This is a genomic window from Shewanella sp. 10B (genome assembly GCF_023475885.1).
GTDB classification, from domain to species: domain Bacteria; phylum Pseudomonadota; class Gammaproteobacteria; order Enterobacterales; family Shewanellaceae; genus Shewanella; species Shewanella mangrovisoli.
In genome coordinates this window covers 1-45,949 of record NZ_JAMDJO010000013.1, presented here as the reverse complement: position 1 = coordinate 45,949, position 45,949 = coordinate 1, and the positions used below count along the sequence as shown (strand labels likewise).

57 protein-coding genes and 4 tRNA genes are annotated in these 45,949 nt (G+C 46.9%); 9 read left to right on the top strand and 52 right to left on the bottom strand.

Annotated elements, in window-relative coordinates; genetic code table 11:
- Nucleotides 1-176 precede the first annotated feature (176 nt).
- The 4 genes from M0415_RS20980 to M0415_RS20965 are packed head-to-tail and all read right to left on the bottom strand — an operon-like array spanning nucleotide 177 to nucleotide 3,776.
- Nucleotides 177-758 carry a TlpA disulfide reductase family protein gene (locus tag M0415_RS20980; RefSeq protein ID WP_249553037.1) on the bottom strand — a complete coding sequence of 194 codons (582 nt, stop codon included), beginning with the start codon at nucleotides 756-758 and terminating at the stop codon, nucleotides 177-179.
- The gene (gene nrfF, locus M0415_RS20975) at nucleotides 755-1,234 is read right to left on the bottom strand and encodes a heme lyase NrfEFG subunit NrfF (RefSeq protein WP_249553033.1); all 480 of its coding nucleotides are present in this window, start codon (nucleotides 1,232-1,234) and stop codon (nucleotides 755-757) included. The genes M0415_RS20980 and nrfF overlap by 4 nt, the downstream gene beginning before the upstream one ends.
- The gene (locus M0415_RS20970) at nucleotides 1,231-1,785 is read right to left on the bottom strand and encodes a DsbE family thiol:disulfide interchange protein (RefSeq protein WP_011715476.1); all 555 of its coding nucleotides are present in this window, start codon (nucleotides 1,783-1,785) and stop codon (nucleotides 1,231-1,233) included. Before M0415_RS20970 ends, nrfF begins: the two co-directional genes overlap by 4 nt.
- Before the next feature lie 11 nt (nucleotides 1,786-1,796).
- Nucleotides 1,797-3,776: a heme lyase CcmF/NrfE family subunit gene (locus M0415_RS20965; protein ID WP_011715475.1), complete on the bottom strand. Its 1,980-nt coding sequence runs from the start codon at nucleotides 3,774-3,776 to the stop codon at nucleotides 1,797-1,799.
- A 399-nt stretch (nucleotides 3,777-4,175) separates the two neighbouring features.
- Between M0415_RS20965 and ccmI the strand changes: the two genes are divergently transcribed.
- Complete coding sequence (gene ccmI / locus M0415_RS20960) at nucleotides 4,176-5,423, top strand: c-type cytochrome biogenesis protein CcmI (RefSeq protein ID WP_249556563.1); 1,248 nt, start codon at nucleotides 4,176-4,178, stop codon at nucleotides 5,421-5,423.
- 83 nt (nucleotides 5,424-5,506) lie between these two features.
- On the opposite strand, the gene M0415_RS20955 is transcribed toward ccmI, so the two are convergent.
- Entirely contained in the window at nucleotides 5,507-5,806 is a 300-nt protein-coding gene (locus M0415_RS20955) for a c-type cytochrome (RefSeq protein ID WP_011621040.1), read from the bottom strand.
- A gap of 325 nt (nucleotides 5,807-6,131) precedes the next feature.
- Between M0415_RS20955 and ccmA the strand changes: the two genes are divergently transcribed.
- From ccmA to M0415_RS20920, 7 genes are all read left to right on the top strand, one after another.
- Nucleotides 6,132-6,782, top strand: a complete 651-nt coding sequence (ccmA, locus tag M0415_RS20950) for a cytochrome c biogenesis heme-transporting ATPase CcmA (RefSeq protein WP_086904164.1) — start codon at nucleotides 6,132-6,134, stop codon at nucleotides 6,780-6,782.
- A gap of 11 nt (nucleotides 6,783-6,793) precedes the next feature.
- Nucleotides 6,794-7,480 carry a heme exporter protein CcmB gene (gene ccmB / locus M0415_RS20945; protein WP_011715472.1) on the top strand — a complete coding sequence of 229 codons (687 nt, stop codon included), beginning with the start codon at nucleotides 6,794-6,796 and terminating at the stop codon, nucleotides 7,478-7,480.
- A gap of 1 nt (nucleotide 7,481) precedes the next feature.
- Entirely contained in the window at nucleotides 7,482-8,228 is a 747-nt protein-coding gene (locus M0415_RS20940) for a heme ABC transporter permease (protein WP_011715471.1), read from the top strand.
- The gene (gene ccmD, locus M0415_RS20935; protein WP_249553031.1) at nucleotides 8,228-8,428 is read left to right on the top strand and encodes a heme exporter protein CcmD; all 201 of its coding nucleotides are present in this window, start codon (nucleotides 8,228-8,230) and stop codon (nucleotides 8,426-8,428) included. The genes M0415_RS20940 and ccmD overlap by 1 nt, the downstream gene beginning before the upstream one ends.
- On the top strand, nucleotides 8,425-8,910 hold the full coding sequence (gene ccmE / locus M0415_RS20930) for a cytochrome c maturation protein CcmE (RefSeq protein WP_249553029.1): 486 nt from the start codon (nucleotides 8,425-8,427) through the stop codon (nucleotides 8,908-8,910). Before ccmD ends, ccmE begins: the two co-directional genes overlap by 4 nt.
- Before the next feature lie 165 nt (nucleotides 8,911-9,075).
- Nucleotides 9,076-9,624 carry a hypothetical protein gene (locus tag M0415_RS20925; protein ID WP_249553020.1) on the top strand — a complete coding sequence of 183 codons (549 nt, stop codon included), beginning with the start codon at nucleotides 9,076-9,078 and terminating at the stop codon, nucleotides 9,622-9,624.
- A complete protein-coding gene (locus M0415_RS20920) occupies nucleotides 9,618-10,058 on the top strand; it encodes a type 1 periplasmic-binding domain-containing protein (RefSeq protein ID WP_249553018.1) in 441 nt (146 codons plus the stop codon). Before M0415_RS20925 ends, M0415_RS20920 begins: the two co-directional genes overlap by 7 nt.
- Before the next feature lie 64 nt (nucleotides 10,059-10,122).
- On the opposite strand, the gene rplQ is transcribed toward M0415_RS20920, so the two are convergent.
- From rplQ to M0415_RS20695, 45 genes are all read right to left on the bottom strand, one after another.
- Nucleotides 10,123-10,518: a 50S ribosomal protein L17 gene (rplQ, locus tag M0415_RS20915; protein WP_011621033.1), complete on the bottom strand. Its 396-nt coding sequence runs from the start codon at nucleotides 10,516-10,518 to the stop codon at nucleotides 10,123-10,125.
- 40 nt (nucleotides 10,519-10,558) lie between these two features.
- The gene (locus M0415_RS20910; protein WP_011070632.1) at nucleotides 10,559-11,548 is read right to left on the bottom strand and encodes a DNA-directed RNA polymerase subunit alpha; all 990 of its coding nucleotides are present in this window, start codon (nucleotides 11,546-11,548) and stop codon (nucleotides 10,559-10,561) included.
- Between the two features lie 24 nt (nucleotides 11,549-11,572).
- Nucleotides 11,573-12,193, bottom strand: coding sequence for a 30S ribosomal protein S4 (gene rpsD / locus M0415_RS20905; RefSeq protein ID WP_011070631.1), 621 nt, complete (start codon nucleotides 12,191-12,193; stop codon nucleotides 11,573-11,575).
- Nucleotides 12,194-12,224: 31 nt separating this feature from the next.
- Nucleotides 12,225-12,617, bottom strand: a complete 393-nt coding sequence (rpsK, locus tag M0415_RS20900) for a 30S ribosomal protein S11 (protein ID WP_006083577.1) — start codon at nucleotides 12,615-12,617, stop codon at nucleotides 12,225-12,227.
- A 14-nt stretch (nucleotides 12,618-12,631) separates the two neighbouring features.
- The gene (rpsM, locus tag M0415_RS20895) at nucleotides 12,632-12,988 is read right to left on the bottom strand and encodes a 30S ribosomal protein S13 (protein WP_011070630.1); all 357 of its coding nucleotides are present in this window, start codon (nucleotides 12,986-12,988) and stop codon (nucleotides 12,632-12,634) included.
- A 115-nt stretch (nucleotides 12,989-13,103) separates the two neighbouring features.
- The gene (rpmJ, locus tag M0415_RS20890) at nucleotides 13,104-13,217 is read right to left on the bottom strand and encodes a 50S ribosomal protein L36 (protein WP_006083579.1); all 114 of its coding nucleotides are present in this window, start codon (nucleotides 13,215-13,217) and stop codon (nucleotides 13,104-13,106) included.
- Between the two features lie 21 nt (nucleotides 13,218-13,238).
- Nucleotides 13,239-14,579, bottom strand: a complete 1,341-nt coding sequence (gene secY, locus M0415_RS20885) for a preprotein translocase subunit SecY (RefSeq protein WP_011621032.1) — start codon at nucleotides 14,577-14,579, stop codon at nucleotides 13,239-13,241.
- Between the two features lie 7 nt (nucleotides 14,580-14,586).
- Nucleotides 14,587-15,021, bottom strand: coding sequence for a 50S ribosomal protein L15 (gene rplO, locus M0415_RS20880; RefSeq protein ID WP_011070628.1), 435 nt, complete (start codon nucleotides 15,019-15,021; stop codon nucleotides 14,587-14,589).
- A gap of 3 nt (nucleotides 15,022-15,024) precedes the next feature.
- Complete coding sequence (rpmD, locus tag M0415_RS20875; protein ID WP_007644440.1) at nucleotides 15,025-15,207, bottom strand: 50S ribosomal protein L30; 183 nt, start codon at nucleotides 15,205-15,207, stop codon at nucleotides 15,025-15,027.
- A 6-nt stretch (nucleotides 15,208-15,213) separates the two neighbouring features.
- Nucleotides 15,214-15,717, bottom strand: a complete 504-nt coding sequence (gene rpsE, locus M0415_RS20870; RefSeq protein WP_007644438.1) for a 30S ribosomal protein S5 — start codon at nucleotides 15,715-15,717, stop codon at nucleotides 15,214-15,216.
- 12 nt (nucleotides 15,718-15,729) lie between these two features.
- Nucleotides 15,730-16,080 carry a 50S ribosomal protein L18 gene (gene rplR, locus M0415_RS20865; protein WP_011715467.1) on the bottom strand — a complete coding sequence of 117 codons (351 nt, stop codon included), beginning with the start codon at nucleotides 16,078-16,080 and terminating at the stop codon, nucleotides 15,730-15,732.
- Nucleotides 16,081-16,090: 10 nt separating this feature from the next.
- Nucleotides 16,091-16,624: a 50S ribosomal protein L6 gene (rplF, locus tag M0415_RS20860; RefSeq protein WP_011715466.1), complete on the bottom strand. Its 534-nt coding sequence runs from the start codon at nucleotides 16,622-16,624 to the stop codon at nucleotides 16,091-16,093.
- A gap of 10 nt (nucleotides 16,625-16,634) precedes the next feature.
- On the bottom strand, nucleotides 16,635-17,027 hold the full coding sequence (gene rpsH / locus M0415_RS20855) for a 30S ribosomal protein S8 (RefSeq protein ID WP_007644434.1): 393 nt from the start codon (nucleotides 17,025-17,027) through the stop codon (nucleotides 16,635-16,637).
- 24 nt (nucleotides 17,028-17,051) lie between these two features.
- Nucleotides 17,052-17,357, bottom strand: coding sequence for a 30S ribosomal protein S14 (rpsN, locus tag M0415_RS20850; RefSeq protein ID WP_011715465.1), 306 nt, complete (start codon nucleotides 17,355-17,357; stop codon nucleotides 17,052-17,054).
- Nucleotides 17,358-17,367: 10 nt separating this feature from the next.
- Nucleotides 17,368-17,907 carry a 50S ribosomal protein L5 gene (gene rplE, locus M0415_RS20845; RefSeq protein ID WP_011715464.1) on the bottom strand — a complete coding sequence of 180 codons (540 nt, stop codon included), beginning with the start codon at nucleotides 17,905-17,907 and terminating at the stop codon, nucleotides 17,368-17,370.
- 12 nt (nucleotides 17,908-17,919) lie between these two features.
- On the bottom strand, nucleotides 17,920-18,234 hold the full coding sequence (gene rplX / locus M0415_RS20840) for a 50S ribosomal protein L24 (RefSeq protein WP_011070623.1): 315 nt from the start codon (nucleotides 18,232-18,234) through the stop codon (nucleotides 17,920-17,922).
- 11 nt (nucleotides 18,235-18,245) lie between these two features.
- Nucleotides 18,246-18,614 carry a 50S ribosomal protein L14 gene (gene rplN / locus M0415_RS20835; RefSeq protein ID WP_011715463.1) on the bottom strand — a complete coding sequence of 123 codons (369 nt, stop codon included), beginning with the start codon at nucleotides 18,612-18,614 and terminating at the stop codon, nucleotides 18,246-18,248.
- 178 nt (nucleotides 18,615-18,792) lie between these two features.
- Nucleotides 18,793-19,041 (bottom strand): 30S ribosomal protein S17, encoded by a 249-nt coding sequence (gene rpsQ / locus M0415_RS20830; protein WP_011070622.1) that lies wholly within the window; start codon nucleotides 19,039-19,041, stop codon nucleotides 18,793-18,795.
- A complete protein-coding gene (rpmC, locus tag M0415_RS20825; RefSeq protein WP_007644429.1) occupies nucleotides 19,041-19,232 on the bottom strand; it encodes a 50S ribosomal protein L29 in 192 nt (63 codons plus the stop codon). Before rpmC ends, rpsQ begins: the two co-directional genes overlap by 1 nt.
- Nucleotides 19,232-19,642: a 50S ribosomal protein L16 gene (rplP, locus tag M0415_RS20820; RefSeq protein ID WP_006083593.1), complete on the bottom strand. Its 411-nt coding sequence runs from the start codon at nucleotides 19,640-19,642 to the stop codon at nucleotides 19,232-19,234. Before rplP ends, rpmC begins: the two co-directional genes overlap by 1 nt.
- An 11-nt stretch (nucleotides 19,643-19,653) precedes the next feature.
- Nucleotides 19,654-20,346, bottom strand: coding sequence for a 30S ribosomal protein S3 (gene rpsC / locus M0415_RS20815; RefSeq protein ID WP_011070621.1), 693 nt, complete (start codon nucleotides 20,344-20,346; stop codon nucleotides 19,654-19,656).
- A gap of 9 nt (nucleotides 20,347-20,355) precedes the next feature.
- Nucleotides 20,356-20,688: a 50S ribosomal protein L22 gene (gene rplV, locus M0415_RS20810; RefSeq protein WP_006083595.1), complete on the bottom strand. Its 333-nt coding sequence runs from the start codon at nucleotides 20,686-20,688 to the stop codon at nucleotides 20,356-20,358.
- Nucleotides 20,689-20,703: 15 nt separating this feature from the next.
- Nucleotides 20,704-20,982: a 30S ribosomal protein S19 gene (rpsS, locus tag M0415_RS20805; protein WP_006083596.1), complete on the bottom strand. Its 279-nt coding sequence runs from the start codon at nucleotides 20,980-20,982 to the stop codon at nucleotides 20,704-20,706.
- Between the two features lie 14 nt (nucleotides 20,983-20,996).
- The gene (gene rplB / locus M0415_RS20800; RefSeq protein WP_011621028.1) at nucleotides 20,997-21,821 is read right to left on the bottom strand and encodes a 50S ribosomal protein L2; all 825 of its coding nucleotides are present in this window, start codon (nucleotides 21,819-21,821) and stop codon (nucleotides 20,997-20,999) included.
- A gap of 16 nt (nucleotides 21,822-21,837) precedes the next feature.
- Nucleotides 21,838-22,140, bottom strand: coding sequence for a 50S ribosomal protein L23 (gene rplW, locus M0415_RS20795; protein WP_039977607.1), 303 nt, complete (start codon nucleotides 22,138-22,140; stop codon nucleotides 21,838-21,840).
- Nucleotides 22,140-22,745 (bottom strand): 50S ribosomal protein L4, encoded by a 606-nt coding sequence (rplD, locus tag M0415_RS20790; protein ID WP_011070618.1) that lies wholly within the window; start codon nucleotides 22,743-22,745, stop codon nucleotides 22,140-22,142. The genes rplW and rplD overlap by 1 nt, the downstream gene beginning before the upstream one ends.
- 17 nt (nucleotides 22,746-22,762) lie before the next feature.
- Nucleotides 22,763-23,401 (bottom strand): 50S ribosomal protein L3, encoded by a 639-nt coding sequence (gene rplC, locus M0415_RS20785; RefSeq protein WP_011070617.1) that lies wholly within the window; start codon nucleotides 23,399-23,401, stop codon nucleotides 22,763-22,765.
- Between the two features lie 27 nt (nucleotides 23,402-23,428).
- On the bottom strand, nucleotides 23,429-23,740 hold the full coding sequence (gene rpsJ, locus M0415_RS20780) for a 30S ribosomal protein S10 (protein WP_011070616.1): 312 nt from the start codon (nucleotides 23,738-23,740) through the stop codon (nucleotides 23,429-23,431).
- A gap of 337 nt (nucleotides 23,741-24,077) precedes the next feature.
- Nucleotides 24,078-25,262: an elongation factor Tu gene (gene tuf / locus M0415_RS20775; protein ID WP_011715454.1), complete on the bottom strand. Its 1,185-nt coding sequence runs from the start codon at nucleotides 25,260-25,262 to the stop codon at nucleotides 24,078-24,080.
- A 71-nt stretch (nucleotides 25,263-25,333) separates the two neighbouring features.
- Complete coding sequence (fusA, locus tag M0415_RS20770; RefSeq protein ID WP_086904167.1) at nucleotides 25,334-27,430, bottom strand: elongation factor G; 2,097 nt, start codon at nucleotides 27,428-27,430, stop codon at nucleotides 25,334-25,336.
- 78 nt (nucleotides 27,431-27,508) lie between these two features.
- Nucleotides 27,509-27,979: a 30S ribosomal protein S7 gene (rpsG, locus tag M0415_RS20765; RefSeq protein WP_011715460.1), complete on the bottom strand. Its 471-nt coding sequence runs from the start codon at nucleotides 27,977-27,979 to the stop codon at nucleotides 27,509-27,511.
- Nucleotides 27,980-28,061: 82 nt separating this feature from the next.
- A complete protein-coding gene (gene rpsL / locus M0415_RS20760; protein ID WP_011715459.1) occupies nucleotides 28,062-28,436 on the bottom strand; it encodes a 30S ribosomal protein S12 in 375 nt (124 codons plus the stop codon).
- A gap of 179 nt (nucleotides 28,437-28,615) precedes the next feature.
- Nucleotides 28,616-32,833: a DNA-directed RNA polymerase subunit beta' gene (rpoC, locus tag M0415_RS20755; RefSeq protein ID WP_011715458.1), complete on the bottom strand. Its 4,218-nt coding sequence runs from the start codon at nucleotides 32,831-32,833 to the stop codon at nucleotides 28,616-28,618.
- Nucleotides 32,834-32,916: 83 nt separating this feature from the next.
- Nucleotides 32,917-36,954 (bottom strand): DNA-directed RNA polymerase subunit beta, encoded by a 4,038-nt coding sequence (rpoB, locus tag M0415_RS20750; RefSeq protein WP_088213139.1) that lies wholly within the window; start codon nucleotides 36,952-36,954, stop codon nucleotides 32,917-32,919.
- Nucleotides 36,955-37,196: 242 nt separating this feature from the next.
- Nucleotides 37,197-37,568 carry a 50S ribosomal protein L7/L12 gene (gene rplL, locus M0415_RS20745; protein WP_011624800.1) on the bottom strand — a complete coding sequence of 124 codons (372 nt, stop codon included), beginning with the start codon at nucleotides 37,566-37,568 and terminating at the stop codon, nucleotides 37,197-37,199.
- 54 nt (nucleotides 37,569-37,622) lie between these two features.
- Nucleotides 37,623-38,123: a 50S ribosomal protein L10 gene (gene rplJ / locus M0415_RS20740; RefSeq protein ID WP_023265431.1), complete on the bottom strand. Its 501-nt coding sequence runs from the start codon at nucleotides 38,121-38,123 to the stop codon at nucleotides 37,623-37,625.
- 266 nt (nucleotides 38,124-38,389) lie between these two features.
- The gene (gene rplA / locus M0415_RS20735) at nucleotides 38,390-39,091 is read right to left on the bottom strand and encodes a 50S ribosomal protein L1 (RefSeq protein WP_011715456.1); all 702 of its coding nucleotides are present in this window, start codon (nucleotides 39,089-39,091) and stop codon (nucleotides 38,390-38,392) included.
- A gap of 4 nt (nucleotides 39,092-39,095) precedes the next feature.
- A complete protein-coding gene (gene rplK / locus M0415_RS20730; protein ID WP_011621019.1) occupies nucleotides 39,096-39,524 on the bottom strand; it encodes a 50S ribosomal protein L11 in 429 nt (142 codons plus the stop codon).
- 128 nt (nucleotides 39,525-39,652) lie between these two features.
- Nucleotides 39,653-40,204 (bottom strand): transcription termination/antitermination protein NusG, encoded by a 552-nt coding sequence (gene nusG / locus M0415_RS20725; RefSeq protein WP_088213140.1) that lies wholly within the window; start codon nucleotides 40,202-40,204, stop codon nucleotides 39,653-39,655.
- Between the two features lie 9 nt (nucleotides 40,205-40,213).
- Nucleotides 40,214-40,585 (bottom strand): preprotein translocase subunit SecE, encoded by a 372-nt coding sequence (gene secE / locus M0415_RS20720; protein ID WP_011621018.1) that lies wholly within the window; start codon nucleotides 40,583-40,585, stop codon nucleotides 40,214-40,216.
- Between the two features lie 276 nt (nucleotides 40,586-40,861).
- Entirely contained in the window at nucleotides 40,862-42,046 is a 1,185-nt protein-coding gene (gene tuf, locus M0415_RS20715; RefSeq protein ID WP_011715454.1) for an elongation factor Tu, read from the bottom strand.
- 115 nt (nucleotides 42,047-42,161) lie between these two features.
- Nucleotides 42,162-42,237 (bottom strand) — tRNA-Thr (locus M0415_RS20710).
- A gap of 9 nt (nucleotides 42,238-42,246) precedes the next feature.
- Nucleotides 42,247-42,320, bottom strand: a tRNA-Gly gene (locus M0415_RS20705).
- 35 nt (nucleotides 42,321-42,355) lie between these two features.
- Nucleotides 42,356-42,440, bottom strand: a tRNA-Tyr gene (locus M0415_RS20700).
- A gap of 7 nt (nucleotides 42,441-42,447) precedes the next feature.
- A tRNA-Thr gene (locus M0415_RS20695) sits at nucleotides 42,448-42,523 on the bottom strand.
- Between the two features lie 234 nt (nucleotides 42,524-42,757).
- On the opposite strand from M0415_RS20695, the gene coaA reads away from it, so the two are divergent.
- Complete coding sequence (gene coaA / locus M0415_RS20690; protein WP_011715453.1) at nucleotides 42,758-43,708, top strand: type I pantothenate kinase; 951 nt, start codon at nucleotides 42,758-42,760, stop codon at nucleotides 43,706-43,708.
- 1 nt (nucleotide 43,709) lies between these two features.
- Here the strand turns inward: coaA and birA are convergent, their stop codons facing one another.
- Together birA and murB are read right to left on the bottom strand one after the other, a co-directional pair.
- Nucleotides 43,710-44,669, bottom strand: coding sequence for a bifunctional biotin--[acetyl-CoA-carboxylase] ligase/biotin operon repressor BirA (gene birA, locus M0415_RS20685; RefSeq protein WP_249553015.1), 960 nt, complete (start codon nucleotides 44,667-44,669; stop codon nucleotides 43,710-43,712).
- A complete protein-coding gene (gene murB / locus M0415_RS20680; protein WP_249553013.1) occupies nucleotides 44,662-45,687 on the bottom strand; it encodes a UDP-N-acetylmuramate dehydrogenase in 1,026 nt (341 codons plus the stop codon). The genes birA and murB overlap by 8 nt, the downstream gene beginning before the upstream one ends.
- Between the last annotated feature and the right edge of the window lie 262 nt (nucleotides 45,688-45,949).

The window sequence follows — 45,949 nt, the reverse complement described above, 5'->3', positions numbered from 1 at the left end:
CAACTGCACATTTTGCATTCGATTCGCACTGATACCGGATTCGCTTTCGCTGTCTGCCGTGTCAGTGGATGCGCATTATAGGCAGCAGAACTTTTTGTGCAAGGGCTTTTTAAAAGAAAAAAGATCGCATGGCGATCTTTTCAACAATGACGTTCTATTTACGCGCAATCTGCTGCTTAATTCAGCTTTTTCGCGCCTTTATCGATAAAACCTTGGATCAGCGATACGGCTTTTGCATCATCCCAGTCGACAAATGATCGCACAAACGCGATCAATTGGCCGTTTTGATCGAGAATAAAGGTCGCGGGGATAGTATCTAATGGAAAGACCTGCCCGAGGTTTTGCTGAGGATCATAGTAGGAATTAAAGTTTGCCATTCCTAATGAAGTTAAAAACGGCTGAACCTGCTGTTTGCCATCCGCATCGATAGAGATAGGTAATAGTGCAAACTCTTCCGCTTTAAACTTTGTCGCCAAGCGTTCAATCGCAGGTAGCTCTCTGACACAGGGAGGACACCAAGTCGCCCACATGTTTACCATCACGACTTTGCCTTTGTATTGGCTGAAATCGACAGCCTTGCCATCGACATCACTAAAAGCGACGGGCTCGATAGGATAAGTTTTTGGCAAAACGTTAATCAGATCGACTGTTGACTCTATCGGCTTATTTGCCTGTTGCATGCCGGGGTACGCTTGGGCACCACCAGCACAGGCAACAGACAGACTCGCAAGGATTGCAGCTAAGGCAAATGACTTCATTTAGTATCACGCTTTAATAAAGCATCGAGCGCTTTTTGATCTTCGGCGCTGATCTCGGCCTCAGTCGTGCCTCCGATACGTTGCTTGCGGATAAAGATGAAGCCAATGATCAGACCAAGCAGCAACAAACCCACTGGACCTAACCAAAGAATATAGGTTTTGGTTTCCATTTTAGGTTTGTAGAGAACGAACTCACCATAGCGGCTCGTCATAAACTCGATGATCTCATCATCGCCCTTACCTTCGTCGACCATCTTGTAGACTTCAAGACGCAGATCTCGGGCAACGGGTGAGTTAGAGTCGATCAGGTTTTGGTTTTGACATTGCGGACAACGCAGTTCATGGGCCAGCGATAGACCACGTTTTTGGTTTTCTGGCGATTTAAACTCGTAGGTGTCGACGGGTGTCGCCATCGCCGTTGTTACCATACTCAGCAACAACACTAAACCACCGATGATTTTTGTCAGTGTTCTCACGCTGCACCATCCTTCGCCGCTTCAGCTTGTAGTTGTTGGATCATGGGGTACAAGGTTTCGCTCCATACGCGCTGGTCGATTGGACCCGCGTAACGGAAACGAATGATGCCTTTATGATCGACAATAAAGCTTTCTGGCGCACCATAAACCCCGAGATCTAATCCTAAACGGCCATCCTTATCAAAGATGTTGGTATGGTACGGATCGCCTTGACGTTTTAATTCTTCCAATGCGGGAATACGCTCGTCGCGGTAGTTGATCCCATAGATAGGCAGAATATTTTGGCGTTTCAGCATGACTAAGAAAGGATGCTCATACTTACAAGATGGACACCAAGTGGCCCATACGTTGAGTAGTGAGACTTTGCCTTTCAGTTGCTCATTGGTAATCATCTCGCTTGGTGTTTCGAGACGTTCCAGTTGGAAAGCCGGGATCGGCTTTCCTTCCAGAGCTGAATCCAGTTTCTGTGGATTTAAAAACAATCCTTTGTATAAAAATACCCCCATGCCAAGAAAGATGACTAATGGGATAAACAGAACCAACTTCTTCATATATTCCCCAACTATTGCGCGGTAGCTAATTTCGCTTTTTCAGCTTGTGGCTTAACCGTAGCCGCCACTTTTGAGCGATAGCGTTTATCCGATGCGGCAAAGAAACCACCGACCATCATGAATATTGCTCCAAACCATAACCAGCGAACAAATGGCTTGTAGTTCAAACGCACAGCAAACTCAGTGCTGCTGATTGGGTCGCCCATGGTCACATATAAGTCACGGAACAGACCCCAATCGATACCCGCTTCGGTCATGTCCATAGTACGCACATTGTATTGGCGACGATCGGGCTTGAGTAACGTCAGCAGTTTATCGCCTTTGTAGATCTCAATTTGACCTTGTTGTGCAGTGTAGTTAGGACCGACGACATTCTTAGTCTCGAGATACTTAAAGGTATAACCCGCAAGCTCTTGGCTCACACCTGGGCCCATACGCACACTCTTCTCAACCGAGTAGTTCGATACCATAGTGGCACCAATCACCGACACGGCAATACCTAAGTGGGCTAAGATCATCCCTAGTTCGCTGCGGCCCATACGTGCCACGCTCACTTCGCCTTCTTTTGGCTTAACAATGTTATACGCGGCTCTTGCCGTCGCTAACACAATCCAAGAAGCGGCAGCGATACCACAGGCAACCCAAGCGTTGAACGCACCATCCACAATAAACGGTGTCACGATACCAATCGCTGCAGAGACTAATGCTGGCACCAGTAATTGGCGCTTGAGCTCACCGGCTTTGGATTTCTTCCAACGGATGATTGGACCGACACCCATAAAGCCAAACAGTACAAGGACGATAGGCACAAACACAGCGTTGAAGTATGGAGGTCCAACAGAAATCTTACCCATACCTAAGGCATCGATCAGCAGTGGATATAGAGTTCCTAACAACACAGTACCCGCTGCAACCGTGAGTAACACGTTACAGACTAACAGCATGGTTTCTTTTGATTTCAACTCGAAACGTGCAGGGCTGCTCATTTCACTGGCGCGGAAGGCGAACAGCGTGAGTGAACCACCAATCGCTAGACCCAGTAGTAACAGAATGAACATACCGCGGCTTGGATCGGCTGCAAACGAGTGTACTGAAGTCAATACACCAGAACGCACGATAAAGGTGCCGAGTAAGCTTAAAGAGAACGCGAAGATAGACAGTAATACGGTCCAGTTACGGAACGCACCACGTTTTTCGGTCACGATCAGCGAGTGAACTAATGCAGTACCCACTAACCAAGGCATAAAGGAAGCGTTTTCTACGGGATCCCAGAACCACCAGCCACCCCAGCCTAATTCGTAGTATGCCCACCAAGAACCTAATGCAATACCGCCTGTGAGGAAAATCCAAGCGGCTAAGGTCCAAGGACGTGACCAACGTGCCCAAGCAGAGTCAAGGTGACCACTCATGAGAGCGGCAATCGCAAACGCGAAGCTTACCGAGAAGCCCACATAACCTAAGTACAACATAGGTGGATGGAAGATTAAGCCCACGTCCTGCAGCATTGGGTTTAAGTCACGACCTTCGGCTGGCATTGGGAATAGGCGTTCAAATGGGCTAGAGGTGAGTAGCATAAATAAGCTGAAGCCAATCACGATCAACGCTAGTACCGCTAAAACCCTAGCGGTGAATACCTCTTCTAAGCCTTTACTGAATAAGGCAACCGAAGCAGCCCAAGTCGATAGTGCAAACACCCAGAACAGCAGTGACCCTTCATGACCGCCCCATACGGCCGCAATCTTAAAGAAGATAGGTAACTGGGAGTTCGAGTGATGTGCCACATAGGCAACGGAGAAGTCATCAACGGCGAAGCTGTAACCAAGAGATACTACGGATAAAGCGATAAAAAAGAACATTCCGTAGGTTAACGGCCAAGCATACCTCACTAGATATTGGTCTTTACGGGCAACACCTATAAGGGGAACGCTGACTAATAAGAAGGCGAATGCCACTCCTATAATCAGCGAAAAGTGTCCAAGTTCTGGGATCATGGGTTTTCCTCAGTCTCTAATAATATGTTGATTTAGAAAGACTCTAGACCAACGCACAACATGCTGTTCACACAAATGCACGAAATTTTGTTCATTTTAGTATTTGCTATTGTTCCTGTCTGCCTCTTTCATACAAAACTGGGTGACTTGTCTCATTCTCGATTTTTGTCGAAATGGAGCCATCACAGGCCTACAGTTTTGCATGTGACAGATAAATGAGCCTTAAGTTTCATACAAAATTTACCTGATGGATCAATTTGTGAACCAGTGCCCAACTCTCAGTTTTCACTGCGTTGAAGGTCTTATATTACTGTTCAATGAATAATCTTTACGTATAATCTTGCTTCCAAGCCGGCGGTAACAACCGCTTTTATGCAAACTAAAGTGAATATAGAAACAATGACGACATTTTGGATTTTTATTGCGCTTGTTGTGTTGGTCAGCTTAACGCTGATCTGGATCCCGCATTTCAGACAGCAAAAGTTGTTACGCACTGAAGAAGCCGGCGTTCGCAGACAAACTAACCTTGAATTGTTCAATGAACGTCTTGCCACTCTTGAGAAAGAACTCAATGAAGAACTGCTCGACCAAGCTGAATTTGATGCGCTGAAGAAAGAGCTAGAAATCAGCCTGCTCCAAGACATCAAACAAGCGAGCGATGATTCACTCGTCAACCAGATCAAACCTAAGAGCATTTTATGGCCATCGGTCATGTCGGTCTGCTTGATTGCGATTTCAGGTTACCTCTATCAGCACTTGGGTGCCTTTGAGAATATCGGCAACACTCAACCTGCTAACCCACATGCGGGTATGGACGCGGCGCAAATCATGGCGCAGCGCGTACAAATGATGGAGGCCCAAGTACAAGCCGAGCCTGAAAACAGCCAAGCTTGGTTCAGCCTAGGGCACGCTTATATCTCTGCTAACCAATTCGATAAAGCCGTTGCAGCCTTCGATAAGGTGATGGAATTAGTCGGTAAACACGCTGAATTAATTGGTCCAAAAGCAACAGCTATGTACTATAAAGCGGGTCAGCAAATGACACCGCAAATTCAAGCCTTAATCGATGAATCTTTAGCATTAGATCCACAGGATCCATCAACCTTACTGCTCGTGGGTATGGATGCTTTCTTCACCGCTAACTATCAAAAAGCCATTGATTCATGGCAAACCATTCTCAATAGCGACCGCACCGATGTCGACCGCGCCGCGCTGATGAATGCCATTGAAACGGCAAACCTGCGTATGCAAGGCGAAACCGCTGGCATGCCTAACGATGATGTCCACAAGCAGGCAAAAGTTGCGACTAAGTCTGTAAGTATTGCGATTTCAATTTCACCTGAACTGGCCGCACAAGCTGGCCCTGATGACACTATCTTCGTCTTCGCCCGTGCGACTGAAGGTCCTAAAGTGCCATTAGCGGCAACTAAGGTGAGCGCAAAATCTTTACCTGTAACAGTAACGCTCGATGACAGCACAGGTATGGGTGGCGATGTGAAACTGAGTCAAACTGCGAGTGTTGAAGTGATTGCGGTTCTGTCTAAGCATGGCAATATCAAACCTCAAGCAGGTGATATTCAAGGCAAGGTCAGCAAAGTAAATGTAGGTGACACTGCAAGCTTAGTGTTAGATACCCAAGTGCAATAAGTTGTCCGCACCTAGCGCTAAGTTTCGGCTTAGCGCAGACATAAAAAAACCGGCTGATGCCGGTTTTTTTAACACTGCAAAAATTACTGAGCTTTAGACATAAACTCGATAGCTGCTTTGTAATCTTCGTCAGTACAATCAGTACACATACCACCTGGTGGCATTGCGTTTAAGCCAGTTTTTACACTGTGTAACAGAGTGTCCATACCTTTTGCTAAGCGTGGTTCCCACTCAGCAGCGTTGTGCGCCTTTGGAGCACCAGCAACACCCATGCTGTGGCATACGGTACATGCCTTGTTGAAAATAGCTTCAGCATCTTGAGCTGAAACGTTGACTGACATAGTCAAAGCAGCGACTGCAGTCATTGCTAACAGTTTTTTCATGTTCAATGTTCCTAATGCAAATACGTACAAAGCTCTCGCTGCCCTTTGAGGCAGACTCATTATAGCGAACTAAGATTACTACAAACTTCAATAAATCTCATCTTTTTGTGATTAGAATCTCAGCACAAATGATATAAGGCGACAAGCGTGACAAATTCGTTAATATATTAGCAAGTATTAAAAAAGTTCGATTAGTTCGAGAAATATTGCGGTTATTGGAACCACATCAAATTGCTGACATCTAGTATTAAGCAAGTGTAAACCCCGCAATATCGATTGTGTTAGAATCACTTGTGTTTCCTTCCGGCTTGAGATAGAGGGTTCAGTGACAAATATAACTTCAGTAAACACACTGGTATCGGCGAGCAAGCTGACATGTATCCGCGAAGAACGCATCCTGTTTGATGAATTAAGTTTTGATATTAATGCTGGCGATATCGTCCAGATCGAAGGTCCAAATGGCGCCGGCAAAACCAGTTTATTACGTATATTGGCAGGCTTATCTCGTCCCTACGCTGGACAAACTTTTTATCTCAATGAAGATATTAACCGTTGCCGCGACGAATATAACGAAGACCTATTGTATTTAGGCCATCTTGCTGGGGTGAAATCCGAATTAACCGCTGAAGAAAACCTTAACTTCAATTTAAGAATCAGTGGCTATGATGATTTCGATACTTCCGCCATTCTCGCTAAAGTGAATTTAGCCGGGTTTGAGGAAGCACTCGCCGGGCATTTATCCGCTGGTCAACACCGCCGTACAGCACTAGCCAGACTCTGGCACAATGACTGTAAAGTGTGGATCCTCGATGAGCCTTTTACCGCAATCGATAAAAGAGGTGTCGAAGAGCTTGAACAGTTATTTATTCAACATGCGGATAATGGTGGCTGCGTGATCCTCACCACTCACCAAGATATGGGCATTATCAAAGATGATAGGCTTCGTAAAATTCGTCTAGATTATCGCTTCGTATAAGGTTTGGCATAATGAAAAGAGGCATCAGCTTTACCCAAGCGTTTTTAACATTACTGCAGCGGGATCTAAAAATCGCCATTCGTCACCGCGGCGATATCTTTAATCCCTTGTTATTCTTCATCATGGTTGTGACTCTATTCCCTCTGGGGATTGGTCCTGAACCACAAATGCTAGCCCGTATTGCTCCTGGGATCATTTGGGTTGCGGCATTACTGGCGTCTATGCTTTCACTCGAGCGCCTATTTAAAGCCGACTTTAGCGACGGCAGCTTAGAGCAAATGCTACTCAGCCCACAGCCACTCTCGGTATTGGTATTGGCCAAAGTACTAGCCCACTGGCTACTAACTGGCGTACCACTGATTATTATCGCGCCCCTGCTGGCGGTGCTGCTCAACTTAGACGCCAACAGCTATGGCGCGCTGATTGCAACACTCGCACTGGGTACGCCAGTATTATCCCTCTTAGGCGCAATTGGTGTGGCCCTAACCGTGGGTCTGCGTAAAGGCGGTGTGTTACTGAGCCTGCTTATTTTACCACTTTATATTCCTGTGCTGATTTTCGCGACCAGCGCCATAGATGCTGCAGGAATGAATTTACCCTATGATGGTCAGCTCGCTATAATTGGCGCCATGTTGATCGGTTCGTTAACCTTAGCACCCTTTGCAATTGGTGCATCTCTGCGAGTGAGTACTAACTAAAATGTGGAAATGGTTACACCCTTACGCGGATCCTGAGCGCGCTTACAAATTATCAGGAACATTATTTCCATGGTTTGCCACCTTAGCCTGTCTTTTTATTGCCGTCGGCACGGTATGGGGATTGATGTTTGCTCCAACAGATTATCAACAGGGCGACAGCTACCGGATTATCTTTATCCATGTTCCGGCAGCCTCAATGTCAATGGCCGCCTACATGGGTATGGCGACAGCCGCATTTATCGGCCTCGTATGGCAAATTAAACTGGCTGATTGGGCAGCCGCATCCATTGCACCGATTGGCGCCGTGATTACCTTTATCGCCCTCTTTACTGGCGCGACTTGGGGTAAACCCATGTGGGGTACTTGGTGGGTATGGGATGCACGTCTAACGTCTGAATTAGTCCTGCTATTCCTCTACTTAGGCGTGATTTCTCTCTACGCTTCCTTTGAGGATAAAGTACTCGCTGCACGTGCAGCAGGGATCTTAGCGATCGTCGGCGTGATCAACATTCCGATCATCAAATACTCAGTTGAATGGTGGAGCTCACTGCATCAACCATCAACTATCAAAATTACCTCTAAATCGACTATGTCGAGCGAAATGTTATACCCACTTTTAATCAATATTTTAGGTTTCGGCCTTATGATAGGGGCTATCACAATTGTGAGATTTAGAGCAGAAATCTTAGCAAGAAACGGCATGCGCCCTTGGGTGCGTGAACTTGCTAAAGCTGAGGAGGTCAAATAATGCAATTCGATTCTATCAGTGATTTTTTCAACATGGGTGGCTATGCCTTTTATGTGTGGCTTGCCTATGGCGTGACCTTCTTCTGTTTATCGACGCTGATCATCTCTAGTGCGCGCCAAAAGCGCAAAGTATTGATTGAAATCGCGAAGAAGATGAACCGCGAAGAACGCCTTAAAGAGACTAGGAGTACCAAATCGTGAACCCAAGACGCAAAAAGAGACTGACGTTAGCTGTAGCATTAATCGGTGGCGTAGCCGCGATTGCTTCGCTTCTGCTGTATGCGCTGAACTCCAACTTAAACTTATTCTATACACCGTCGGAGATCGTACACGGTAAAACCGATACCGGTGTTAAACCCGAAGCGGGCCAACGTATTCGCGTAGGCGGTATGGTAACGGTTGGTTCTATGGTGCGCGATCCAAACAGCCTGCACGTGCAGTTTGCCGTACATGACTCATTAGGTGGCGAAATTCTCGTGACCTATGACGATCTGCTGCCGGATCTGTTCCGCGAAGGCCAAGGTATTGTGGCACAAGGCGTATTAGGTGAAGACGGCAAATTGGCCGCAACCGAAGTACTGGCTAAGCATGACGAAAACTACATGCCGCCAGAAGTGGCTGAAGCCATGGGCCAAAAGCATGAGAAGTTAGATTACAGCCAGCAAAAATCGGCGGCGAAATAATCGCCATGCTGTAAATTTAGATAAACAAAGAGCCTCTTCGGAGGCTTTTTTATTGTCCATTCACAATTAACAGCTGAACTATACTCAAGACAGTATTCCAGCAGAACGCTGTCTATGAATGTGATTAAGCCATTTAACAAAAGATGGCGACTGTTGCTACTCCTAATGCTCACCAGTCACCCGCTGATGCTCTACGCTGCTAAAGTGGTGGTTATCGGAAGTTACCATCAGGGCTATCAGTGGGATAAAGAATACTATCAAGCCATTATCGATAAACTGACACCACAACATCTAGTTAGCCACTTTGAAATGGACACTAAGCGCTTAGCTAAAGAGCGCTACGCCGAGCGTGCAGAACTCGCCTGGCAGTTCATTGTGGAGCAACAACCACAACTGGTGATCCTTGCCGATGACAACGCCGTTCATTATCTCCATCAACGTCTCAATAGCAGCCAAATTCCCGTGGTTTATCTCGGGGTGAATATTAATCCTCGTGAATACCATTTAAATGAGCATAAGCGCTTCACAGGCGTGCTAGAGCGCCCCTTACTCAAGCGCTCCTTACTCAAGCGCTCCTTACTCAAGCGCTCCTTACTGTTACTCGAGAGATTATTGCCACAAGCCAAGCATCGAAAAATCCTAGTGCTCTTCGATGGCAGCAATACTTCGAAAATCGCGGCCGAGTCATCAGTAAGCAACCATCAAGCATGTTAAGTGATATCGAAGTTCACATTCTCCAGCTAGCCCAATTAGCAGAGTGGCAACAACAAGTCAGAGCGGCAAAGGATAATGGTTATAGTGCGATTGTAGTGGCGCTATATCACGCCGTCAGAGATGAAAATAATCAATCAGTGGATGCCGATAACTTACTTGAATGGATTGCCAACCACACACCGGTGCCGAATTTCGGCTTTTGGGGATTTAGCATCTATGCCAACGGTAATCTAGGTGGCTATGTGCTCGATGGCTATCATCATGGCTCAATCGCTGCCGACATGGCCCTTAGAATACTCGCAGGAGAAAAGCCTGAGAACATCTTCCCTATCACGGATGATCTTGGCCAATATCGATTTAGTCGTGCAGCGATAAAGAGATGGCAACTCAAACTGCCAAAGGAAATTGAGAAAAAAACGACTTGGGTTGATTAACGAAGAAACGCTAAAAACAAAAAACCGGGCTTAGAGCCCGGTTTTTCAATCTTTGTAGCCTTAATTACTCAGCAGCTTCAACTTCAACAGCTTGAGCAGCTTCTGGACGACCTACTAGCTCGATGTAAGCCATTGGGGCTTTATCACCAGCACGTAAACCGCACTTAAGGATACGGGTGTAGCCACCAGGACGTTCCTGGTAACGTGGACCCAATTCAGTGAATAACTTACCTACGACTTCAGCGTCGCGAGTACGTGCAAACGCTAAACGACGGTTTGCAACGCTGTCACTCTTAGCAAGTGTTATCAGAGGCTCAACTACGCGACGCAGTTCTTTCGCTTTAGCTACGGTTGTCTTGATGATCTCATGACGAACCAGTGAGCTTGCCATGTTACGGAACATAGCTTGGCGGTGGCTGCTGTTGCGGTTAAGTTGACGACCACTCTTACGATGGCGCATGACCTAATCCTTATAACCTAAATCTGTACAAACCTGAGACTTATAGGTCGTCTGCTAAACTAGCTGGAGGCCAGTTTTCCAGACGCATACCTAACGACAGTCCGCGAGAAGCTAAAACGTCCTTAATTTCAGTAAGAGATTTCTTACCTAAGTTAGGGGTCTTGAGCAGCTCAACTTCAGTACGCTGTACCAGATCTCCGATGTAATGAATCGCTTCGGCTTTCAAACAGTTAGCCGAACGTACAGTTAGCTCTAAATCGTCGACAGGACGCAACAGAATCGGATCGAACTCCGGCTTCTCTTCTTTCATTTCTGGCTCAGTCACGTCGCGCAGCTCAACGAACGCATCCAGCTGTTCAGCTAAGATGGTTGCAGAACGACGGATAGCTTCCTCAGGATCGATAGTACCGTTAGTGGTCATATCAATAACGAGTTTATCTAAGTCAGTACGCTGTTCAACACGAGCTGCTTCTACATTGTAGGCAATACGTGCAACTGGCGAGAAAGAAGCATCAACCAGCAAACGACCGATTGGGCGATCATCGTCTTCAGTCTGTGCACGAGCAGATGCTGGCACATAACCACGACCACGCTCAACGCGAATACGCATGCTGATATCATTGTTACCTGTTAAATGACAGATAACATGATCAGGATTCACGATAGTGACATCACCATCATGCGTGATATCTGCTGCGATGACAGGGCCTGCGCCGGACTTGCTTAAAGTAAGCATAGCCTCGTCTTTACCCTCGATAGTCACTGCTAACCCTTTCAGGTTCAGCAAGATTTCAAGGATATCTTCTTGTACGCCTTCCTTACTGCTGTATTCGTGCAGTACGCCGTCAATCTCGACTTCGGTAACCGCGCAGCCGGGCATAGACGACAATAGGATGCGACGCAACGCGTTACCTAAAGTGTGGCCGAAACCACGCTCAAGCGGTTCCAAAGTAACCTTGGCACGTGTTGAGTTAACCTGCTCGATATCAACGAGACGCGGTTTAAGAAATTCTGTAACAGAACCCTGCATTGTGTCCTCTCTTGTTTGTTAGCTTTACTTAGAGTAAAGCTCGACGATCAGCTGTTCGTTAATTTCCGCAGACAAATCGCTACGTTCTGGAATACGCTTGAAAGCACCTTCCATTTTCGCGCTGTCGACTTCAACCCATGTAGGCTTCTCGCGTTGAGCAGCCACTTCTAAAGCCGCTTTGATACGAGCTTGAGTGCGTGACTTTTCACGGATGCTTACAACATCATTCGCAGACACTTTGAATGACGGAATGTTAACAACACGACCGTTAACCATAACAGATTTATGGCTTACTAGCTGACGTGATTCTGCACGAGTCGCACCGAAACCCATACGATAAACAACGTTATCTAAACGAGTTTCTAAAAGTTGCAACAGGTTCTCACCGGTGTTGCCTTTCAGACGTGCAGCCTCTTTGTAGTAGTTACGGAATTGTTTTTCTAACACACCGTAAATACGACGAACTTTTTGTTTTTCGCGTAACTGTAAACCGTACTCTGACAGACGTGGCTTACGAGCGCCATGCTGTCCTGGTGCAGATTCCAGTTTACACTTTGAATCGATTGCTCTCACACCGCTTTTTAAGAAAAGGTCAGTACCTTCTCGGCGGCTGAGCTTGAGCTTGGGACCCAAGTATCTTGCCATGATCTTTCTCCAACTATCCTAATGAAACGCGTTATACACGACGTTTTTTAGGAGGACGACAACCATTATGAGGGATCGGCGTCACATCGGTAATGTTGGTAATTTTGTAACCAACAGCGTTCAGCGCACGAATGGCTGATTCACGACCTGGACCTGGACCCTTCACAAACACTTCAAGGTTTTTTAAACCGTAGTCTTGAGCAGCAGCACCTGCACGCTCAGCAGCTACTTGAGCAGCAAATGGAGTAGATTTACGTGAACCACGGAAACCTGAACCACCTGAAGTAGCCCATGACAACGCATTACCTTGACGATCTGTAATGGTGACAATTGTGTTGTTGAAAGAAGCATGGATATGAGCCATGCCATCTGCAACCTGTTTACGTACGCGCTTACGCGGAGAACGTGACGGAACTTTAGCCATTGTCTACCTTCCCGTTACTTCTTAATTGGTTTACGTGGACCTTTACGCGTACGCGCATTGGTCTTAGTACGTTGCCCACGAAGAGGCAGGCTACGACGATGGCGGAGACCACGATAGCAACCAAGGTCCATCAGACGCTTGATGTTCATGGAAATCTCACGACGTAAGTCACCTTCTACTAAGTATTTGGCAACTTCTTCGCGTAGGGTGTCGATTTGAGCTTCGCTCAATTCCTTGATCTTAGCAGTTTCAGCAATTGACGTAGCTGCGCAGATTGCTCTAGCGCGAGTACGGCCGATGCCGAAAATTGCAGTCAATGCGATGACTGTATGCTTTTGATCAGGAATGTTAATGCCAGCGATACGGGCCACTATGCACTCCTTAAGTTAAAGGCCAACTGCGAAAAGCCCGAAAGGATACTCGACAGTTGACAGATTTGCAAACAATATTTTGTTCAGCCCAACATTGGGCTGAACAATCTTTCAATTAGCCTTGACGCTGTTTGTGTTTTGGTTCAACACAGATAACGCGTACAACGCCACTACGCTTGACGATCTTGCAGTTACGGCAGATCTTCTTCACGGAAGCTCGAACTTTCATTTCATCACTCCGTAAAGCTACTTAGCGACCAAAGCGATCTAAGTTCGCTTTGTTTACTAGGTTAGCTTTCTTCATCACAGACTCATACTGATGTGACATCATATGGGTCTGAACCTGAGCCATGAAGTCCATGATTACGACTACCATAATTAGTAGTGAAGTACCGCCAAAATAGAACTGTACTTTCCACGCAATTAACATGAACTCCGGAATTAAACAGATAAAGGTAATGTATAACGCGCCAGCTAATGTCAGGCGAGTCATTACTTTATCAATGTAACGCGAAGTCTGTTCTCCAGGACGGATCCCAGGGATGAATGCACCACTCTTCTTCAGGTTATCTGCTGTTTCACGTGGGTTAAATACCAACGCAGTATAAAAGAAACAGAAGAAGATAATCGCTGCTGCATACAATAATGAGTAAAGCGGTTGTCCTGGTGACACAGCCAGTGAAAAATCACTTAACCATGACATAGACTCATTTTGACCAAACCACTGAGCCAGTGTGCCTGGGAACAAAATGATGCTTGACGCAAAAATTGGTGGAATTACACCCGCCATGTTTATTTTCAGCGGCAAGTGAGTAGATTGCGCAGCGAAAACCTTACGGCCTTGCTGGCGCTTAGCGTAGTTAACGACGATACGACGTTGACCACGTTCTACAAACACCACGAAATAAGTCACAGCAAAAATAATTACCGCGAGCAACAACAATACTAACACATTCAGGTCACCTTGACGCGCCTGCTCAGCCGTTTGGCCGATAGCGGAAGGTAATCCAGCAACAATACCTGCGAAAATTAAAATCGAGATACCGTTACCTATACCTCGTTCGGTAATTTGCTCACCTAGCCACATGAGGAACATGGTTCCTGTTACTAAGCTCACAACCGCTACAAAGTAGAAACCGAATCCAATGTTGACCACAAGGCCAGGGACTAAGTTTGGTAACCCTGTTGCAATACCGATCGACTGGAATGTACCCAGCACCAACGTACCCCAACGTGTATACTGACTGATTTTTTTACGTCCAGACTCGCCTTCTTTTTTCAATTCAGCGAGTGCAGGATGCACAACAGTCAATAACTGCATGATAATCGACGCCGAAATATACGGCATGATACCTAATGCAAAGATAGAAGCACGGGAAAGAGCACCACCCGAGAACATGTTAAACATGCCAAGGATGGTACCTTTTTGCTGAGCAAACAGCTCTGCTAATACAGCTGCGTCAATACCAGGAATTGGCACAAACGAACCGGCTCTAAAGACGATAATCGCACCAATCACGAACAGGAGGCGAGCTTTCAATTCAGAAAGTCCACCTTTCGCGCTTTTTAAATCAAGTCCTGGTTTTGCCATCGACGTATTATTCCTCGATCTTACCGCCAGCAGCTTCAATCGCTGCACGTGCACCTTTGGTTACCTTCAGACCTTTTACGGTCACTGGGCGCTCAATGGTACCTGAAAGAACGATTTTCGCAAACTGGATGTTGCGAGTAATAACGTTCGCATCTTTCAGAGCGTTTAAGTCGATAACATCACCGTTAACTTTAGCCAGTTCGAGTACACGAACTTCAGCTGTTACCATAGCGCGACGCGAGGTAAAACCAAATTTAGGTAAACGGATCTTAAGTGGCATTTGACCACCCTCGAAGCCTGGGCGTACACCGCCACCGCTACGAGATTTTTGGCCTTTGTGACCACGACCAGCAGTTTTACCTAAGCCTGAACCCATACCACGGCCTACACGCTTTGGTGCATGCTTAGCGCCTGCAGCTGGAGATAGAGTATTTAAACGCATCTATTAATCCTCCACCTTAACCATGTAGTAGACCTTGTTGATCATACCGCGAACTGAAGGAGTATCTTCTAATTCAACAGTGTGACCAATGCGACGCAGACCAAGACCAGTTAAGGTCGCACGGTGCTTTGGTAAACGACCGATAGCACTTTTAGTCTGAGTAACTTTTACAGTTTTAGTTGCCATGGTGCATTACCCCCGAATTTCGTCAACATTCAGGCCACGCTTAGCTGCGATTTGCGAAGGTGACTTCATGTGCACCAGAGCATCTACAGTCGCGCGAACGATGTTGATCGGGTTAGTAGAACCGTATGCTTTTGACAGAACGTTATGAACGCCTGCTACTTCCAATACGGCACGCATTGCGCCACCGGCGATAATACCGGTACCCTGTGATGCTGGTTGCATGTATACACGTGAACCAGTATGACGACCTTTAACTGGGTGATGCAGAGTGCCTGCATTCAACTCAACGGTCACCATGTTACGACGGGCTTTTTCCATAGCTTTTTGAATCGCTGCTGGAACTTCGCGCGCTTTACCATAGCCATAGCCGACCTTACCGTTACCATCACCCACTACTGTTAGTGCAGTGAAGCTAAAGATACGACCGCCCTTAACTACTTTAGAAACACGATTAACTGCAATTAATTTCTCTTGCAGATCGTCTTTTTGCTGAGCTTCTAATTTAGCCATTTTTATAACCCCTTAGAACTGGAGGCCAGCTTCACGAGCAGCATCTGCCAGAGCAGCTACACGACCGTGATACTTGAAACCAGAACGATCGAACGCAACAGTAGTTACGCCTTTCTCGATCGCGCGTTCAGCAATAAATTTACCTACTGCTTTAGCCGCGTCTACGTTACCGGTACTCTTCAGTTGCTCTTTAACCGCTTTTTCCACGGTTGAAGCAGCTGCCACCACCTGAGCTTCAGGATTGATCACCTGAGCATAAATGTGACGCGGTGTACGATGTACAACCAGACGGTTCACGCCCAGCTCTTGGATCTTCTTACGAGCGCGAATAGCGCGACGTAAGCGAGATGTTTTCTTATCCATATCGCGTTACCTACTTCTTCTTAGCCTCTTTACGGCGTACTTCTTCGTCGTCATAGCGAACACCCTTGCCTTTGTATGGCTCTGGTGGACGGTATCCGCGAATCTCAGCAGCGACTTGGCCAATTAACTGCTTATCAACGCCACGTAGGACGATGTCAGTTTGGCTTGGACACTCTGCAGTAACGCCTGCGGGCAGTTTGTGTACTAACGGATGAGAGAAACCTAAAGTCAGGTCAATGTCAGAACCGACGAGCTTCGCACGGTAACCAACGCCAACTAACTTTAACTTACGCTCAAAACCTTGAGATACACCAACAACCATGTTGTTTACTAATGCACGTGTGGTACCAGCCTGTGCCCAAGCGCCAACAGCGCCTTCAACAGGTAGGAACTTGATCACGCCATCTTCAATAACAACATTGACCGCATTGTTGATCACTCGAGTCAGACTTCCTTTCGCGCCTTTGACGGTCAGGGTCTGTTCGTTTAAGGTCACCTCTACGCCAGCTGGAATAGATACTGGTGCTTTTGCTACACGAGACATTCCTAGCTCCTTATGCTACGTAGCAGATAACCTCGCCACCCATGCCTGCAAGGCGGGCGGCACGATCAGTCATCAGGCCTTTAGAAGTGGACACAATTGCGACACCCAGTCCGCCCATCACTTTTGGTAACTCGTTTTTACCTTTGTAAATACGAAGACCAGGACGGCTTACGCGCTGGATAGTCTCAACGACTGGTTGGCCTTGGAAATACTTTAAAGTGATTTCCAGTTCAGGCTTGGCTTCATCTGCTACGGCGTAATCAGCGATGTAACCTTCTTCTTTAAGCAGTTTCGCGATAGCGACTTTCAGCTTAGCAGAAGGCATCTTCACAGATACTTTGTTAGCAGCTTGGCCGTTACGAATACGGGTTAACATATCCGCAATAGGATCTTGCATGCTCATATTAGCTTACTCCGTGACAAGTGCTTACCAGCTAGCCTTACGCAGGCCAGGAACTTCACCACGCATGGTTGCTTCACGTAACTTGATACGGCTTAAACCGAACTTACGCAGGAAACCATGTGGGCGACCAGTTTGATTACAACGATTGCGTTGACGCGATGCGCTGGAATCACGTGGTAGAGCTTGCAGCTTTAATACTGCGTCCCAACGGTCTTCGTCAGAAGAAGCTGGACTTGCAATAATTGCTTTCAGAGCAGCGCGCTTTTCAGCGAACTTAGCTACGAGCTGTGCACGCTTTGCTTCACGTGCTTTCATTGATGTTTTTGCCATTACGCTACCCTTATTTCTTGAATGGGAAGTTAAAAGCGTCTAACAAAGCACGACCTTCTTCGTCAGAATTCGCAGAGGTAGTGATAACAATATCCATACCGCGAATTTTATCGATTTTATCGTAATCGATTTCTGGGAAAATGATCTGCTCACGCACGCCCATTGCGTAGTTACCACGGCCGTCGAACGCTTTAGCGCTCAGACCACGGAAGTCACGAATACGTGGGATTGCGATGTCAACTAAACGCTCTAAGAATTCCCACATACGCTCACCGCGCAGGGTCACTTTACAGCCAATAGGGTAGCCTTCACGGATTTTAAAACCAGCAACTGATTTACGAGCAACAGTCACTACTGGTTTTTGACCAGCGATTGCAGTCATGTCACGAACAGCATGTTCCATAACTTTTTTGTCTGCAACGGCTTCGCCAACACCCATGTTCAGGGTGATTTTCTCAATCCGAGGGACTTGCATGACACTGGTATAACCGAACTTTTTAGTCAGTTCAGCGACAACAGTCTCTTGATATTTATCATGCAGTTTCGCCATCGTTTACTCCAGTTACTTAACGAGTTCACTGTTCGATTTAAAGAAACGAACTTTTTTGCCGTCTTCAAATCGGAAACCAACACGATCCGCCTTGCCAGTGACAGGGTTAAAGATCGCAACATTTGATGCTTGAATCGGTGCTTCTTTCTCAACAATACCACCGGCTACACCCAGTTGTGGGTTTGGCTTTTGGTGTTTCTTGACAAGATTGATGCCTTCAACAATTAACTTACCAGTAGGTAAAACTTGAGCAACTTTAGCGCGTTTGCCCTTGTCTTTACCTGCTAATACGATTACTTCGTCTTGACGACGGATTTTAGCTGCCATTTTGAAGCTCCTTACAGTACTTCTGGTGCCAGCGAGACAATCTTCATGAACTGCTCAGAGCGCAATTCACGTGTCACTGGTCCAAAGATACGAGTGCCAATCGGCTGCAGGTTGTTGTTCAGAAGAACTGCTGCATTCCGATCGAAGCGAATGACAGAACCGTCTGGACGACGTACGCCTTTCTTAGTACGGACTACCACCGCGTTATACACATCACCTTTCTTCGCTTTAGCGCGAGGAATTGCTTCTTTAACAGAAACCTTGATGATGTCGCCGATACCGGCATAACGACGATGAGAGCCACCCAAGACCTTAATACACTGAACTCTGCGTGCGCCGCTGTTACATGCGACGTCAAGAGTCGATTGCATTTGGATCATTTTAAGTGCTCCGCTATCGTTACTACACAATTCCCACAATTGGGACTATAAACACCATTTTTGCTTTGAATTTAGTCAAAAATGGCGCGCAAATATAACACCATAAATATGGAATGTATAGTATTAAAAAACAAACGGCCCCAAATACTGGAGCCGTTTACCTAAATACCTAATATAATTAGGCCTTTGATACTACTTCAACCAGAGTCCAAGATTTAGTCTTAGACAGAGGACGACATTCGCGGATCGCTACTACATCGCCTTCGTTGCACTGATTAGCTTCATCGTGTGCATGGATCTTAGTCGTACGCTTAATGTACTTCCCATAGATTGGGTGTTTCACTTGGCGTTCGATAGCTACAGTAATGGTTTTATCCATTTTGTTGCTTGTCACACGACCTTGCAAAGTACGGATTTTATCAGACATTATGCACCCGCCTTAGAAGTAATAATGGTCTTAACGCGCGCAATGTTACGGCGCACTAATTTCAGTTGATGAGTCTGAGTCAACTGACCAGTGGCGTGTTGCATACGCAGGTTGAACTGCTCACGCAGCAGACCAAGTAGTTCAGCGTTCAGTTCTTCAACGCTCTTTTCTCTTAGTTCGCTCGCTTTCATTACATCACCGTCTTAGTTACGAAGGTAGTCTTAATTGGAAGCTTGGCAGCAGCTAAAGCAAACGCTTCACGAGCGATCACTTCAGAAACACCATTCATCTCATAAAGAACCTTACCAGGTTGAATCTGACATACCCAGTATTCAACGTTACCTTTACCTTTACCCATACGCACTTCAAGAGGCTTAGAGGTAATTGGTTTGTCCGGGAAAACTCGAATCCAAATTTGTCCCTGACGCTTAATGTGACGTGTCATGGCACGACGTGCAGATTCGATCTGACGAGCAGTTAAACGACCACGGCCGACTGCTTTCAGACCAAAAGTACCAAAGCTAACTTCGGTACCGTTCGCTAGACCGCGGTTGCGGCCTTTGAACATCTTGCGAAACTTCATACGTTTAGGTTGCAGCATTGCCGGCTCTCCTATTTACCACGAGGCTTGCGCTTAGGTTGCTGCTGTTTCGGCTCTTCAATCTGTGGCAGCATTCCGTCCAGAACTTCACCTTTGAAGATCCAAACTTTAATACCAATCACACCGTATTGAGTGTGACTTTCAGAGGTTGAATAGTCGATATCAGCACGCAGTGTATGCAAAGGTACACGACCTTCACGGTACCACTCAGAGCGCGCAATCTCAGCACCGCCTAAACGGCCACTAACTTCAACTTTGATACCTTGAGCACCAATACGCATTGCGTTTTGTACTGCACGCTTCATAGCGCGACGGAACATAACACGACGCTCTAATTGCTGTGCAATTGAGTCAGCAACTAACTTGGCATCTAGCTCAGGTTTACGGATCTCAGCGATGTTAATTTGAGCAGGAGTGCCAGCCAGTTTTGAAACTGCAGCACGCAATACTTCAACGTCTTCACCTTTCTTACCGATCACAACGCCTGGACGGGCAGTGTGAATAGTAACGCGGATGCTTTTCGCTGGGCGTTCGATAACAATCTTAGATACTGATGCAGCTTGCAGTTTGTCTGCAAGATACTTACGCACTTCCCAGTCGCTGTTCAGGTTATTTGCATAATCTGACTTATCTGCGTACCAGGTAGAGATCCAAGGCTTGGTGATACCCAGACGGATACCATTAGGATGTACTTTCTGTCCCATTGCTCTCTCCTAGCGATCTGATACAACCACAGTGATGTGGCTGGTACGCTTCATGATACGATCAGCGCGGCCTTTAGCACGTGGCATGATACGCTTCATAGTTGGACCCTCGTCAACGAAGACGGCGCCTACTTTTAGCTCATCAATGTCAGCGCCTTCGTTGTGTTCGGCGTTTGCGATAGCTGAGTCAAGTACTTTTTTAACCAGTACGGCGGCTTTCTTTGGGCTGAAAGTCAGAATTTCGAGGGCCTTAGCAACAGGCAAACCACGAATTTGATCAGCAACTAGACGAGCCTTCTGCGCAGACGTACGGGCAAAACGATGTTTAGCTAAAACTTCCATCTTATTCCTCCCGTATTAACGCTTCTTCGCTTTCTTATCAGCAGCATGGCCGCGATAAGTGCGAGTTGGTGAGAATTCACCAAGTTTGTGGCCGATCATTTCGTCAGTTACGAACACAGGAACGTGCTGACGACCATTATGGACAGCGATGGTCAAACCAATCATATTTGGAATGATCATAGAGCGACGTGACCAAGTCTTAATAGGCTTCTTGTCACCTGCTTCCATCGCTTTCTCTACCTTCTTCAGCAAGTGCAGGTCAATGAAGGGACCTTTCTTGAGAGAACGTGGCATGGCGAATCCTCTTACTATTTATTACGACGACGTACGATGTACTTGTCAGTGCGCTTGTTACTACGAGTCTTATAACCCTTAGTTGGCACACCCCATGGAGTCACTGGGTGACGACCACCAGAAGTACGGCCTTCACCACCACCGTGTGGATGGTCTACCGGGTTCATTGCAACACCGCGAACTGTTGGGCGAACGCCTCTCCAGCGCTTAGCACCTGCTTTACCTAACTGGCGTAGCATGTGTTCGGCATTACCAACTTCACCAAATGTTGCGCGGCAATCAACTGGCACTTTGCGCATTTCGCCAGAGCGAAGACGTAAAGTGGCATATGCGCCATCACGAGCAACAACTTGTACATAAGCACCCGCTGAACGCGCGATCTGAGCACCTTTACCAGGCTTCATTTCTACAGCGTGCACAACAGAACCTACTGGAATGTTGCGCAGTGGCATTGCGTTACCGGTTTTGATTTCGGCTTCAACACCAGACTGGATCTTGTCGCCAGCTTGCATGCCTTTAGCAGCAAGGATGTAACGACGCTCACCATCCGCATACAGTACTAACGCGATGTGCGCAGTACGGTTTGGATCGTATTCCAGACGCTCAATTTTTGCAGGGATACCGTCTTTATCGCGTTTGAAGTCGATTAAACGGTAGTGCTGCTTGTGACCGCCACCAACGTGACGAACAGTGATACGGCCAGTGTTGTTACGGCCACCACTTTTAGATTTTTTCGCCAACAGGCCAGCAAAAGGTTTACCCTTGTGCAGGTCAGAGTTCACCACTTTAACAACGTGGCGACGACCTGGAGAGGTTGGCTTACACTTAATAACTGCCATGATAATTCTCCTTTGCTTACTCAGCGCCGCCGACGAAATCGATGTCAGCACCAGCAGCTAAAGTCACGTAGGCTTTTTTCCAATCGCTACGACGGCCAGCACGGCCACCAGTACGTTTAGTTTTGCCTTTGCTCACTAAAGTGCGAACTGATTCGACTTCAACTTCAAATAGCTTAGCAACAGCAGCTTTGATTTCAGCTTTAGTTGCATCGATAGCTACGCGGAAAACAACAGTGTTGTGCTTCTCAGCATTCACAGTGCTCTTTTCAGAGATGTGAGGTGCAAGAATTACTTTTAGCAAACGTTCTTCGCGGATCATCATGCTAGCATCTCCTCGATTTGCTTAACTGCATCAGCAGTCACAAGCACTGTGTTGAACGCGATCAGACTTACTGGGTCTAGACCTGCAACGTCACGAACGTCAACCTTATACAGGTTGCGAGCTGCTAAGAATAAATTCTCGTCAACTTCTGAAGTCACAATTAACACGTCTTCTAAGTTCATTGCTTTCAGTTTAGCTTTCAGCTCTTTAGTTTTAGGAGCTTCAACGCTGAATGATTCAACAACAACCAGACGGTCTTGACGTACCAGCTCAGACAGAATGCTTTTCAGCGCGCCGCGGTACATCTTCTTGTTAACTTTTTGGCTGTGATCTTGAGTTTTAGCAGCGAAAGTTACGCCACCGCCACGCCAGATTGGGCCCTTAACACCACCCGCACGAGCGCGTCCAGTGCCTTTTTGGCGCCATGGCTTTTTGCCAGAGCCAGTTACTTCCGCACGAGTCTTTTGAGCACGAGTGCCCTGACGTGCGTTTGCAGCGTATGCTACAACTACCTGATGAACCAGTGCCTCGTTAAAGTCACGGCCGAAGGTAGTTTCGGAAACTTCAAGAGCGCTTTGCGCGTCTTTCAATACCAATTCCATTACTATCTCCTCAGACCTTAAGCTTTAACTGCAGGCTTGATGATCAGGTCGCCGTTAGTTGCGCCCGGAACAGCACCTTTAACCAGTAGCAGGTTACGTTCAACATCTACACGTACAACGTCTAGATTTTGAGTAGTAACACGCTCGGCACCCATGTGGCCTGACATTTTCTTGCCTTTAAATACGCGACCAGGCGTTTGGTTCTGACCGATAGAACCGTTCGAACGGTGCGACAAAGAGTTACCGTGAGTCATATCTTGAGTACGGAAGTTCCAACGCTTAACGCCGCCTTGGAAACCTTTACCTTTAGATTGACCAGTAACGTCAACTTTCGCTACATCAGCGAAGATACCTACATTTAGCTCAGCACCAACTTCAATGCCTTCGCCTTCACCGTCTGCCAGACGCAATTCCCACAGTCCACGACCGGCTTCAACACCGCTCTTGGCAAAGTGACCTGCTTCTGGTTTAGTGATGCGATTGGCTTTTTTGGTACCAGTAGTAACTTGAAGAGCACGGTAACCGTCAGTTTCTAAAGTTTTCACTTGAGTAACACGGTTGCCAGCAACTTCAATTACTGTAACAGGTATAGAAACACCATCTTCAGTGAAGATGCGAGTCATACCAACTTTACGACCAATAAGACCGATAGCCATCTCTCAAACCTCTTCTAAGGATCTCAATTAACCCAAGCTAATCTGTACGTCGACACCAGCCGCAAGATCTAAACGCATTAGAGCGTCTACAGTCTTTTCAGTTGGCTCTACGATGTCAACCAGGCGCTTGTGAGTACGTAATTCGTACTGGTCACGAGCATCTTTATTAACGTGCGGAGAGATCAAAACGGTATAACGCTCTTTGCGCGTAGGTAGTGGAATTGGACCACGTACTTGGGCGCCTGTACGCTTAGCAGTTTCAACGATTTCCGCTGTAGACTGATCAATTAAGCGATGATCAAATCCTTTTAAGCGGATACGGATTCTTTGGTTCTGCATTGACCAGAGCTCCTAAAATGGACACATAAAAAATCACCCTCTAGCTTCTTCCTTACTGGAAAAGCAGAGCGAGATGATTTAACCGTTCGACTCCCAATCGGAGCCGCTATGATAATGACAAGTTCATTGACTCATCATTTAATTCGCTAACCTAGGTTAACGAGGGGGCCATTATACTTATCTAAAATTAGATTTCAAGCCCGCTGTGTAAATAGTCATCAAAAAGACTATTTAACTTCAGAGTGCCAAGCATTTTACACAAATTTCAGAATAACACCAGCCCAAAATAAAAAAGGAAGCCGAAGCTTCCTTTTTCAGTACTATAGCAAGTTCGCGATTAAGCGAAAATCTTAGCAACAACACCAGCGCCTACTGTACGGCCACCTTCACGGATTGCGAAGCGTAAACCTTCGTCCATCGCGATTGGGCAGATCAGAGTCACTTTCATCTTGATGTTGTCGCCTGGCATTACCATCTCTACGCCTTCTGGCAGTTCGATAGTGCCTGTCACGTCAGTTGTACGGAAGTAGAACTGTGGACGGTAGCCTTTGAAGAATGGAGTGTGACGACCACCTTCTTCTTTTGACAGAACGTATACTTCTGATTCAAAAGTAGTGTGTGGGTTGATTGAACCTGGCTTAGATAATACTTGACCACGTTCTACGTCATCACGCTTAGTACCACGTAACAGGATACCACAGTTCTCACCTGCACGACCTTCGTCAAGCAGCTTACGGAACATTTCAACACCAGTACAGGTTGTCTTAGTGGTTGCACGGATACCAACGATTTCTACTTCGTCACCAACACGTACGATACCACGCTCAACACGACCTGTTACTACTGTACCACGGCCAGAGATTGAGAATACGTCTTCGATTGGCATCAGGAATGGCTTATCGATATCACGCTCTGGTTCTGGAATGTAAGAATCCAGTGCAGCGGCTAATTCGATGATCTTAGCTTCCCACTCTGGCTCGCCTTCTAGCGCTTTCAGAGCAGAACCTTGGATAACTGGTAAGTCATCACCAGGGAAGTCGTATTCTGATAACAGTTCACGTACTTCCATTTCTACTAATTCTAACAGTTCAGCATCGTCAACCATGTCACACTTGTTCATGAATACGATGATGAATGGTACGCCTACTTGGCGAGACAGCAGGATGTGCTCACGAGTTTGTGGCATTGGACCGTCAGTAGAAGCTACTACCAGGATCGCGCCGTCCATCTGTGCAGCACCAGTGATCATGTTTTTAACATAGTCAGCGTGGCCTGGGCAGTCTACGTGTGCGTAGTGGCGAGTTGGTGTATCGTATTCGATGTGAGAGGTATTGATGGTAATACCGCGCTCACGCTCTTCTGGAGCGTTATCGATTTGAGAGAAGTCTTTAGCTTCACCACCGTAGGTCTTAGCCAGTACGTGAGAGATAGCTGCAGTCAGAGTGGTTTTACCATGGTCAACGTGACCGATGGTGCCCACGTTAACGTGAGGCTTATTACGTTCAAATTTAGCTTTTGCCACGATATATTCCTTTCTTTTCAGAATAATCCTGTATCAACAGGACCATATTACATTTATGTCGTAACTTAAAATTAGCTACGAGATTCAATAATCGCTTTCGCAATGTTTTGCGGTGCATCAGTGTACTTCAAAAACTCCATGGAGTAGGAAGCACGACCCTGAGTCGCAGAACGCAAATCAGTTGCATAACCAAACATTTCAGAAAGAGGCACTACAGCATGGACTATTTTGATGCCACCGAAGCCATCATCCATACCTTCAATCAAACCACGACGACGGTTTAAGTCACCAACCACATCGCCCATGTAGTTCTCAGGAGTAGTTACTTCTACTTTCATGCAAGGCTCGAGCAACACAGGATTCGCTTCGAGCGCACCCTTTTTGAAGCCCATAGAACCCGCAATTTTGAACGCCATTTCATTCGAGTCCACATCGTGATATGAACCGTCGAACAGAGTGACCTTCACGTCCAACACAGGGAAGCCGGCGAGAACACCGTTCTTCATCTGCTCTTGGATACCTTTATCAACCGCAGGAATGAATTCACGTGGAACTACACCCCCAACGATCGCGTTGATAAATTCGTAACCAGCGCCTTCTTCATTAGGCTCTAGTTTTAACCAAACATGACCGAATTGTCCACGGCCACCTGATTGGCGTACAAATTTACCTTCAGCCTCGACTGATGCGCGAATGGTTTCGCGGTAGGCCACTTGTGGCTTACCTACGTTACACTCAACACCAAATTCGCGACGCATACGGTCTACGATAATGTCTAAGTGTAACTCACCCATTCCAGAAATCAGTGTTTGTGATGATTCTTCGTCAGTCTCAACCCGGAAAGATGGATCTTCTGCTGCGAGTTTTTGCAGCGCGATACCCATTTTATCTTGGTCTGCTTTAGACTTAGGCTCAACGGCAATGGTAATTACTGGCTCAGGGAACTCCATGCGTTCCAAGATCACCTTATGATCAGGATCACAAAGTGTATCACCCGTGGTGACTTCTTTCAGACCGATAGCCGCAGCGATATCACCTGCACGTACTTCTTTCAGTTCGGTACGGTCGTTAGCGTGCATTTGCACGATACGGCCGATACGTTCACGCTTCTGTTTAACAGAGTTATAAACGCCAGAACCTGATTCGAGTACGCCAGAGTACACGCGAATAAAGGTCAAAGTGCCCACGAACGGGTCTGTAGCAATCTTAAATGCCAACGCCGCAAAAGGGGCATTGTCATCTGATGGGCGCTCAACTTCTTGCTCATCGTCATCAATGCCCTTAATTGGAGGCACATCGACAGGGGCTGGCAAGAATTCCACAACCGCATCAAGAACCGCTTGAACGCCTTTGTTCTTAAATGCAGAACCACAGGTCGCTAAAACGATTTCATTATTAATAGTACGCTGACGCAGTGCCTTTTTGATCTCGTCTTCTGACAGTGTGCCTTCTTCAAGGTACTTGTCCATCAGTTCATCCGAGGCCTCGGCTGCTGCCTCAACCAGATACTCATGCATCTCAGCCGCTTTATCGGCTAACTCTGCAGGGATCTCTTCATAAGAGAAAGTCATACCCTGGTCCGCTTCGTTCCAGTTAATGGCTTTCATCTTGATTAAGTCGATCACGCCAGTGAAGTTTTCTTCTGCACCGATATTCAGTTGAATTGGCACACAAGTCGCTCCTAGGCGAGTTCTGATTTGCTTCACTACACGTTCAAAGTCCGCACCTGCGCGGTCCATCTTGTTAACAAACACTAAGCGTGGAACGCGGTATTTGTCAGCTTGACGCCAAACGGTTTCTGATTGAGGTTCAACACCTGAAGAACCACAGAAAACCACGACAGCGCCGTCGAGAACGCGCAAAGAACGTTCAACTTCAATAGTGAAGTCAACGTGACCAGGGGTATCGATGATATTGATGCGGTGTTCAGTGAATTGAGCATCCATACCACGCCAGAATGTGGTTACAGCAGCCGAGGTGATAGTAATACCACGCTCTTGCTCTTGTACCATCCAGTCAGTGGTTGCGGCGCCGTCATGCACCTCACCGATTTTATGAGACAAACCGGTATAGAACAGAACACGTTCTGTTGTGGTGGTTTTACCTGCGTCCACATGAGCACAAATACCGATATTACGATAACGCTCAATTGGGGTTGTACGAGCCACTATTATACCCTCTCCACCAAGACAGGTGCCTTGGCAATATCAACAACAATGGTGTGGGCCTAAGCCCACACCATCAGATTACCAACGGTAATGAGCAAAGGCCTTGTTAGCTTCAGCCATGCGGTGCACGTCTTCACGCTTCTTAACAGCAGTACCTTTGTTTTCAGACGCATCTAGCATTTCACCTGCTAGACGTAAAGCCATAGATTTTTCACCACGCTTACGAGCAGCTTCAACTAACCAGCGCATCGCCAGTGCGTTACGACGCACAGGACGAACTTCACATGGTACCTGGTAAGTAGAACCACCAACGCGACGAGATTTAACTTCGACTGATGGGCGTACGTTGTCCAGGGCTGCTTCAAGAACGTCTAAATGGTTAGCGCCTTTCTTTTCAGCGATAACATCTAGCGCCTTGTAAATGATTTTTTCTGCAGTCGACTTTTTGCCGTCTTGCATAATGACGTTGATGAACTTAGCCAGCAACTCACTGTGAAACTTTGGATCTGGTAGGATTTTACGTTGTCCTACAACGCGACGTCTTGGCATAACAATTCTCCGTATGCTTCAGGGATTTCCAAAACTGGAATTCTCAAAATAAAACTAGCTTGGCCTTACTTAACGGATTGCGTTAAGACTTAGGACGCTTAGCACCGTACTTAGAACGACCTTGGCGACGAGTGTTCACGCCAGCACAGTCTAGGGCGCCACGAACAGTGTGATAGCGCACACCTGGTAAGTCTTTAACACGACCACCACGGATTAAGATCACGCTGTGTTCCTGCAGGTTGTGGCCTTCACCGCCGATGTACGAAGTAACTTCGAAACCGTTAGTTAAGCGCACACGAGCTACTTTACGTAGTGCAGAGTTAGGTTTTTTAGGGGTAGTAGTGTACACACGTGTACATACACCACGTTTTTGTGGGCACGCGTTCAACGCAGGCACGTTAGTCTTGTCGACTTTAGGTGCGCGTGGCTTACGTACCAACTGGTTTACAGTTGCCATGTATAGCTCCGAAACAGTTGAATCAAACTCAACGATAAGGTGTGAAAAATCTATATCCCACAATGGTGGGACGCGGAATTTTAGAAAGGTAATGCCTGACTGTCAAGAAATAGCCAACTTTTGCGGCATTTTACAATAAAAAAGGCGCCATAGGCGCCTTTTTGTTACAAACTGATTACTTAATCTTGGCTACCAGCCAGGTTTAAGAGGTCTGCAAGGTTTTGTTCTGCTTCACTTGCAGTGATCTTATTCACTACAACTGGCTCGTCTTTCTTAGCACGGGCATCGTTACGGGTCTTGTGATAAGCATAACCAGTTCCAGCTGGGATCAGACGGCCAACGATTACGTTCTCTTTCAGACCACGTAAGTTATCAGACTTACCACCTACGGCAGCTTCTGTCAGTACGCGAGTGGTTTCTTGGAACGATGCTGCAGAGATAAACGATTCTGTTGCCAGAGACGCTTTGGTAATACCCAGCAGTTCACGCTCGAAGGTCGCAGGCACTTTGCCTTGTTCGATCAGGTCGCGGTTAGCGATCTTCACGCGAGACACTTCAACTTGTTCGCCTTCTAAGAACTCACTGTCACCCGCAGAGGTGATCACGCACTTACGCAGCATTTGACGGATGATCACTTCGATATGCTTATCGTTGATCTTCACGCCTTGTAAACGGTATACGTCTTGTACTTCGTTCACAATGTAGTTTGCTACGTTGTGGATGCCACGTAGACGCAGAATGTCGTGCGCCGCTTCTGGACCGTCAGCAATAACTTCACCACGTTCGACTTTTTCACCTTCGAACACGTTTAAGTTACGCCATTTCGGGATCATCTCTTCGTACTGTTCACCGCCATCCGCTGGTGTAATCACCAGACGACGCTTGCCTTTGGTCTCTTTACCAAACGAGATGGTACCAGAGATTTCCGCCAGAATAGCTGGCTCTTTTGGCTTACGAGCTTCGAACAGGTCAGCAACGCGTGGTAGACCACCCGTGATGTCGCGTGTTTTAGACGATTCTTGTGGAATACGTGCTAACGCGTCACCCACGGCGATTTGCGCGTTGTCGTCGAGGTTAACGATCGCACTGCCTGGTAAGAAGTATTGTGCTGGTACTTCAGTACCTGGGATCATCAGGTCGCTACCATCGGCACCAACCAGACGGATCATTGGGCGCATTTCTTTACCCGCTGAACCACGTTGACCCACGTCGAGGATCACGATTGAAGACAGACCAGTCAGTTCGTCTGTTTGACGAGTCATGGTCACGCCGTCGATCATGTCAACGAACTTAATACTACCCGCCACTTCAGTGATGATTGGGTGAGTATGTGGATCCCAGTTAGCGATGATATCGCCCGCTTCTACCGCAGCTTCTTCTAACTTCTCGAGCACAGTACCGTAAGGCACTTTATAACGCTCTTTCTCACGACCTAATTCGTCGATGATCGCCAGTTCAGAAGAACGAGAAACGATAACCAGCTTGCCGTCAGTGTTAGTTACGTACTTAGCGTTGTGCAGTTTCAACGAACCAGAGTTCTTCACTTGAACGTTGTTTTCTGCAGACGCTCTCGATGCCGCACCACCGATGTGGAACGTACGCATCGTTAACTGTGTACCTGGTTCACCGATTGATTGCGCCGCGACAACACCGATGGCTTCGCCGTGGTTAATCAGGTGACCACGGGCTAGGTCACGTCCATAACATGCCGCACACACACCGAAGTCGGTATCACAGGTAATTACTGAACGTACAATCACTTCGTCGATTGAGTGTTCTTCTAACTTGTCACACCATGCTTCATCGAGCAGAGTGTTACGTGGTGCAAGCACATCTTCTGTACCTGGGTACAGAACATCAACCGCAACCACACGACCCAGTACGCGTTCACGTAATGGCTCAACAACGTCACCACCTTCGATCAGCGGCTTCATTGTCAGACCTTCGTGAGTACCACAATCGTCTTCGATGACCACTAAGTCTTGAGCAACGTCAACCAGACGACGAGTCAGGTAACCCGAGTTCGCTGTCTTCAATGCGGTATCGGCTAGACCTTTACGCGCACCGTGGGTTGAGATGAAGTACTGAAGAACGTTCAGACCTTCACGGAAGTTCGCCACGATTGGGGTTTCGATGATCGAACCGTCTGGTTTCGCCATCAGACCACGCATACCCGCTAACTGACGGATCTGTGCGGCACTACCACGAGCGCCCGAGTCGGCCATCATGTAAATGCTGTTGAACGAAGCTTGTTTCTCTTCAACGCCATCACGGTTAATCACTGTCTCAGTTGACAGGTTTTCCATCATCGCTTTAGAAACTTTTTCGTTCGCACTTGCCCAGATGTCGATTACTTTGTTGTAACGCTCACCCGCAGTCACCAGACCTGATTGGAACTGCTCTTGAATTTCGAGCACTTCTGCTTCAGCGTCAGCAACTAAGGTGTACTTCTCAGCTGGGATCACCATGTCGTCGATACCGACAGATGCACCAGAGATAGTGGCGTAACGGAAACCTGTGTACATCAGTTGGTCAGCGAAGATAACGGTATCTTTCAGACCTAATTGACGGTAACAAGTGTTCAATAGTTTAGAAATCTGCTTTTTGCCCATGTTCTGGTTAACCAGATCAAATGACAAACCTGCTGGCAGAATTTGTGACAGCAGAGCACGACCAACAGTAGTATCTACGATACGACGCTGTTCAGTACGCTCACCATTGTCCCCGATAACGGTTTCAGTGATACGCACTTTCACGCGAGCATGCAGTTCAGCAGCGCCAGTTGCGTAAGCTTTTTCAACTTCAGCAACAGACATAAAGTACATACCTTCACCACGGCCGTTGATACGCTCACGGCTGGTGTAGTACAGACCTAATACTACGTCTTGAGACGGCGTGATTACAGGCTCGCCGTTCGCAGGTGACAGGATGTTGTTGGTAGACATCATCAGGGCACGAGCTTCAAGCTGCGCTTCCAGTGTTAACGGTACGTGTACCGCCATTTGGTCACCGTCGAAGTCGGCGTTGTATGCCGCACAAACGAGTGGGTGTAACTGGATGGCTTTACCTTCAATCAGTACAGGTTCGAACGCTTGGATACCCAGTCTGTGCAGTGTTGGTGCACGGTTAAGCATCACTGGATGTTCGCGGATCACTTCATCCAGAACGTCCCAAACTTCCGCCACTTCACGCTCTACCATCTTCTTAGCAGCTTTGATGGTTGTCGCTAAGCCACGACCTTCCAGCTTGCCATAGATGAATGGCTTGAACAGTTCCAGTGCCATCTTCTTAGGAAGACCACATTGGTGCAGACGTAAAGTAGGACCTACGGTAATTACCGAACGACCAGAGTAGTCTACACGCTTACCTAACAAGTTCTGACGGAAACGACCTTGTTTACCTTTGATCATATCGGCCAAAGATTTCAGAGGACGTTTGTTAGAACCGGTAATTGCACGACCACGACGACCGTTATCTAATAGCGCATCAACAGACTCTTGTAACATACGCTTTTCGTTGCGTACGATGATGTCCGGCGCAGCTAAATCTAACAGACGCTTCAAACGGTTGTTACGGTTGATCACGCGGCGGTACAGATCGTTCAGATCTGAAGTCGCGAAGCGGCCGCCATCGAGCGGTACCAGCGGACGTAAGTCAGGTGGTAACACAGGCAGTACTTTTAAGATCATCCACTCTGGCTTGTTGCCAGACGTGTGGAATGCTTCCATCAACTTAAGACGCTTGGTCACTTTCTTGCGACGAGTCTCAGAGTTGATTGATGGCAGCTCTTCACGCATTTGTTCGATTTCTTTTTCGAGATCGATTGCGCGCAGCAGTTCTAATACCGCTTCAGCACCCATCTTAGCTTCGAATTCGTCACCGTATTCTTCTAATGCGTCCAGATAGTTTTCTTCTGTCAGCATTTGGCCACGTTCAAGGCTGGTCATGCCAGGCTCGATCACGACGAAAGATTCAAAATACAGTACGCGTTCGATATCACGCAGCGTCATGTCCAGCATTAAACCGATACGGGACGGCAGTGATTTCAAGAACCAAATGTGGGCAACTGGGCTAGCCAGTTCAATGTGACCCATACGCTCACGACGTACTTTAGTCTGGGTAACTTCTACACCACACTTTTCACAGATCACACCACGGTGCTTCAAACGTTTGTACTTACCGCACAAACATTCGTAATCTTTGACCGGGCCAAAGATACGCGCACAGAACAGACCTTCACGCTCAGGCTTGAAGGTACGGTAGTTAATGGTTTCTGGCTTCTTAACTTCACCAAAAGACCAAGAACGGATCAGATCAGGCGATGCCAGACCAATTTTGATGCCGTTAAATTCTTCAGTCTTGCTTTGCTGTTTCAGAAACTTTAATAAGTCTTTCACGTTTCTCTCCTGAAGGAGTTAAACCGGGTGCTCCGCTCGCACGGAGCACCATTCTGTTGCCAAACGCGGCTAAATACCTGCGCTTATTCCTGATCCAACTCGATGTTGATACCGAGTGAACGGATCTCCTTCAGTAATACGTTGAAGGACTCTGGCATGCCAGGCTGCATCTGATGGTTACCGTCGACGATGTTCTTATACATCTGAGTACGACCGTTAACGTCATCCGATTTCACGGTGAGCATTTCTTGAAGCGTATAAGCGGCACCGTATGCTTCGAGTGCCCACACTTCCATCTCCCCGAAACGCTGACCACCGAACTGAGCTTTACCGCCCAGTGGTTGTTGAGTCACTAAGCTGTACGAACCGGTAGAACGGGCGTGCATCTTATCGTCAACTAAGTGGTTCAGTTTGAGCATGTACATGTAACCTACAGTTACTGGACGCTCAAATTCGTTACCGGTACGACCATCAAATAATTTCAGCTGACCAGAGGTTGGCAAGCCTGCAAGCTCAAGCATCTGCTTGATCTCTTTCTCTTTAGCACCGTCGAAGGCTGGCGTAGCAACTGGGATACCGCCTTTCAGGTTGTTCGCTAAGCGCAGTAACTCATCGTCAGTGAATGAATCGATGTCAACGCGCTGCTGCACTTCGTCACCTAATTCGTACACTTGCTTGATGTAGCTACGAACTTCTGCAAGTCCCTTCTCGCGCTGATCTTCCAGCATGGCAGCAATCTTGTTACCAATACCTTTAGCAGCAGCACCTAAGTGAACTTCAAGAACCTGACCGATGTTCATACGTGATGGAACGCCTAGCGGGTTCAATACGATGTCCACAGGGTTGCCTTGCTCGTCGTACGGCATGTCTTCAATTGGGTTAATCTTAGAGATAACACCCTTGTTACCGTGACGACCCGCCATCTTGTCACCTGGTTGGATAGTACGTTTAACCGCTAAGTAAACCTTAACGATCTTCAGTACGCCTGGTGCCAAGTCATCACCTTGGGTGATCTTGCGACGTTTGATTTCAAACTTCTTATCGAAGTCTGCTTTCAGCTCTTCATGCTGTTCAGCTAATTGCTCAAGTTCAGTTTGTTTGGTTTCATCGTCAATGACCTGAACCAATACATCTTTACGTGGCAATGCTGCGATTTGTGCTTCAGTGAAACCGGCACTTAATAATAAGTTGCGCGCACGGCTCAATACGCCTTCTTCAAGGATCTTGAACTCTTCGCCTAAGTCTTTACGAGCTTGGGCAATGTGCATTTCTTCGATTTCAATGGCGCGTTTGTCTTTCTCAACGCCGTCACGGGTAAATACCTGAACGTCGATGATGGTACCTTTAACAGAGTTAGGTACACGCAGTGAGCTGTCTTTCACATCAGACGCTTTCTCACCGAAGATGGCACGCAGTAACTTCTCTTCTGGCGTCAGTTGTGTTTCGCCTTTTGGCGTCACTTTACCTACCAGAATGTCACCGCCCTTCACTTCTGCACCGATGTAAACGATACCAGACTCGTCGAGTTTCGACAGAGCAGATTCACCTACGTTTGGAATGTCAGCAGTGATTTCTTCGCTACCCAGCTTGGTATCACGAGCGATACAAGACAGCTCTTGAATGTGGATAGTGGTGAAACGGTCTTCCTGTGCAACACGCTCAGAAATTAAGATCGAGTCTTCGAAGTTGTAACCGTTCCAAGGCATGAACGCGATACGCATGTTCTGGCCAAGGGCTAAGTCACCTAAGTCAGTAGACGGACCGTCTGCTAACACGTCACCACGAACCACTGGCTCACCAACAGAACAGCAAGGACGTTGGTTGATACAAGTGTTTTGGTTAGAACGGGTGTACTTAGTCAGGTTGTAAATGTCGATACCCGCTTCGCCTGGGCGCAGCTCGTCTTCATTTACTTTAACTACGATACGGCTCGCATCAACGTAATCGATCACACCGCCACGTTTAGCGGCGACTACTACGCCTGAGTCCACAGCTAGCGTGCGCTCAATACCAGTACCGACCAGAGGCTTCTCTGACTTCAGTGTTGGTACCGCTTGACGTTGCATGTTCGCACCCATCAATGCACGGTTCGCGTCGTCGTGTTCTAAGAACGGGATCAGTGACGCAGCAACAGAGATGATCTGTTGTGGCGATACGTCCATGTATTGAATGTCAGACGCGCGCATAAAGGTAGATTCACCTTTGTGACGACATGCGATCTGCTCTTCAACCATGCGGCCTTCAGAGTCAACTTCGATGTTCGCCTGTGCAATCACATAACGACCTTCTTCAATCGCTGACAAGTATTCCACATCGTCAGTGATCACACCGTCTACCACCTTGCGGTATGGTGTTTCTAAGAAGCCGTAAGAGTTAGTACGGGCAAAGCTTGCTAATGAGTTGATCAGACCAATGTTTGGACCTTCAGGGGTCTCAATTGGACATAAACGACCATAGTGCGTTGGGTGTACGTCGCGGACTTCGAAGCCTGCACGCTCACGGGTCAAACCACCTGGGCCGAGAGCAGAAATACGACGCTTATGCGTTACTTCTGACAGCGGGTTGTTTTGGTCCATGAATTGTGACAGCTGAGAAGAACCGAAGAACTCTTTCACTGCAGCAGAAATTGGCTTAGCGTTGATTAAGTCTTGTGGCATCAGCTCGTTCAGATCGCCTAATGACAGACGTTCACGCACGGCACGCTCAACACGGACCAGACCAACACGGAATTGGTTTTCAGCCATTTCACCCACAGAACGAATACGACGGTTACCTAAGTGGTCGATATCGTCCACTTCGTCGAAGCCGTTACGGATGTGAATGATGTTCTTCATTACTGCAACGATGTCTTCTTTAGACAGTACACCGCTACCTTCGTCATCAGGAATGCTGAGACGACGGTTAAACTTCATACGACCTACTTTAGACAGGTCATAACGTTCTTCACTGAAGAATAAGTTTTGGAACAGGGCTTCTGCTGCATCTTTGGTTGGTGGCTCACCAGGACGCATCATGCGGTAGATCTCAACTAACGCTTCTAAGCGGTTAGTGGTTGGATCGATACGCAGAGTGTCAGAGATGTAAGCACCGTGGTCTAGCTCGTTGATGTACAACGTGCTTAGCTCTTTGATGCCTGCCAGTGATAACTTCGCTAAGTCTTCTAAGCTGATTTCACTGTTAGCAGAAACTAATACTTCACCCGTGTCCGGATCGATGTAATCTTGAGCAGCATATTTGCCCACGATGTACTCAACTGGTACTTCGAGTTCAGTGGTGTTGGTTTTTTCGAGTTGGCGAATATGACGTGCAGTCACGCGACGGCCCGCTTCAACCAATACGGTACCTTCAGCATCCTTGATGTCGTAGCTGGCGGTTTCGCCACGCAGACGCTCAGGTACTAAGGTCATAACCAGAGTATCTTTCTTGATCTTGAATTCAACACGTTCAAAGAACAGGTCGAGGATCTCTTGAGTAGAGTACTCTAATGCGCGCAGAATGATGGTCGCAGGTAATTTACGGCGACGGTCAATACGTACGAACAGCGCATCTTTAGGATCGAATTCAAAGTCTAACCATGAACCACGGTAAGGAATGATACGTGCGTTATACAGCACCTTACCTGATGAGTGGGTTTTACCACGGTCGTGATCGAAGAATACGCCTGGAGAACGGTGTAATTGAGATACGATTACACGCTCAGTACCGTTGATCACAAAGGTACCGTTGTCAGTCATCAATGGGATATCGCCCATGTAGACTTCTTGTTCTTTAATATCTTTTACAGTGCCGGCCGCTGCTTCACGATCATACAACACCATGCGTAACTTAACGCGCAGTGGAGCTGAATATGTAACACCACGGATCTGACACTCTTTCACATCAAAAACAGGCTCGCCAAGCTTATAGCTGACGTATTGCAGTTCTGAATTACCAGAAAAGCTCTTGATGGGAAAAACGCTACGGAAGGCGGCTTCTAAACCGCGCTCACCGGTAGGATCTTGATCGGTGAACTTCTTAAAAGAGTCTAACTGAATAGACAAAAGGTAAGGAATATCCAACACCTGTGGACGCTTACCAAAGTCTTTGCGAATACGCTTCTTTTCAGAATAGGAGTAAACCATGGGTTTCCTCTGCTTGCGAGATGTGACCAAGACTGAACTTATAACAATAGTCATTAAATTCAGCACGTTTGCCCATCACCGTTGATGGCAAGAACCTAACCAGTAATCTCTGCTAGGGACTGCAAAATTTGGCGATAAACGGTGAAAAAAAATCGCCGACGCATATAGCGCAAAAAAGGCCGACGGTTAAAAAACCGCCAGCCTCCACCCAATTGGCTTGGGTGAGTAAGCTACATAATAGCTTACTTGATCTCTACTGTAGCACCAGCTTCAACCAGTTCTTTCTTCAGAGCTTCAGCTTCTTCTTTAGAAACGCCTTCTTTAACTGCTACTGGAGCAGCTTCAGACATTGCTTTAGCTTCTTTCAGGCCTAAACCAGTTGCGCCACGGATTGCTTTAATAACAGCAACTTTGTTGTCGCCGTGAGCAGTTAACATAACAGTGAATTCTGTTTGTTCTTCAGCAGCAGCACCTGCATCAGCAGCACCGCCAGCAACTACTGCAGCAGCAGCAGAAACGCCGAACTTCTCTTCCATAGCTTCGATCAGTTCAACAACTTCCATTACAGACATAGCTGCAAAGGCTTCTAAGATTTGGTCTTTAGTGATAGACATAACAAATGTTTCCTATTGTTCTGAATTCAATTTTATTAAGCAGCCAGCTTAAAATTAAGCGGCTTCTTGTTTTTGATCGCGCAGGGCGGCCAGAGTACGAACGAACTTGCCAGCAGATGCTTCTTTCATAGTCATCATTAACTGTGCTAGTGCTTCTTCGTATGTTGGCAGTTTCGCCAAACGATCAATTTCAGCTGCAGGGATGAAATTCCCTTCAAAGGCTGCGCCTTTAACTTCGAAGTTAGCTTGCTCTTTAGCAAAGTCTTTTAACAGACGAGCTGCAGCACCTGGGTGCTCGTTAGAGAAAGCAATCAAAGTTGGGCCAGTGAACGTTTCTGCTAGGCACTCAAATGCAGTACCTTCAACAGCACGACGAGCCAGAGTGTTACGTACTACACGTACATAAACACCAGCTTCACGAGCTTTTTTACGCAGACCGGTCATAGCACCTACAGTTACACCGCGTGAATCAGCGGCTACTGCAGATAGCGCACCTTTGGCAGCTTCGTTGACTTCAGCAACAATCGCTTTTTTGTCTTCGAGTCTTAATGCCATTGGCTTTACTCCTGGATTCCACCTAGGGTATTCCCCTAGTATTTACCATACTAAATACTTATGTATTTAGTGACTTACGGTGCAGATTATCCAGTAAAAAAATTTAGCTGGGGCCTGACACCGTCTACGCAGGAAATTAAGTAAACCGATAAGGAAAACACCTGCGGTCTTGGACGGAAGCCCGTTTCACAATGCGTTACACATCAAAAACAGGCTTCAACCCACAAAGTGCGCGCATTATAGACTAATGCGCTCACCTTGTAAAATTAGTTAGCTGTATCGAGAGTCGCTTGGTCGATAGCTACACCTGCACCCATAGTGGTAGAGATGCTAACTTTCTTCACGTATACACCTTTAGCAACTGCAGGCTTAGCCTTTTTCAGTGCAGAGATTAACGCTTCCAAGTTTTCTTTCAATTGAACTGGTGTGAAATCCACTTTACCGATAGTAGTGTGGATAATACCGTTCTTGTCGTTACGGTAACGAACTTGACCAGCTTTAGCGTTCTTAACTGCTTCAGCAACGTTTGGCGTTACTGTGCCAGTTTTTGGGTTAGGCATTAAACCACGTGGGCCTAAGATTTGACCTAACATACCAACAACGCGCATTGCATCTGGAGATGCGATAACTACGTCGAAGTTCATTTCACCAGCTTTGATTTGCTCAGCCAGATCATCCATACCAACGAGTTCTGCACCAGCAGCTTTTGCAGCTTCAGCATTTGCACCTTGTGTAAATACTGCAACGCGAACTTCACGACCAGTACCGTGTGGTAATACAGTAGCACCACGAACGTTTTGGTCTGATTTACGTGGGTCGATACCCAGGTTAACAGCAACGTCAACACTTTCAACGAACTTAGCGGTTGCTAATTCTTTTAACAGAGCAACAGCGTCGTTGATTTCGTATAACTTAGTACCGTCAACTTTCTCGCGGATTACGCGCATGCGTTTAGTTAGTTTTGCCATTATATTAACCCTCTACAACCAAACCCATTGAACGCGCAGTACCTTCGATTGAGCGAGTCATCGCTTCAACATCAGCACCAGTCATATCGGCCGCTTTCAATTCAGCAATTTCTTGAATCTTAGCACGAGCGATAGTACCTACTTTCTGAGTGTTTGGACGTGGAGAACCTGATTTCAGGCCTGCAGCAGTCTTCAGTAAGTAAGAAGCTGGCGGAGTCTTAGTTTCGAAAGTGAATGAACGGTCACTGTACACAGTGATCACGACTGGAATAGGCATGCCTTTTTCCATTTTTTCTGTACGGGCGTTGAACGCTTTACAGAATTCCATGATGTTCACACCTTTCTGACCCAGAGCTGGACCAACTGGTGGTGAAGGGTTCGCAGAACCTGATTTCACTTGTAGCTTAATATAAGCATCAATCTTTTTTGCCATCTGACATTTCCTCAGTTTGGGTTCAAACGCGCATCAGCGACATGCCGACGTGCTCCCCCGAAAACAACGGGTGCGGATTATATAGAAATCCGCACCCGTTGCCAAACGGATTTTTGTATTTAATTTAATCAGCCTTTTTCGACCTGATTAAAATCGAGCTCAACAGGTGTAGAACGACCAAAGATCATTACTGACACTTTTACGCGGCTCTTGTCATAATCCACTTCTTCAACAGTACCGTTAAAGTCAGCAAATGGACCATCACAAACACGCACCACTTCGCCCGGCTCGAAAATAACACGGTGAGTCGGTGAAGCTGTGGTTTCTTGTAAGCGACGCAGAATTGCATCCGCTTCTCTATCTGAAATTGGGGCAGGACGATCAGAAGTTCCGCCAATAAAGCCTAAAACACGCGGGATGCTTTTGACTAAATGCCAGCTGTCATCGTTCATTTCCATCTGGACTAGAACATAACCAGGGAAAAACTTACGCTCGCTCTTACGACGCTGGCCTGCACGCATTTCAATGACTTCTTCAGTCGGAACCAATACTTCGCCGAAGTACTCTTCCATGCCGTGCATTTTAATGTATTCAATCAGTGACTTACAAACTCGGCTTTCATAGCCTGAGAATGCCTGCACTACATACCATCTTTTTTTAGCTTCTTTAGCTTCAGTCATTCGAGGTGCCTATACGCCAGTGATGAAATTGACAATGTGCATTAACACTGCATCTAAACCCCATAAAACAAGGGCTAAAATACCTGTTGCAGCAAGGACAATAAAAGTGGTGTTAAGCGCTTCTTGACGTGTTGGCCATACGACCTTGCGCACTTCAATTTGCGACTCACGAGCGAACGCTAAGGCTTTCTTACCCTTTTCTGTTTGCAGGGCAATAAAACCAGCAATAGCGAATGCAACGATAACAGCCAGTGCACGGATCACGGCACTTGTCTCGCTATACATTTGATTGCCAATAACAGCAGCGGCCAGCAATAGGATCGCTAAACCCCACTTCACGATATCCAGAGAGTTAGTCTGGTTTTCAGTATTTGTTGTCATCGGTTATTCCGTTACTCAATACGGCCTGAGCTTGAGCACAATAATTAGGGACATACGACCCAGTTACAATACGCTTTAGATACTCTGCATTCCGAATACCCTTAGAAACGCATGCTGCATAAGCTCAGGGTCAAAAATCGGCCATAGATTGTATTCTTATTCGACTTTGTTAGCAAGGATGCACAGCCGTTGCAACCCACAAAACCTAGTAAATAATCGACTTAAACAAAAAAGGAAGCCGAAGCTTCCTTTTTCAGTACTATAACTAATTCGCGATTAAGCGAAAATCTTAGCTACAACACCAGCACCTACTGTACGGCCACCTTCACGGATTGCGAAGCGTAAACCTTCGTCCATCGCGATTGGGCAGATCAGAGTCACTTTCATCTTGATGTTGTCGCCTGGCATTACCATCTCTACGCCTTCTGGCAGTTCGATAGTGCCTGTCACGTCAGTTGTACGGAAGTAGAACTGTGGACGGTAGCCTTTGAAGAATGGAGTGTGACGACCACCTTCTTCTTTTGACAGAACGTATACTTCTGATTCAAAAGTAGTGTGTGGGTTGATTGAACCTGGCTTAGATAATACTTGACCACGTTCTACGTCATCACGCTTAGTACCACGTAACAGGATACCACAGTTCTCACCTGCACGACCTTCGTCAAGCAGCTTACGGAACATTTCAACACCAGTACAGGTTGTCTTAGTGGTTGCACGGATACCAACGATTTCTACTTCGTCACCAACACGTACGATACCACGCTCAACACGACCTGTTACTACTGTACCACGGCCAGAGATTGAGAATACGTCTTCGATTGGCATCAGGAATGGCTTATCGATATCACGCTCTGGTTCTGGAATGTAAGAATCCAGTGCAGCGGCTAATTCGATGATCTTAGCTTCCCACTCTGGCTCGCCTTCTAGCGCTTTCAGAGCAGAACCTTGGATAACTGGTAAGTCATCACCAGGGAAGTCGTATTCTGATAACAGTTCACGTACTTCCATTTCTACTAATTCTAACAGTTCAGCATCGTCAACCATGTCACACTTGTTCATGAATACGATGATGAATGGTACGCCTACTTGGCGAGACAGCAGGATGTGCTCACGAGTTTGTGGCATTGGACCGTCAGTAGAAGCTACTACCAGGATCGCGCCGTCCATCTGTGCAGCACCAGTGATCATGTTTTTAACATAGTCAGCGTGGCCTGGGCAGTCTACGTGTGCGTAGTGGCGAGTTGGTGTATCGTATTCGATGTGAGAGGTATTGATGGTAATACCGCGCTCACGCTCTTCTGGAGCGTTATCGATTTGAGAGAAGTCTTTAGCTTCACCACCGTAGGTCTTAGCCAGTACGTGAGAGATAGCTGCAGTCAGAGTGGTTTTACCATGGTCAACGTGACCGATGGTGCCCACGTTAACATGGGGCTTATTACGTTCAAATTTAGCTTTTGCCATGGTATTGCCTCAATCCAAGAGTCTTGGTGATGAAAACATACATATAGAAAAAATCCGATGCATATAAATGACATCGAACCGATTATTTAGGTATAGGAGCTTAATTTAGAAAGGCTGGTGCTGATAGGCAGATTCGAACTGCCGACCTCACCCTTACCAAGGGTGTGCTCTACCAACTGAGCCATATCAGCAACTAAATTTGGAGCGGGCAGCGGGAATCGAACCCGCGTTATCAGCTTGGAAGGCTGGAGTAATACCATTATACGATGCCCGCGCAACCTAACTAAGGCTACCTAACTACCTAGAAAATGGTGGAGGGAGAAGGATTCGAACCTTCGAAGGCGGAGCCGTCAGATTTACAGTCTGATCCCTTTGGCCACTCGGGAACCCCTCCAGTAAAATGGTGCCGGCACCAAGAGTCGAACTCGGGACCTACTGATTACAAGTCAGTTGCTCTACCAACTGAGCTATGCCGGCAAATCATTTCGGAACGGGATATTAGGTAAATGTGTGCCCAAGTGCAAGCAAAAATCGACGATTTGTTTAAAAAAAGCAATCAAATGATGCTTTTTTACACTTAAACCTAGGCCATAGAGCAATTATTCTGCGAATACTCAAGCGAGACAAACAAACGGGGTATCGGGAATAGATTTTATATTGTCGATACTTAAGTCATGGTGTACTGTGCGATCCCTAAGCCGAGGAAAGCCAATGACGTCAAAAAATCCAATTCAAAAAGCACTCTATCTTGCCTTTGAGCGCGCGCAATGGTCTGTTTTACGGGACGCAGTGCCAATGACACTGAGTGAACAAGACTTGGAAAATTTGCGCGGTATTAATGAGAAGGTTTCCCTCTCTGAAGTAACCGATATTTACTTGCCTCTCAGCCGGTTACTCAATCTCATCGTAAAATCTAAGCAACAACGTGGCTTAGTCTTGGATGAGTTTCTTGGCCAAAAACCCTCGAGCAGCCCTTATATCATTAGTATCGCTGGCAGCGTTGCGGTGGGCAAAAGTACCACAGCGCGTATTTTACAAGCCTTGCTGCGCCACTGGCCGGAGCATCCTAAGGTCGATTTAGTGACTACCGATGGTTTTCTGTATCCTTTGGCCGACTTAAAGCGCAAGGGCCTACTGCAGCGTAAAGGCTTTCCTGAAAGTTACGACATGAAGATGTTGGTCGAATTTATTTCGGCGGTAAAATCCGGGCAGGCCCATGTTAATGCGCCTATCTATTCCCACGTGACTTATGATCGTATTCGCGGCCAGCATCAAACGGTTTCTCAGCCCGATATTTTGATCCTAGAAGGACTCAATGTACTGCAAACTGGTTTAGATTCACCGGTAGATATACGTCGCCCCTTCGTCTCCGACTTCGTCGACTTCTCTATTTACGTTGATGCCGAAGAGCACTTATTAAAGCAGTGGTATCAGGAGCGCTTTTTGCAATTCCGTAAAGGCGCCTTTAGTGATGAAAAGTCGTATTTCCATCACTACGCCAGCCTAACCGATGATGAGGCGAATGCGATTGCGGCGAAGATTTGGGACACAATCAACGGCCCCAATTTACAACTCAATATCCAGCCGACAAGAGAGCGGGCACATCTGATCCTGCAAAAAGGCCAGGATCACTTGATGTCCCACGTATTGTTGCGCAAATAGCCTATTTTGGCCTTAAACTAATTTCGCCGCCGATGTATGCCTGTGTGCCATCGGCGGTTTCAAGTAGTACTGCACCCTGTTCGTCGACGCCACGGCAAATACCCTCAACGTGATTTTCACCCATGAGTAGACGGATCTCTTTGCCATAGAATAAATCAGCCGCTTGCCAACGCATTTTGAATGCGGCTAATCCTTCGCGTTCAAATAGTTGAATATCTTTCTTAAACTGCTTTTGCAGCGCAATCACGAGATCCGTTTTATTCGGCATAGTCGCTAAGGCGGATAGATCGCTCCAAGGCTGGTCTATGCCCTTACCTTGGTCTTCCGACATGGCCATGTTGACGCCAATACCAATGATCAATTGGCACTCGCTATCCGCCTGACCTGACATCTCAATTAAAATCCCAGCAAGCTTTTTATAATTAAGGTAAATATCGTTTGGCCATTTCACGCCGATATTATCCACGCCAAAGGACTTCAATACCTCTACTAAGCTACAAGCCACAACAAGGCTTAAGCCCATTGCCTGCGCCATCCCTTGGGGGAATGACCAAAACTGCGAGAAATATAAATGATGCCCATAGGGAGAAACCCAAGTACGGCCACGGCGACCTCGTCCTGCCGACTGGTATTCCGCGACACACAGGTCGCCACTCTTAAGCTCACCCGTATGGCTTAACATAAAACCGTTGGTGCTTTGGATTTCATCAAAATAAAAGCAGCGATTATCAATCGACTGAATTAACCGAGTCGAGTCGATAAGAGAGATGGGGTTCGCTAATTTGTAACCACGACCTTTGACACTGTAAATCGCCACGCCATAGTCTTCCAAAGCATCGACATGCTTGCTCACCGCCGCACGAGAAATACCCAGTTGTGTCGCCAACTCTTCACCCGAGACAAAATGTTCGCTCGACAGTAATCCCAGTATTTCGCGTTTTCTCATCCAGTTATCAGACATCGAGACTCGTCTCCCCTGTTAATCCCATAATTCTTGGCTCGGCTTCTAACTTAACGCCAAAAACCTCATTTACTCGCGCAATAACATGTAATGCTAATCGACAAATATCTTGGCCAGTTGCATGGCCTAAATTGACTAATACTAAGGCTTGCTTCGCATGCACTCCCGCGTTCCCAAGGGCAAAGCCCTTAAGACCCGCGTGCTCAATCAGCCAACCCGCAGCCAGTTTAACCTCTCCATTGGGTTGAGCATAACCGACAATACTCGGGAAACGCGCAGCAAGCTGCATATAAGTCGCCGCGCTTACGATAGGATTCTTAAAGAAGCTACCTGCATTACCGAGTTCTTCAGGGTTGGGTAGCTTTTCGCTCCTCACCTCACAGACACGCTCAAAAATCTCCCTTGGGGTCACCGTCTCAGCGTTAAATGATTGCAATGGACCATAGGCCAATTTCGGTTGCCAAGCTTTAGGGAGGCGCAAACCAACGGCGGTAATCACAGCTTTGTCGCGTAAGCTGCCTTTAAATATCGACTCCCGATAGGCAAACTTACACTCATCGACTGTAAGCTTTAGCAAGTTACCTGACTTGAGATCCAGATATTCGACCCAATCACAAATATCGCAAAGCTCTACACCATAGGCGCCGATGTTTTGGATCGGTGCTGCACCAACAGTGCCAGGGATAAGCGCTAAGTTCTCAAGACCTGGCATATTCTGATTTAAGCTGAACTGAACTAATTCATGCCAGTTCTCACCCGCCTCAACGGCAAGGTAAAAGTAAGAGTCATCTTCAGAGCAGGAAATACCCTTAGTCAACACACGCACTACGGTGCCATTAAAATCATCGGTGAATACGATATTGCTGCCGCCGCCGAGGACAAGCATAGGTCGCTTAGACTGATATAAGGATAAGCAGGTCGATTGCAGCTCTGCCTTAGAATGGGCTTCAATCATGGATAAGCAAGATTGATCCACGCCAAAAGTATTAAACGGCTTTAGCGAATATGGAAAAGACATGGTGATGTTCTGCCGCGACAAAAGCGACATTGTAAACGCTTCACCCTAGAATTGCAGCAAACTGAGGTAGATCGGTCAAAGCAGATAAGTAATGAAGCAAGATCTTGAACAAGAGTAAAAATAACAGTGGAAGTGGCAGTTAAGAACGCGAAAAACAAAAAAGCCAGCTTATTCAGCTGGCTTCATTGTTTAATTAGGCGCTTGGCGATGACCTACTCTCACATGGGGAGACCCCACACTACCATCGGCGCGATTGCGTTTC

What these genes read in the sequence shown, in the direction of transcription:
- rpsS (WP_006083596.1), bottom strand. Translation starts at nt 20,982, where the DNA reads ATGCCACGTTCTCTCAAGAAAGGTCCCTTCATTGACCTGCACTTGCTG.
- rplD (WP_011070618.1), bottom strand. Translation starts at nt 22,745, where the DNA reads ATGGAATTGGTATTGAAAGACGCGCAAAGCGCTCTTGAAGTTTCCGAA.
- rplK (WP_011621019.1), bottom strand. Translation starts at nt 39,524, where the DNA reads ATGGCAAAAAAGATTGATGCTTATATTAAGCTACAAGTGAAATCAGGT.
- M0415_RS20920 (WP_249553018.1), top strand. Translation starts at nt 9,618, where the DNA reads ATGTTAAGTGATATCGAAGTTCACATTCTCCAGCTAGCCCAATTAGCA.
- rplV (WP_006083595.1), bottom strand. Translation starts at nt 20,688, where the DNA reads ATGGAAGTTTTAGCTAAACATCGTTTTGCCCGTACGTCTGCGCAGAAG.
- rplF (WP_011715466.1), bottom strand. Translation starts at nt 16,624, where the DNA reads ATGTCTCGTGTAGCAAAAGCACCAGTATCTATTCCAGCTGGCGTAGAG.
- rpsN (WP_011715465.1), bottom strand. Translation starts at nt 17,357, where the DNA reads ATGGCAAAAACATCAATGAAAGCACGTGAAGCAAAGCGTGCACAGCTC.
- M0415_RS20965 (WP_011715475.1), bottom strand. Translation starts at nt 3,776, where the DNA reads ATGATCCCAGAACTTGGACACTTTTCGCTGATTATAGGAGTGGCATTC.
- rplO (WP_011070628.1), bottom strand. Translation starts at nt 15,021, where the DNA reads ATGCGTTTAAATACTCTATCTCCAGCTGCAGGCGCTAAGCATGCACCA.
- ccmD (WP_249553031.1), top strand. Translation starts at nt 8,228, where the DNA reads ATGCAATTCGATTCTATCAGTGATTTTTTCAACATGGGTGGCTATGCC.
- M0415_RS20970 (WP_011715476.1), bottom strand. Translation starts at nt 1,785, where the DNA reads ATGAAGAAGTTGGTTCTGTTTATCCCATTAGTCATCTTTCTTGGCATG.
- rpsG (WP_011715460.1), bottom strand. Translation starts at nt 27,979, where the DNA reads ATGCCAAGACGTCGCGTTGTAGGACAACGTAAAATCCTACCAGATCCA.
- rpsQ (WP_011070622.1), bottom strand. Translation starts at nt 19,041, where the DNA reads ATGTCTGATAAAATCCGTACTTTGCAAGGTCGTGTGACAAGCAACAAA.
- M0415_RS20980 (WP_249553037.1), bottom strand. Translation starts at nt 758, where the DNA reads ATGAAGTCATTTGCCTTAGCTGCAATCCTTGCGAGTCTGTCTGTTGCC.
- rplR (WP_011715467.1), bottom strand. Translation starts at nt 16,080, where the DNA reads ATGGATAAGAAAACATCTCGCTTACGTCGCGCTATTCGCGCTCGTAAG.
- rpmD (WP_007644440.1), bottom strand. Translation starts at nt 15,207, where the DNA reads ATGGCAACTAAAACTGTAAAAGTTACTCAGACTAAAAGTGCTATCGGT.
- rplC (WP_011070617.1), bottom strand. Translation starts at nt 23,401, where the DNA reads ATGGCTATCGGTCTTATTGGTCGTAAAGTTGGTATGACTCGCATCTTC.
- M0415_RS20940 (WP_011715471.1), top strand. Translation starts at nt 7,482, where the DNA reads ATGTGGAAATGGTTACACCCTTACGCGGATCCTGAGCGCGCTTACAAA.
- rpsK (WP_006083577.1), bottom strand. Translation starts at nt 12,617, where the DNA reads ATGGCTAAAGTTCCGTCACGTTCTCCGCGTAAGCGCGTACGTAAACAG.
- rpsE (WP_007644438.1), bottom strand. Translation starts at nt 15,717, where the DNA reads ATGGCTAAATTAGAAGCTCAGCAAAAAGACGATCTGCAAGAGAAATTA.
- M0415_RS20925 (WP_249553020.1), top strand. Translation starts at nt 9,076, where the DNA reads ATGCTCACCAGTCACCCGCTGATGCTCTACGCTGCTAAAGTGGTGGTT.
- tuf (WP_011715454.1), bottom strand. Translation starts at nt 42,046, where the DNA reads ATGGCAAAAGCTAAATTTGAACGTAATAAGCCCCATGTTAACGTGGGC.
- rplN (WP_011715463.1), bottom strand. Translation starts at nt 18,614, where the DNA reads ATGATCCAAATGCAATCGACTCTTGACGTCGCATGTAACAGCGGCGCA.
- rplQ (WP_011621033.1), bottom strand. Translation starts at nt 10,518, where the DNA reads ATGCGCCATCGTAAGAGTGGTCGTCAACTTAACCGCAACAGCAGCCAC.
- ccmI (WP_249556563.1), top strand. Translation starts at nt 4,176, where the DNA reads ATGACGACATTTTGGATTTTTATTGCGCTTGTTGTGTTGGTCAGCTTA.
- rplA (WP_011715456.1), bottom strand. Translation starts at nt 39,091, where the DNA reads ATGGCAAAACTAACTAAACGCATGCGCGTAATCCGCGAGAAAGTTGAC.
- birA (WP_249553015.1), bottom strand. Translation starts at nt 44,669, where the DNA reads ATGTCTGATAACTGGATGAGAAAACGCGAAATACTGGGATTACTGTCG.
- ccmB (WP_011715472.1), top strand. Translation starts at nt 6,794, where the DNA reads ATGAAAAGAGGCATCAGCTTTACCCAAGCGTTTTTAACATTACTGCAG.
- M0415_RS20955 (WP_011621040.1), bottom strand. Translation starts at nt 5,806, where the DNA reads ATGAAAAAACTGTTAGCAATGACTGCAGTCGCTGCTTTGACTATGTCA.
- murB (WP_249553013.1), bottom strand. Translation starts at nt 45,687, where the DNA reads ATGTCTTTTCCATATTCGCTAAAGCCGTTTAATACTTTTGGCGTGGAT.
- secY (WP_011621032.1), bottom strand. Translation starts at nt 14,579, where the DNA reads ATGGCAAAACCAGGACTTGATTTAAAAAGCGCGAAAGGTGGACTTTCT.
- M0415_RS20910 (WP_011070632.1), bottom strand. Translation starts at nt 11,548, where the DNA reads ATGCAGGGTTCTGTTACAGAATTTCTTAAACCGCGTCTCGTTGATATC.
- rplX (WP_011070623.1), bottom strand. Translation starts at nt 18,234, where the DNA reads ATGGCAGCTAAAATCCGTCGTCAAGACGAAGTAATCGTATTAGCAGGT.
- rplB (WP_011621028.1), bottom strand. Translation starts at nt 21,821, where the DNA reads ATGGCAGTTATTAAGTGTAAGCCAACCTCTCCAGGTCGTCGCCACGTT.
- rpsC (WP_011070621.1), bottom strand. Translation starts at nt 20,346, where the DNA reads ATGGGACAGAAAGTACATCCTAATGGTATCCGTCTGGGTATCACCAAG.
- nusG (WP_088213140.1), bottom strand. Translation starts at nt 40,204, where the DNA reads ATGACTGAAGCTAAAGAAGCTAAAAAAAGATGGTATGTAGTGCAGGCA.
- rpmC (WP_007644429.1), bottom strand. Translation starts at nt 19,232, where the DNA reads ATGAAAGCGAGCGAACTAAGAGAAAAGAGCGTTGAAGAACTGAACGCT.
- rplE (WP_011715464.1), bottom strand. Translation starts at nt 17,907, where the DNA reads ATGGCGAAACTGCATGATAAATATCAAGAGACTGTTGTCGCTGAACTG.
- rpsD (WP_011070631.1), bottom strand. Translation starts at nt 12,193, where the DNA reads ATGGCAAGATACTTGGGTCCCAAGCTCAAGCTCAGCCGCCGAGAAGGT.
- secE (WP_011621018.1), bottom strand. Translation starts at nt 40,585, where the DNA reads ATGACAACAAATACTGAAAACCAGACTAACTCTCTGGATATCGTGAAG.
- rplW (WP_039977607.1), bottom strand. Translation starts at nt 22,140, where the DNA reads ATGATCCGCGAAGAACGTTTGCTAAAAGTAATTCTTGCACCTCACATC.
- rpsL (WP_011715459.1), bottom strand. Translation starts at nt 28,436, where the DNA reads ATGGCAACTGTAAACCAGTTGGTACGTAAGCCACGCGCACCTAAAGTC.
- rpoB (WP_088213139.1), bottom strand. Translation starts at nt 36,954, where the DNA reads ATGGTTTACTCCTATTCTGAAAAGAAGCGTATTCGCAAAGACTTTGGT.
- rpmJ (WP_006083579.1), bottom strand. Translation starts at nt 13,217, where the DNA reads ATGAAAGTTCGAGCTTCCGTGAAGAAGATCTGCCGTAACTGCAAGATC.
- rpsJ (WP_011070616.1), bottom strand. Translation starts at nt 23,740, where the DNA reads ATGCAGAACCAAAGAATCCGTATCCGCTTAAAAGGATTTGATCATCGC.
- rplP (WP_006083593.1), bottom strand. Translation starts at nt 19,642, where the DNA reads ATGCTGCAACCTAAACGTATGAAGTTTCGCAAGATGTTCAAAGGCCGC.
- rpsH (WP_007644434.1), bottom strand. Translation starts at nt 17,027, where the DNA reads ATGAGCATGCAAGATCCTATTGCGGATATGTTAACCCGTATTCGTAAC.
- rplL (WP_011624800.1), bottom strand. Translation starts at nt 37,568, where the DNA reads ATGTCTATCACTAAAGACCAAATCTTAGAAGCCTTTGCAGCTATGTCT.
- coaA (WP_011715453.1), top strand. Translation starts at nt 42,758, where the DNA reads ATGACGTCAAAAAATCCAATTCAAAAAGCACTCTATCTTGCCTTTGAG.
- rplJ (WP_023265431.1), bottom strand. Translation starts at nt 38,123, where the DNA reads ATGGCATTAAGACTCGAAGACAAAAAAGCGATTGTTGCTGAAGTCAAC.